Below are 43,614 nucleotides of genomic sequence, written 5' to 3'. Positions count from 1 at the left end.
GCCTCGATGCGCATGCGAATCGCATCGATCGCACCGACCGGAAAAACCAACCCCGCCGCTTCCACCACCGCCGTCACGCATGTACGTCTACCGCAATCCAACCTCCGTGTCCAGAGGCCACAAGTCGGGCAGGGTCAGGTGAGCCAGCAGCACGCCGGACCGGGGCCCAACGCCTGCACGACGTCCTGTCCCGACTGTCTGCGCGATTTCAGCAATCTACCCTACCACAGCATCCTCGACTGGCGCCTCGGACTTGACCTGGCCAGGCTGGCGTTGGATGCAGCCGCGCCGATCGACTTCGCGGTGCCCTACTGGCAAGGGCTCGATGCTGTGGCCGCCGCACCCTACTTCGCGGCGATGCCCGGATGGCAACAGGTCACGTTCGGCGGCTTACGGGCCGGGCGTCGAGGGAACCGAGTCGGGGGCGGGGCGATGAGTGACTCGCGGAATAGCGGCCGCAGCCCTGCGGTGCGGCGTCGGTGCAACGCGTTTCGCGTTCAAGCGGATTGGGGCAGGCTGTGCCTGCCGCCGTCCATCTTCGATGGCAGGCACAGCCTGCCCTACTACTGGACCCAGAACGCAGAACGCGGCGGCGCAAGAGCTACTGCGCACAGCGGAACTTGCTCCACCCGCCGGTTTGGGAGCTCGCTGCAAGGCAAGGCGGCTTGCTCTTAGCGCCGGATTAGCGGCGCTGCGCCCCTTGCTCCGGCCTGCAAGGTATGTGAAGGGTGCAGGCCGCTGAGCTGTGCCGTAAACGTGATTGATCTCAACACCCCAGCTGCACCCGCAAGAGCCGCAACTGTAGACCAGGCGACGCCGGAGTCGGCGGCGCGGGCGCGGCGGCTGCTGCGTACGGTTCTCGCCGTCATGTACTACCAGGGGTTTGCGATCGCCATTAACGGCGTCTCGGCCCCTTGGATCGAGAAGAGCTTCGGACTCGGGCAGTCGGGGATTGCCACGCTCTACGCCTGGATTTCGCTCTCGGCCATCGGCGCCCTGGTGTTGTCGCGCCTGACCGATCGGATCGGCCGCCGCCGGGTGTTGCTCGGCAGCATGGCTGCCACTCCGCTGTGCGCCTTGGCGGCGGCCGCTTCGTTCAGCCTGCCACTATTCACGTTCTGGGAGATTCTGCTCTATGCCTGTATCGGTACTTGCCTCTCCGGCTCGGTGGTGATGCTGGCCGAGGAGTTGCCGATCGCCGAGCGCGCCAAGGGGCAGAGCTACGGCGGGTTGGCGATGGCGTTCGGTAGCGGCGGCTGCATAATCGCCATGCCGCTGTTGGCCGATGCCGGCTATTCCTGGCGCTGGCTCTTGGTGGCGGCAGTGGTAGCTGGGTTGGCGGCGCTCCCCACAGTGGCGCGTGCGCTGCCGGAAAGCCAGCGCTGGCAGCGTGCCGCCGCGCGGTACCACGAGCACCACCCGCTTCTACGACGTCTTCGCCGTTCAGCATCGGCGCCGCAGTATGCCGATCCTGGTCTGCGCCTTCCTGGCTACGATGGCGGGCACGGCCGCCAATGGCTGGGGCTATTATCATGCGGTGTCGGTGGTCGGCCTCACGCCCGGGCAAACCAGCGTGGTCGTGCTCATACTTGGCGGCGGCGTCGGCATGGCCGGCTTTCCGCTCGGCGCCTGGGCCTGCGAGCGGCTGGGGCGGGTGCCGACGCTGGTCAGCTCCGGCCTGCTCTCGGCCATCGGAGCGCTGTGGTATTACTGGGGGCCGCCGGCCGACTTCGCCCTCGCCGCGCTGTGGCTGGGCACCGCCTATGCCTGGTTCACCGTCGCCGTTAACGCCGCCATGGTGGCGGGCAACACCACCGCCACCGAACTCTTCCCGACCGAGCTGCGCGGTACCATGATCGGCTGGTTCACCCTGATCAACGCCCTCGCCGCGGTCAGCTCGCAAACGACGATCGCCTTGCTGGCCCAACGGCTGGGCGGCCTCTCCAATGTGGTCGGGTACCTGGCGCTGCTGTCAGTGCCGAGTGCGATTCTGTTCGGGCTGTTCGTCGACGAGACCCGCGGCCTCTCGCTCGAGGTCGCCGCGCATGAGACGGTTAATGTAACTTGAAGGAATAGCCACATGGCGGTGCGATTGTTCGCGATGACCTGCGGCTGGGTGACCGGCAGCGCCTCAGGCTTTCTGGCCGGTGAGCCGGGCCGCTTGCGAGTGCCGATCCCCTGTTTCTTGATCGACCATCCGCAAGGCAAGGTGCTCTTCGACAGCGGCATGCACCCGGCGGCGCAAACCGATCCGGCCGGACGCCTCGGGGTAGTGGCCAAGCTCTTCGACATCGAATTCCATCCCGGCGAAGAAGCCGCGGCGCGGCTGGCGGCCCTCGACGTCGATGCCGGCGCGATCCGCTACTTGGTCAACTCCCACTTCCACTTCGACCACGCCGGCGGCAATGCCACGATTCCCAACGCACAGCTGGTGGTGCAGCGCGCTGAGTGGGAGGCGGCTCAGGACGAGGAGTTGGCGCGCCGGAACTTCTTCGATCGCGCCGACTTCGATACCGGCCACGATCGGCTGCTGGTCGACGGCGAGCATGATCTCTTCGGCGACGGGCGCGTGCTCTGCCTGCCGACGTTCGGCCACACCAGCGGCCACCAATCGCTGCGCCTGCAGCTAGACAGCGGCGAAGTCGTGCTCACCGGCGACGCCTGCTACCTGCGCCGCACGCTCGAGCAGTTGCACCTGCCGTCAGTGGTGTTCGACGAGCAGGCCATGCTCGATTCGCTACGCCGCCTGCGGGCGTTGCGCGACCGGGGCGCCCGCATCTTCTACGGACACGACCCGGAGTTCTGGGCGAGCGTGCCGCAAGCACCGACCGCCATCGCTTAAAGGCTTCGCCCGCGCCGCGTGCTTATCGCATGACCACACCGCCGCTGGCTCACCTTCGCGTTGTTGACCTCAGCGACATCCGCGCTGCGCTTGCCGGCCGCTTGCTCGCTGACCTCGGGGCGGACGTGATCAAGGTGGAGCCGCCGGGCGGTGATCCCGACCGCTGGCGGCCGCCGTTCGCCGGCAACGTGGCTGCGCCGGACCGCTCGCTGCCGTTCCTCTACCGTAACGCCAACAAGCGCGGCGCCGTCATCGACCTGCACAGCGACGACGGCTGGCGCCGTTTCGTGGAGTTGTGCGATCGCGCCGACATCTTGATCGAGAATCTCGGGCCCGTGGGCCAGCGCCAGTGCCGCCTGACGCCGGCGGCGGTGCGCGCGCGCCACCCGCAGCTGATTCACCTAGCCATCGCCGACTTCGGCTTGTCCGGTCCGCGCGCCGGCTGGCGGCTGGAGGCGCTGCCGGCGCTGGCGGCTTCGGGCGCGCTCTCGCAAGCCGGCTTTCTCGATCGGCCGCCGTGCTGGCTGCCGGGCTACTTGGCGCATGACTGCGCCTCGGTGTTCGGGGTCGCCGGTGCGCTCGCGGCATTACTCGACCGCACGCGCCACGGCCAGGGCCAATCCGTCGAGATTTCGGTGCAGGAGGCGGCGCTGGCGGGCACCAATCCGTGGTCGATTCCGCTGGCCGACTACGCACGCGTCTATCCCATGCTGGCGCCGTCACCACCGCGCAACGCCGACGGCAATTACCCGGTGCTGCCGGTGGCCGACGGCTACGTGCGCGTGCTGACCGCGACCACCCGCCACTGGCGCGCCTTCGTCGAGTTGCTCGGCAGTCCGCCCGAGCTCGCTGAGCCGGCGTACGAAGTGCTGATGTACCGCGTGTTGATGGGCGAGACGATCCGCCAGATCGCCGCCGCGGCGCTGCGCCCGCGCACCCGTGCCGAGGTGTTCGCCGAAGCGCGCCGGCGGGGCATTCCGCTGGCACCGGTCAACACCCCGGATGAGTTCGTGGCCACCGAGCAGAGCCGCGCGCGCGGCACCTTCCAGGCCACCGGCTTTCCCCACGTCGGTGAGGCCCCGTTCGCCGGTGTCCCGTTTCGCCTGTCGGCCACTCCCGCCGCCGTGCGCCGCCCGGCGCCCATTCCCGGTGAGGACGATGGCCAAGGCTTCGCCCCGCGCTCAGCCGAGCCGCCGGCGGGGACGGTCGCGGGCGGACCGCTGACGGGCATCCGCGTGGTGCACTTCGGCGTCGTGGCGGTGGTACCCGAGATGACGTGGCTGCTGGCCGAGCTCGGCGCCGACGTGATCAAGATCGAATCACACGTCAAGCTCGACCCCTTGCGCGCCGTCACCCTCGAACCCGACGCGCCCAACAAGGCCTTCACTTTCAACGACGAGTGCCGCGGCCAGCAGAGTGTCTGCCTCGACCTGCGCACGCCGCGCGGGCGTGAACTCGCCTTACAGCTGTGTGCCACCGCCGACATCGTGGCCGAGAACAACCGCGGCGGCGTCATGCGCGAGTGGCAACTCGACTACGAGGATGTCCGGCGCGCGCGGCCCGACGTGATCTATCTCTCCTCGCAAGGCTACGGCCACACCGGCCCCTTGGCCGAGCAGCAGGCCTTCGGGCCGATGAACTCCGCGTTTAGCGGCATGCACTGGCTGTGGAATCATGACACGGTGCCGTATCCGGCGGGCTGCTCGCTGAACCACCCCGACCATGTCGCCAGCAAGCTGGGGGTGGTGGCGGTGCTGGCCGCGCTCGCCCACCGCCGCCGCACCGGCGCCGGCCAATTCATCGACCTGGCCCAAACCGAAGCCGGCGTCTACCTGCTCGGCGAGTTCTACCTCGAGGGCGCGTGCACCGGCCGGCCGGCCACCGCGCGCGGCAATGCCGTGGATTACGCCGTGCCGCACGGCGTCTACCCCTGTGCCGGCGAGGACCGCTGGTGTGCCATCGCCGTCGTCGGCGACGACGCCTGGACGCGATTCCAGCGCTGTCTCGGGTGGGCGCCCGAGCCAAGGTGGGTGACCCTAGCCGGCCGCCTCACCGACCGTGAGGCCATCGAGGCCCGCGTCAGCGAATGGACCCGAGCGCGCGCCGCCGAACACGCCGCCTCGGTGTTGCAAGCGGCCGGAGTCTCGGCCATGGCGGTGCTCAGCCCGGACGACCTCCGCGCCGATCGTCATCTAGCCGCCCGCGGGGCGATCGTAACGCTCGAACATCCCGAAGTCGGCGCCGCGCGCCACAGCGGCAACCCGCTGCGCCTGAGCCGCTCGCGCCTGTTCCCCGCCGGTCCCGCCCCGCTGCTCGGCCAACACACCGAAGCCGTGCTCGCGCGCGTGCTCGGCCTATCGCCCGCCGAAATCGCCCGACTCGCTGACGAGGGGGTGTGCTGGTAGGCCAATGCAAGCCGCGCTACTCTCGGATATATTGGCATCATGGAACTACGCCAGCTAGCCACGGACGTCTACGCCTGTCTGCAAGCAGATCGCGGGCTCGGCACCAGCAACTCGGGCTTCATCAATCACGGCGGCGGCCTGGTGATCGATACTTTCTGGGACCTGCCGCACACCCGCCGGCTGATCGAGCACTACGCGCGGGTGTGGCGCGAGCCGGCCCGGCGCGTCGTCAACACCCATTACAACGGCGATCACTGCTGGGGTAACCAGCTGTTTCGCGGTGCGCAAATCATCGGCCACCGCCTGTGCGCCGCCGCTTTCGGAAAGGAAAAGCCGGAAGCAATGCAGTTCCTGCGCGCGGCCACCGAGAGCGACATCCCGGCAATGGCCGCGCTGGCACGCGCGCTGGCCGAGTGGGACTTCTCCGGCATCGAGCTGACGCCGCCGACCACGCTGATCGACGAGCGGCTGGACCTCGATCTCGATGGCGTACCCGTGCAGCTGATCTACGTCGGACCGGCGCACACTAACAGTGATGTCATTGTCCACCTGCCCGAGCAGCGCGTGCTCTTCGCCGGCGATGTCTTGTTCCGGCTGTGCACGCCGATCGGCTGGGAAGGTACTTACGCCCATTGGCTGGCCGCGCTCGACCGCATCGTCGCGCTGGCACCGGCGGTGATCGTGCCCGGACATGGGCCAGTCTGCGGCGTCGAGGGCGCGCGAGAGATGAAGGCGTATCTCGCGTACGTGCGCGCCGAGGCCCGCCGCGCCTTTGATGCCGGACTGCCGGCGCTGGCCGCGGCCAAGCAGATCGACCTCGGCCCTTACGCCGGCTGGACCGAGCCGGAGCGCATCGTGTTCAACGTCGAGCGCGCCTACCGCGAATTTCGCGGCGAGCCCTTCGACGCCCCGATCGACGCCCCGGCGATGTTTGCCGGCATGCACGAGTTACGCTCACAGCGTCTTGGTCGCGCCGGCTGAAGCCGCAGCAGTTGCAGCGGGAACATGGCCTGTGCCATAGACCACGCCCATGGAGATCGCCGGTTCGACCAAGGCGCTTGCGCTCGTCACCACCCAACTCCGGCGCCGTCAGGTGCTCGGCTTGCTCGCCGCCGGCACTGCCGCTGCACTGTTGCCGTTGCCACTGGCGCGGGCCGTAGGCCGCGGTGCGCCGGGGGCCACCACCGATGCCTGGTTGCTCACCGAGGAGGAACTCGCAATCCTCGACGCCGCCACCGCCCGCATTGTACCGTCCGATAGCCTGGGCGTCGGGGCGCGCGAGTGTGGCGTGGTCACGTATATCCGCGCCATGCTGGCCTTCGCCCCCGGCACCGACGCCAACTGCGACCGCTATGTCACCGCCGCCGATCTCACCGCGACGGTCGCTCAGGCAAACGGTGCTCAGGGCAATTGCCGTGACGCCGGCGATGTGGACGGTGACGGCATCATCGACGCCTCCGACATAACGCGCGCCGAGACCGCCGTCTTCAATGCCCGGCCGATTCTCGCCGGCGGACCGTTCAGCGGACGCCAGCCGCAGCCGCACTTTCCCACCGGCGCGACACCGTGCGTGTCATGCCACGTCGTACCGGCGCCGGCTGGCGCCGCGGCTTCCGGCCGGGTAGCGGCAACCACCGTCCTCAGTTACCCGCCCGAGTTCTTCCGCCAATTCCTCCCGCTCTCCCGCCTGCAAGCGTTGAGCTGGAAGATCCGCATGCTCGGCGCCGCGGCCGTGCCGGCGGCCGCCGCCAACCCGCTGGCAACCACACTGCTGGAGACCGATATGCGCCGCCGCTATCGCGAAGGGCTGGCGTCGCTCGAAGCAATCAGCCGCGACATCTTCGGCAAGCCGTTCGCGGAGCTGGCGACCGATGAGCAAGGCACGGTGCTGGATCAGGCCGATATCGACTTCGTCACCCTGCTGCGCTACCACACCATCGAGGGCATGCTGTGCGCGCCCGAGTACGGCGGCAACCGCGACCGCCGCGGCTGGCAGCTTATCGGCTTCGACGGCGATAGCCAGCCCTTGGGCTATACCATCTACGACGAATCCATCCCCGGCTATCGCGAACGTTCGGAAAAACCCAACTCGGGCCCCAACCCCGAAGAAGACTGCCGCGGTTTCAGTGCCAACATCAAGCAATTCCTCGGCGCCATCAGCAGCGTCACCGGCGGCCGGACGTTTGATGCCCCGTATTGTTTCGAGGTGCCGGCATGAGCCTGCCCGCCAGTGTTTCCGGCGTTCTCGGCAACACCAGCCTCGACCGTTTCGATGCCTTGATCGTCGGCAGCGGCGCGGGGGGCTCGGCCGCCGCACACGTGCTCGCGGCAGCGGGCTGGAAGGTGTTGGTGCTCGAAGCCGGCGTCAACCCGTTCCCGGGCCTGGATCACTCCGGCCACATCCCCTGGCCGCTGTTCAGCAACGATGAGATCAAGAACGCGCTCCGCCACTTCGTCTATCAAGACCCGCTGCTCGAACCCCGCACCTTCCGCCAGAGCGAGAGTGAAACGGCGCAGGCGCACCCCGACGTGAACATCCTGACGCGCAACGTCGGCGGCGCCGCGGTCATCTCGGGCGTCGCCTACCCGCGCTTCACCCCGGTCGATTTCCGCATGGCCTCGGCCTTGAGTGCCGCGGGCCGCAACTACCCGGGCACCAGCTTCGCCGACTGGCCGTTGAGCTACGAAGAACTCGAACCTTTCTACACCGAAGCCGAGTGCCTCTCCGGCGTTGCCGGCGACACAACCGGTGAAGACGACAATCCCTTCGCTCCGCCCCGCAGCCGGCCGTTGCCGTTGCCACCGCAGCCGCCGATGTATGTGGCCCGGGTGTTGGCCCACGGTGCCAAACAGCTCGGCTATCACCCCTACAACTTGGAGTCGGCCATCAACACCCAACCGTACGATGGCCGTTCGCCCTGCGTCAGCTGCGGTTTTTGCTCGGGTTACGGCTGCCCGCGCAACGCCAAGGGTTCGCCGGCGGTCACCACCCTGCGCCGGGCGCTGCTCACCGGCAATTGCCAGCTGCGCTACCACGCGCACGTGAGCCGGCTGGTGCGCGACGGCAGCGGGCGGCGCGTGGTCAGCGTCGAATACATCGACGACAACGGCCAGATGCAATCGGCGGCGGCCGATCACGTAATCTTGGCCGCCAGCCCGATTGAAAGCGCCCGAATCTGCTGGTTGTCGGGCATCACCGATGCCGGCGGCCACCTCGGCCGGCACATGATGTTCCACTTCCAGACCACCGGCGTCGGCATCTTCAAGCAGCGCCTGCACGGCGAGCGTGGCCGCTCGGTGACGCACGTGATCAGCGACTTCCGCGGCGTCAAAGCGGGGGGCGCGGAGTTGCGCAGCGATTGGCCGCACCTCGCCGGCGTGGTCGAGTTCGGCACCTCCTCGCAACCGATCATCGCCGCCCGCGAAAGCTTGCGGCCGGAGGCGGTGGGCTTCGCGCGGCTGTTCAATGTCTCGTTCAAGCAGCTGCTGGTCGAAAGCCCGTTCCACGCCCACATCGCGGTGCTGATCATGCAGGGCGAAGACGCGCCGCAGCCGGCCAATCGCGTCGACCTCGACCCCACCGTGCGTGATGTTTTCGGCCTGCCGGTGCCGCGGCTGACTTACCGCAACCACGCCTTCGAGCTGAACGCCTCGGAGTTCTACAAGCCGAAGATGCTGGAGCTGCTCGAAGCCGCGGGCGCCGCCTACGGCTTCTTCCAGCCCTTCGATCCGGCGGTGCCGCCGGCGTCACGCCATATTCTCGGCGGCCTGCGCATGGGTACGAGCCCCGCCGATTCGGTTTGCGACCGCTTCGGCAAGTTCCACGACCTCGACAACTTGTATTGCGCCGACGGTGGCGTCTTCGTCACCGGCTCCGGCTACAACCCGACCCTGACGATCATCGCCCTGGCCCTGCGCCTGGCCGGCGCGCTGGTGTCACCGGGCTCGCCCGAGCACGTCCTCGGCTGCGCTTCGGCGGCGGGCTAGTCCGCCGCCGCTCACAGCAGCGCGGTCAGCCCGGCAAAGACCAGCAGGCCGAAGACCGCCAGCCGGAAGCGCTGCTCGTCCAAGCGCGGGTGCACCCACTCGCCCAGCACGATGCTGAGCATCACCGCCGGCAGTAGCAGCCCCAGCGCCGACAAGGTGTCGGCGTTGATCCGGCCGGTGGAGAAGTAGACCGCCGTCAGCACCATGTTGAGGGTCAGCCAGACGACGGCCAAGGTGCTGCGAAAAGTGCGCTTGTCGAGATTCGAGCGGCCGAGGACGTAGACCAACAGCGGCCCGCCGGAGGCGAACAGACCATGCGCCACGCCGGCGGCGAGCACCCCGGCGTTGCGCGCCGCGGCAGGTAACAGCGGCCGCGCCTCCGGGGCGCTCGCGCTCAGCAGTGCCAGCAACTCGCGCGCGGCCACCGCCACCACGAACAGACCGAACAGCACGCGTAGCGCCTCGTTCGAGACCAAGTGGAAGAGCGCCAGGCCGGCAACCAGGCCGATGGCCATCACCGGCAGAATGCCGCGCAGCAGCAAGCCATAGGCGATGTGCTGATGGTGCCGGTAAACGATGTACGCGGTCAGGATCTGGTTCAACGGCACCAGCAGCGGCAGCAGCGATTGGATCGGGAAGAGATGGAGCCCGAGAGTGACCGCGATAACCGTGCTGCCGAAGCCGGTGGCGGCTTCGGTGGTGAAGGCGACCAAGATGATCACGGCCAAGACGAAGAACTGCGAATCCACCGCCATCGGACTGCTTCGCGGCGCGAGATCTCAGTGCTGCGTCAAGAGGAGACTTGGTAACGCGGGGTGGGGCCGCTCACGACGGCGCCGAGCGCCGGGGGGGCGCCGGCGCCTGTCGTTGAAGCAACTCGCGCAGCTCCTCGATCTCGCGTTGCAGCTGGCGATTACGCCGCGCGATGTTGGTGATGTAAAGGAACAGCAGCACCCAGATCGCGGTGTAGGCGGCGAACAAGAAGGATAGATTTTTCATGGCGGCACGATCCCCGAAACTGGCTGGCGGTTGCGACGGCGCATGGAATTCACCTACTCGAGGTGACCGGTCATCAGCTGCTGGTGCAGATGCTCGACCTCGTCGCGCAGCCGCGCATTTTCGTTGCGCACCCAGAGCAGCCAACTGAACAGAGCGGCAAAAGCCAGGAAGCAGAGCCACAAGGTGGCTTTCATGCGCGGGTCGGCCAAGCCCGAGCCGCCCTCGCGGGTGACCAACACCGCCGGGTGAATCGTGCGCCACCAGTACACCGCCCGATTGATGATCGGGATGTCGATGGAGCCGACGATCCCGAGCACAGCGGCGTAGCGCGCCGCTTGCTCGCTGCTGCCGGCAAACTCACGCAGCATCAGATAGGCGGCATAGATCAGCCACAGGATCAGCGTGGTCGTCAGCCGCGCATCCCAGGTCCACCAGGTGCCCCAGATCGGGCGCGCCCAGATCGGCCCGGTGACCAACACGATGGTACAGAACAACATGCCGACCTCGGCGCCGGAGTGCGCCAGCCGGTCCCAGAAGCGCGTGCCGCGCCACAGAAACATGGCGCTGGCCACGGCCACCAAGCCGAATGCGACGAAGGCCATGATCGCCGCCGGCACGTGAAAGTAGAAGATGCGCTGGACGATGCCCTGCACACTGTCGCTGGGGACGTACACAAACACCATGAAGATGGCGGTCAGCATCGCCAGTCCGGTGAAGGGGCCAAGGGCAAGCTCCAGCACCCGGCGCGCGGCCGATACGCGTCCCGGTGTTGGGGGCTCGCCAGCTAGTACGCCGCTCGCTTCAGTCGCCATCCGCCTCTCTCCGCCCGCTTCATTCCTCGACAGCATATTCAAACACCAGCCAACCGACAACCAGGAAGACGGCGTCGAAGCCGATTAGCAAGTGCAGCCACTGGCTGGCCTCGCCTAGCGGCTTGCCGGCCAGAATCTGGGCGCTGGCTTTCACGCCCGCGATCAGCACCGGCACGGCCAGCGGCAGCAGCAGCAACGGCAGCATGACCTCGCGCGCCCGGGTGCGTACCGACACGGCGGCGAAGAGCGTGCCGACGGCGGCAAAGCCGGTCAGACCGAGCGCCAGCACCGGCGCCAAGCGCGCCAGCGCCATCGTCAACGGCAGGTTGAAGAAGAAGACGAAGATCGGCACCACGATCAGCTGGGCCGCAGCCATGAAAAGCACGTTGCCCAGCACCTTGGCGAGGTAGATCGTCCCCCGATCCACCGGCGCCAGCAACAGGCCCTGCATGCACTCGTTGTCGCGTTCGGTGAGAAACGAGCGGTTGATGCCGAGCACGCCGGCGAAGATGACCGCCACCCACAACACCGCCGGCGCGGCTTCACCGCGCAGCTCGCTCATCGGATCGAAAGCGAAGCTCAAGATCAGCAACGTCAGCAGGCCGAGCATCAACAGCGACGCCAAGGTCTCCTTGGTGCGGAACTCGATCTGCAGATCTTTCCACAGCAGCGCAATCACGGCCGGTAACAACCTCCTTGAGAATTCGGAGCCCTCACGCCTGCCACCCCAGCCCTCTCCCCGCAGAACCATGCGGGGAGAGCGATGCCCCCGCGTCTGCGACGTGGACCCTTCAAGGGTGAAACTCGGCAGGAATTACCGGACATGGCTGAGGGACAGCGGGCGTGCTTCAGCTCAGGGGGCCGACCGGAGAAAGTGCCTCCCTCGCCCCGCATGTTTTTGCGGGGAGAGGGTCGGGGTGAGGGGCGCGTGCGTTTTTCGGCACCACGGGACACGAAGTGGTCGAAAGACGATCCCCTCACCCCAGCCCTCTCCCCGCACAACGATGCGGGGAGAGGGAGCAACCCGCGAACGGATGCCGGTACAGCGGTGGCGCCGAGACAGCGGCCGAGCTTCAGGTCAGGGATGCGGGAACCGATCTGGCACCGGTGGTCCATGGTCCCGATACGGCCGCAGGCCACGAACACTCTGCGGAACTCAAGTCCGGCGCCGCGGCAGATGGGCATGTGCTCGGTTCAAGCCGCGGCCCGGCCCGCGTGGATCGCGGCCAGGTAGGTTTGCTCGAAGGCCTCGCGGCCGCCGGGGGTAACCGGGCCGTCCCAGATCAGCTGCCCGCGGGCCAGAATGATGGCGCGGCGGCAGCTGGCGAGCCCTTGGCTGATATCGTGCGTGGTCATGAGCACCGCCGCCCCACGCTGGTGCGCCGCGCTGAGCACCGCGCGCAGTGTAGCGCTGGCGTCGAGATCCAGCCCGGTGAAGGGTTCATCGAGCAGGAGCAAATCGGGCTCATGCAGCAGTGCCCGCGCCAGCGCGCAACGCTGTTCGAGCCCGCGCGAGAGCGTGCGCACGGGCCGATTGGCCCAACCCAGCAGGCCGACCTGCTCGAGTAGGTCGCCCACCCGCCGCTCGGCGTGCGCGATGGCGAACATGCGGGCGTAGAAGGCCAGGTTCTCAGCCGGCGTCAGGTCGGGATAGAGAAAGCTCTGGTGAGAAAGGAAGCCGAGGCTGCGCCGGATGGAGGGATCGCCGTCGCCGCCCTTGGTTCCGAAGATGTGGACCGAGCCGCGCGACGGACGCAGCAACGTGGCACAGAGGCGCAGCAGGGTCGATTTCCCCGCTCCGTTGGGGCCGAACAGCGCCACGGCTTCGCCGGCTTCGAGTCGGAAGTCGAGATCGCGCAGCGCGTACACGTTGCCGAACGACTTGGTCAAGCAGCACGTCTCGATTGCCGGCACCGCCATCGCGCCCCGGGCTTATCGGATGCGGTGGGAAAAAGGAAGTGCACCCACGCGGCCCGCGGGCCTTGTTTCGGCCGGCGCATCTATGCTCTGTGTTGTGACCTGAAACGGCAACGGAGATGGTTATGAGCGAGCAACCCTATGACCTCGTCGTGATCGGCGCCGGCCCCGGCGGCTACGTTGCCGCGATTCGGGCGGCGCAACTGGGAATGCGCGTGGCCTGCGTCGAGAAGGAGGCCACCCTCGGCGGCACCTGCCTCAACCTCGGCTGCATTCCGAGCAAGGCGCTGTTGGATTCCAGCGAGCTGTTCGCGCAGGCCCAGCATGGGCTGGCGGCGCACGGGGTCAAGCTGGGTTCGGTGGCGCTCGACTTGCCGGCGATGTTGGCGCGCAAGGACAAGGTGGTGAAGCTGCTCACCACCGGTGTCGCGGGCTTGTTCCGCAAGAACCAAATCGAACGGCTGCAAGGCGTGGCGCGGATTGCCGGTCCGGGTACAGTCGAGGTCCACGCTGCCGGCGGTGTGCAGCGAGTTGCCGCCAAGCGCATCCTGATTGCCAGCGGTAGCACGCCGATCAACCTGCCCGAGCTGCCGTTCGACGGCGAGCGCATCATCAGCTCGACCGAGGCGCTAGCGCTGCCGGCCGTGCCCGAGCGGCTGCTGGTGATCGGTGCCGGCGCCATCGGCTTGGAACTCGGCTCGGTGTGGAACCGCTTGGGTAGTGAAGTGGTGGTGGCCGAGTTTATGGACCGCATCGTTCCGGGTGCCGACCACCAGATGGGCGACGAGCTGCAGAAGGCGCTGAAGAGGCAGGGCTTCGCCTTTCACCTGCGCACTTCGGCCAAGCGCGCCGAGATCAAAGGCGACAAGGTGCACGTCACCCTCGACTGCGAGGGCAAAGCGAGCGAGGAGGTGGTCGATGTCGTGCTGGTGGCCGTCGGGCGGCGCCCGTACGACACCGGCCTGGGGGCACGCGAGCTGGGCGTAGCCTATGACGAGCGCGGGCGCATCGTGGTGGACGAGATCTATGAAACCAATGTTCCCGGTATCTACGCCGTTGGCGATGTGATCGCCGGGCCGATGCTGGCGCACCGAGCCGAAGAAGAGGGCATCGCCGCGGTCGAGCTGATGGCGGGGGTTGGTGGCCACGTGAACTACAACGCCATGCCGGCCGTGGTTTACACCTGGCCGGAGCTGGCCAGCATCGGGTGGTCCGAGGAACAGGCGGCGCAGCTGGGCGTCGCGGTCAAAGTCGGCACCTTTCCGTTCATGGCCAACGGCCGCGCCCGCTGTCTGGGTGAAGCTGAGGGCATGGTTAAGATCGTTGCCGATAAAGAGAACGATCGGCTCGTGGGCGTCCATATCCTCGGCCCGCGTGCCAGCGACCTGATCGCGGAGGCGGCGGTGGCGATGGAATTCGGCGCCACTGCCGAAGACCTGGCCCGCACGGTGCACGCGCACCCGACGCTGCCGGAGGCGATCAAGGAAGCCGCGCTTGCCGTTGACAAGCGCGCGATTCACATCTGAGGCCGCGCCGCGCTCTTGCGCCCTGCAGTCATGATCGTCGGCGTCGGCATCGACCTGATCGAAGTTGCTCGCATTGCCGCGGCGTTGAACCACGCCCGCACCGGTGCCCGCTTCGAGGCTCGCGTGTTCACGCCGGGTGAGATCGCGTATTGCCGCCGGCGGGCGAAAGCGGCGGAAAGCTTCGCCGCCCGCTTTGCCGCCAAAGAAGCGGTGATGAAAGCGCTCGGCCGCGGTTATCTCGGCGGCGGCATCGGCTGGCGACAAATCGAGGTCGTGCGCGGGCGGGGCCGGCCCGAGATCGTGCTCAGCGGCCGTGCGCGGCAAGAAGCCGCAGCTCAGGGCATCACGCGCTGGCACCTGTCGCTGACGCACACGCCGGTGCTGGCAGCAGCCTACGTGATTGCGGAGGCGTGAGACCCCCGCCGCCCGCCGGCTTCACGGCGCCGGTGGGGGGTGGTTGCGTTTGGGCAACACGATGAGCACGGCCACGGCCCAAATGCCGAACACCATACCCAGCCCCGTCCACCAATTCTTGTGATAGCCGCCGTTGTGGGCAAACAGCCGGCACATAACGGCGTTGCAGGCGTTGATCAGCAGCAGCGTACGCACGACGGTGGCCGGATCGAGGTCGCTGCTGACCCAGCTCAGCCCGTAGAAGGAACTCAATGCCTCGGCCCAATGCATGGTTGACGCCTCGTGCGCCGGCTCACTATAAAGCAAATCCATGGCGGCCAAAACCTCCACCCGGCAACAATCCGAGGGTTTACTGCAATGGCTCGTCGACCGCGGTGAGCATACCGTCGGGCAGATCCTCGATGAACTCTTCAGCCATCGCGGCGGGGTCGCCAAGACCATCGACCGCGCGGCCAAGACCAAAGGCCAGTTCGACAGCAGCATGCAAACCGTGCTGTCGCTGCTCAGCCTGCCGTCACGGGCGGACTACGCCAAGCTGGCGGCCAAGCTCGAAACCCTCCAGGGCAGCTTGATCAACCTGAACATGAAACTCGATCGCCTGTTGGCCGCCAGCGCGGCGCCGCCCAAGCCGGCGCGCAAGCCACCGCGGCCGCCCGTCGCGCACGCCGAGGACGGCAGCAGCGACTGAAACAAGTCGCCGCCGCCCGCCGGCGTCGCCGTATGATCAAGCTGATTTTCTTCTGCCGCCGACACGCGGAGATCACGCACGAGCGCTACGCCGAGTTGCTGCTAAGCCGACACGTGCCGCGCGTGTTGCGCCATCACTCGCGGCTGCGCAAGTACGTCGTCAACTTGGTCGAGCTGTCGCCGCCGGGAGAGGCGGTGCTCGACAGCATCGACGAGCTGTCTTTCGATAGCCGGGACGATTTCCGCGAATATCTCTACGACTCACTGCCGGCTGAGGCGCCGGAGGCCGGCCGGTTGATCGCCGCCACGCACGCCTATGCCACCACCGAACACGTGCACAAGGCCAAGCTCGCCGAGACCACGCTGGGCGAGCGCTCGCCGGGCGTCAAGTTGATTTGCCCGGTGATGCGCCGTGCGGACATGAGCCACGCCGAGTTCGCCGGCCACTGGCTCAACCGCCACGTGCCGCTGGCCCTGCGCCACCACCCGGCGTTGAGCTGCTACATTACCAACGTCGTCGACGAGCAGCTCTCGCCCACCGGCGAGGCTTGGGACGGCATTGCCGAACTCCACTTCGCCAAGCCGGAGGACCTCTGGCAAGGCTTCTTCGATTCGCAAGCCGGCGAGCAGATCATTCGCCAGGACATCGAGCGGTTCATCGGCCGCGGCGGCGCCTACCGCGTCGCCGAGTACGTGGAGAAGCGTCCCGCTTGAAGCTGCCGCGCCCAGGCTCCGCCGCGGGTGCGCGACAAATTTGTGGGTAACTTGGTTCGGTGTTATGGCCGTCCTTCCCGCGGAAGCGGGCATCCAGTTTGGTGGTGACGCTCAGAGAAGCAGCTGAAGAAGTGGCGCCGCGCCTGGAAGATCGAGCTGATCGAAGCTCAGAACCCGGACTGGCGAGACCTCTAGTGGCGGGTCGTAGCGAGCCGGTGCCGTGGATTCCCGCTTTCGCGGGAATGACAATTGCGTCCTTTCGGCCATGGGCCTCGGCCTGACAGTACACAGTACTGTCAGACCGGTGAGGATTTGCCCGGTCGGCTGCACGTTACCCACAGATTTGTCGCACACCCCCGGCCGCCGGCGCCGGATGGGGGTTTGTCGGCCGGGCTCGGCTTGTGTAAGGTGGACGTCGATAACGGTCGCCGATGGAGTGATTCATGGAGTTGTTGCAGAACCTGTTTGACATCTTCTTCCACCTCGATACCCACCTCAATGAATGGGCCGGGATGCTCGGCCCCTGGCTGTATGCCTTGCTGTTCCTGATCCTGTTTTGCGAAACCGGGCTGGTGGTGACGCCGGTGCTGCCGGGGGATTCCCTCTTGTTCGCGGTTGGGGCGCTGATCTCGCTCGAGGGCTCGCCGCTGAGCTTGCCGCTGATGTTGGTGTTGCTGTGCACCGCCGCGATTACCGGCGACGCGGTCAACTACGCCATTGGCTATCGTGTCGGCCCGAAGGTGTTCAGCAGCGAGGAGTCGTGGCTGCTGAACAAGCGCCACCTGCTGCGCACCGAGGAGTTTTACGAGAAGCACGGCGGCAAGACGATCATTCTGGCGCGCTTCATGCCCATCATCCGCACCTTCGCCCCGTTCGTCGCCGGTATCGGTAAGATGGGATACGCCCGCTTCGCCGCCTTTAACGTTGTCGGCGGCATCGCCTGGGTGCTGGCCTTCGTGCTGGGCGGCTACTATTTCGGCAACGTCCCGGCGATCAAGCGCAACTTCCACTACGTCATCGTCGCGATAGTCATTCTCTCGGTGTTGCCGCCGGTGATCGAGTATCTGCGCTCGCGCCGCGCTCCGAGCGTCACACCGGCGTTGGAATAGCCGTACTCGGCCCCGCGGTGCGCTTGCTTCGCGCACCGCGCTGTGAAACTCGTCACGGCCATGGACGCAGTCGAGTCGGTAGCGCGGGCGGCGGTGGCCGAAGCCGGCACCCGGCTGCGCGCGGCCTGGCGTGAGCACAAGGTCATCAGCTTCAAAGGCCCCGTCGATCTCGTCACCGAGACCGACCGCGAGGTGGAGGCGCTGGTGATCGGGCACCTGCGGCGCGCCTTTCCCGCGCATCAGATCGTCGCCGAAGAGACCGCCTCCGATCAGCCCGACAACCAGCAGCCGACGTGGTACCTCGACCCGCTCGACGGCACCACCAACTTCGCCCACGGCTACCCCCACTTCGCGGTCTCGCTGGCGTTTGCGGAGGGTGGAGAATTGCGCTTTGGCATCGTGCACGACCCCGTTCGCGACGAGACTTTCGTCGCCCATCGCGGCGGCGGTGCCAGCCTGAACGGTGCGCCGATCAGCGTCTCGCCGGTCAGCGATCTCAACCAGGCCTTGCTCGGCACCGGCTTTCCCTACGATCGCCGTGAGCGCACCGACTACTACCTCGCCTTCATCCGGCGCTTCCTCCAGCACTCGCAGGATGTGCGGCGCGCCGGCTCGGCCGCGCTCGATCTCTGCCACGTCGCCTGCGGCCGCTTCGAAGGCTTTTGGGAGTGGAAACTGCGGCCCTGGGACACCGCTGCCGGCGTGCTGATCGTGCGCGAGGCCGGCGGCGTGGTGACCGACTTCACCGGCAACCCCTTCAGCCTGCGCGGCGAGCAGACCCTGGCTTCCAACGGCCATGTGCACGGCGCCATGGTTGAAGTGCTGACGGCGGTGCTGGGGCAAGGCCGCGGCTGATTGGCGGCGTTGGCGCAGCTGTCTGCCGCAACACCGGCATTGCTCGAGGCTTGTAGGTGAAAAGCTTACTGGTGGCCAACCGGGGCGAGATCGCCATCCGGATCATGCACGCGGCGGCCGAGCTGGGCATTCGCACCGTCGCCGTGTTCTCGCAAGACGATGCTCAGTCACTGCACGTTCGCCGAGCGGATGAGGCTTACCCGCTGCCCGGCCTGGGCGCAGCGGCCTACCTCGATATCGAGCGGATACTCGCCGCTGCCAAGGCCTGCGGCTGCGACGCGCTGCACCCGGGTTACGGCTTTCTCAGCGAGAGCGCCGGGTTTGCCCGGCGCACCGCTGCTGCAGGCATCACCTTTGTCGGGCCGCGTCCGGAGACCCTCGCAATCTTCGGCGACAAGACCCAGGCGCGGGCGCTGGCGCTGCGCTGCGAGGTCCCGGTGTTGCGAGGCACGACGGCGGCGGTCACGCTCGAACAGGCAGCGGCGTTTCTGGCCTCGCTCGGTGACGGCGGGGCGATGATGATCAAGGCGGTGGCCGGCGGCGGCGGTCGCGGCCTGCGCGCGGTGCGTCACCCGGGCGAACTCGAGCAGGCCTACGCGCGCTGCCGCTCGGAGGCGCAGCAGGCGTTTGGAAATCCCGAGGTCTACGTCGAAGAGCTGAGGGCGCATGCCCGCCACCTCGAAGTGCAAGTCATCGGCGATGGCTCGGGCCGCGTCAGCCATCTGGGCGAGCGCGAATGCAGCATCCAGCGGCGGCATCAGAAGCTGGTCGAAATTGCACCTTGCCCGAGCGTGTCACCTGAGCTGCGCGCTCGCGTCACGGCGGACGCGGTGCGGATGGCCGAGGCGGTCGGCTATCTCAACGCCGGCACCTTCGAGTTCCTGGTCGATGCTGGTCAATTCGCCGCCATCGGGAAATTTTCGAAGGGGACCGCAGGGTACGCCTTCATCGAGGCCAACCCCCGCTTGCAGGTGGAGCACACGATCACGGAAGAAGTTCTGGGCCTTGATCTCGTCCGCATCCAACTGCAACTGGCCGCCGGCAGTTCGCTGGCCGAGCTGGGCCTGGAGCAGGCTGAGACGCCCGCGCCGCGTGGGTTCGCGGTGCAAGTGCGCATCAACACCGAGACCGTTGGCAGTGACGGCAGCACCCGGCCCGCCAGCGGCACACTGAGAGCAATGGAGTTGCCTTCGGGTCACGGTGTGCGCACGGATACTTGCGCCTATGTCGGCTATCAGACCAATCCCCACTTCGATTCCCTGCTCGCCAAGCTCATCGGGCATTCGACCTCGCCGCGCTTCGCCGATGCCGTGGCGCGCACGGCCCGTGCGCTCGGCGAGATCACGATTACAGGTGTGCCGACCAATATCCGGTTTCTGCAACGGCTACTGCAGCATCCCGACTTCCTGGCCAATCGCATCGATACCGGCTTCGTCGAAGACCACCTGGCGGAGCTTACCGCCGGTATGCCCGAGCACGTCGAGGTCGAGCCCTCGCGGCCGGCTGCTGGCGCCAAGATCGATCCCGTCGATCCGCTGGCGGTGTTGGATTACGGAAAGGGCGCGCTCGCGGTTACGCCCGGGTTGCCCAGTGCCGCACCCCAGTCGATCACTCTCGATGGGCTTGAGGATTGCGTCGTCCTGCACGCCCCCATGCAGGGCACGCTCGTCAGCATCGCGGTGGGTACAGGTGACGCCGTACGACAGGGCCAGCCACTGCTGGTGATGAACGCGATGAAAATGGAGCACGTGATCGAGGCTCCGGCCAGCGGCGTGGTCCGGCGGGTGACGGTGGTCGAGGGTGATACCGTGCCGGCGGGAGTTCCGCTGCTGTTCATCGAGCCGGGCGAGGTTGGACTGTCGGCTGAGGAAGATGCGGCGCAAATGGATCCGGATCAGGTGCGGGCCGATCTTGCCGAAGTGCACCGCCGTCATGTCGGCACCCTGGACGCAGCGCGGCCGGAGGCCGTCGCGCGCCGCCGCAAGACCGGTCAGCGCACGGCGCGCGAGAACATCGTCGACCTTTGCGACGAGGGGACGTTCGTCGAGTACGGCGCGCTGGCGATCGCCGCGCAACGGCAGCGGCGCTCACTCGAGGAGCTGATTGAGCGCACGCCCGCCGACGGGCTGATCGCCGGGATCGGCGGCGTCAACGGTCACCTCTTCGGCGCTGCCCGCGCCCAGTGTGCTGTCCTGTCGTACGACTACACGGTGCTGGCGGGCACTCAGGGTTTTCACAACCACCGCAAGAAAGATCGCCTGTTCGAGTTGGCCGAGCGCCTGCGCCTGCCGCTGGTGTTCTTCACCGAGGGTGGGGGCGGACGCCCGGGCGATACCGATGCGCCAGCGGTGGCCAGCCTCGACTGCATGGCCTTTCATCTCTTCGGTCGGCTGAGCGGATGGGTGCCGCTGGTGGGCATCAACTCGGGCCGCTGCTTCGCCGGCAACGCGGCCTTGCTGGGCTGTTGCGACGTGGTCATAGCGACGGTGAACTCCAACATCGGCATGGGCGGCCCGGCGATGATCGAAGGCGGCGGGCTCGGCGTCTTCCGCCCCGAAGAGGTCGGCCCGATGTCGGTGCAGGTGCCCAACGGTGTGGCCGATATCGCGGTGAAAGACGAGGTCGAGGCAGTGGCAGTAGCCAAGCAATACCTCTCGTACTTCCAGGGGCCGATCGCCGGGTGGCAGTGTGCCGACCAGCGCCTGCTGCGCGGCCTCATCCCTGAGAACCGGCTGCGGGTTTACCAGGTGCGCTCGGTCATCGCGGGGCTGGCGGACACCGGCTCGGTGTTGGAGCTGCGCCGGCATTTCGGTCTTGGAATGGTGACCGCGTTGATCCGGATCGAAGGCCGGCCGTTGGGCGTGATTGCCAACAACCCGCAGCATCTGGCCGGTGCCATCGACAGCCCGGCGGCAGACAAGGCCGCCCGCTTCATGCAGTTGTGCGACGCCTTCGATATTCCGCTGCTGTTCCTGTGCGACACCCCCGGAATCATGGTCGGCCCGGAGGCCGAAAAGACGGCTTTGGTGCGGCACTGCTGCCGTATGTTCGTCGTCGGCGCGAATCTGAGCGTGCCGTTCTTCACCATCGTGCTGCGAAAATCGTACGGCCTCGGCGCCCAGGCCATGGGCGGCGGCAGCCACAAGGCGCCGCTGTTCACCGTCTCGTGGCCCACTGGCGAGTTCGGCGGCATGGGCCTGGAAGGAGCAGTGAAGCTGGGTTTTCGCAAAGAGCTGGCGTCAATCGCAGACGCCGGGCAGCGCCAGCAGTTGTTCGAGCACATGGTGGGCAAGGCCTACGAGCACGGTAAGGCGCTCAACACCGCAACCCATTTCGAGATCGACGATGTCATCGACCCGGCCGACTCGCGGACCTGGATAGTCCAGGCCTTAGGTTCGGCACCGCCGCCGGCACCGCGCAGTCACAAGAAGCGCCCGTGCGTCGATACCTGGTGAGCTATCGCCAAGTAAGCTTCGCGCCTGTGGGAAGAAGGGCGTGATCACCTTCGCAGCCTTGGCGAGGCCCGCAAGCAAGTGGTATTGCCGGACCAATACCAAGGTCGCCGGCGAGCTGGCGCGCGTCTTGCGAGCAGGCTAGCGGCGCTGGTTGAACCAGTCGAGCAACGGCTCTTTTCGCAAAGGAGGCGTCATGTCCCAGAAAAGCAAGTGGATCGTGCTCATGCTGCTCAGCCTCGCTTTTGTTGCTGCGTGCGCCGTCATCGGTGAGCGCAAGGGAGGTGGGGAGGCTGCCGGCGGCTCCGCGGCGGTCAGCGATGACAACAAGGCGTGCATCGGCTGCCACCGCCGGCAATCGGCCGCACTGGTCATGCAATGGGAATCCTCGCGCCACGGCCAGAACGGCATCGGCTGCATCGAGTGCCACCACGCGGACGAGAAGGACGTGGACGGCTGGAAGCACCAGGGCACGTGGATCAGCGCGCTGGTGACGCCACTGGACTGCTCGCCTTGTCACCAGCGGGAGTACGACGAGTTCACCCGCAGCCATCATGCCCGCGCTGGCGAGATTCTCGCCAGCCTCGATAACGTGCTGGCCGAGAAGATTGCCGGCACGCCGCAGAATAAGGCCGACGCCGTCAACGGCTGCTGGCAGTGTCACGGAGCGATCGTCAAGTTCAAACGCGATGCCCAAGGCAACGTCGAGCGCGCCGGTCCGGAGCACAAACCGGTGATCGACCCGACCAGCTGGCCCAACAGCGGCATGGGCCGACTCAATCCGGACGGCTCGAAGGGCTCGTGCCATGCCTGCCACAGCCGGCATGAGTTCCAGGCGAAGTTGTCGCGCAGCCCCGAGAACTGCGGCAAGTGCCACATGGGCCCGGACCATCCGCAGATCGAGATCTACAACGAGTCGAAGCACGGCATCGCCTTCGCCGCCAATCGCAGCCGCATGGCACTGGAGAAGGAAGGCGACTGGATCCTCGGCCGCGACTACGCCGCGGCGCCGACCTGCTCGACCTGCCACATGTCCGGTTACCTTTCGCCCAACGGAGTGGTGGAAGGCAATTCCCACGACGTCGGCGAGCGCATCAGTTGGACCTTGCGGCCGATCATTTCGACCAAGCTCAACCTGGTGCGTTTCGAGGACGGTACCCAGGAAGACTATCCCGATACCCGCGAGCTGCCCGCGGCCGGGGCGACCGTGGATAGCACCGAGTACCACGTCGAGAACGACCGGCTTGTCAGCCGGACCGTGCCGCGCCAAGTGGCCAAAGTGATCACCTGGAACGAGCGCCGCGAGGCCATGAAGGCGGTCTGCTTCAACTGTCACAACCGGACTTTTGTGGACAACTTCTACGAGCAGTTCGATTCCCTGGTCACGCTTTATAACCAGAAGTTTGCGGCGCCGGCCAAGAGCATGATCGACGAGCTGACCAAGCAGGGCCTGCTCAACCCGAAATCGCCGTTCGGTGAAGAGGTGCAGTGGACCTTCTACGAACTCTGGCACCACGAGGGGCGGCGCGCCCGCCACGGCGCCTCGATGATGGGTCCCGACTACACCCACTGGCACGGCATGTATGAAGTGGCCAAACACTTCTACACCAAGTTCTTACCGGAGGTGAAAGAGCTGGCGGCGCGGCACGGGCGCGGCAAGGAGTGGCAGACCAAGATCGATGCGCTGATGAGCAAGGATGAGCACCTCTGGCAGCGCGGGCTGACGCCCGAGGAAGCCAAAGCCCTGCAGAAGGCCTACGAACAGCGCTACGAGGATAAGCGGCCCGGGAAGTGAAGACCTAGGAGCGCCACCATCTCGGCACCAGCGAATTGCGGCGCATTGTGTACGCTATGTCGGCGAGGATCTGCGCGGCGCCCGATGACCCTGCGCGCAGCTACCGTGCACGAGCGACCGGCGCCGGTGCAGGCGGACCTCGCCGGTAGGGTGCCCCGTCACAGCCCGACGTGTCTTTCGAGCGCTTGCAGGTGGACCGGGCTGGCGCCGAAGCGTAGCTCCAGGGCTTTCGCGCGCCGATAGTAGAACTGTAGGTCGTAGGCCATATCGACGCCGACGCCGCCATGGAGTTGCTGGGCTAGGAAGGAGACGCGCTGGCAGGCGTCGCAGGTGAACGCCATGGCGACGGCAAGCTCGCGCGCGGCGGACAGGCCGCGGCTCAGGCGAGCAATCGCCTGATAGGAACTCCAGCGCGCCCCTTGCACGTCGGTGAACATGTTCGCCAGGTGATGTTGCACCGCTTGGAAGCTGCCGAGCGGGCGAGCGAATTGCACCCGCTCCTTGGTGTACTGCGCGGTGATGTCCAGCTCGTGCTGGGCATTGCCCACCATCTCGGCACACTGAACCGCGGCAGCCTGTGCCAGCACGGGCTGAAGCAGCGCGAAGCCGTCGTTCAGCGGACCCACGATCCGGTCTACCGCGACCGGTACGCCCTCGAGATCGACCTGAAACTGCTTGTCCGGCGCAATCGTCTTGAGCGGGCGACAGCGGACCCCGGCGGCCTTGGCGTTCACCATGAAGAGGGAAAGCCCGGCTTCGTCTCCTGCCGCTCCCGCCGTTCTCGCCACCACGAGTATTTCACCGGCAACCGTGGCGTAAGGGACAAACAGTTTTGTGCCGCGCAACACGTAACCATCGCCCCCCGGCTGCGCCGAGACCGACACGAAGCGAAGGTCGTGGGACACCTCGCGCTCGGCGATTGCCAGGGTCAGGATCAGCTCCCCCGTTGCGACCTGGGGCAACAGCGATTGCTGCTGTGCTTTCGTTCCGCCGGCTACGAGCGCCAGCGTTGCCATGACGGTGCCAAACAGCGGGCTGTCGTAGGCGGCGCGGCCGATCTCCTCGAAGAGCACGGCGAGATCGAGCAGGCCCAAACCGACGCCGCCGTACTGCTCGGGAACGATGATGCCGGTCCATCCGAGCGCGGCCATCTGCCGCCACAGTTGCGGTGAATGGCCGGTGTCGCTGGCCTCGATCTGTCGGACCACCGACTTGTCGCATTCGGCGGCGAGGAAATTCCGCGCCGTCGTTTGCAGCATCTGCTGCTGCTCGTCGAGTTCGAAGTTCACGATTTGACCTTCCTGAATTTCGGCAGAGTGACCTCGGGGGTCACGGCGTCGAACACCACTTCGACCGCCATGTCCCTCCTGATCTCGTCCGGAGCTACGTCGACGAGCCAGGTCACCATACGCACGCCTTCCGCCAACTCGACGACAACCGGGGCGTAGGGGGTATCGTTACTGAAGCCAGGATGCATCGGCCGGCGCACCACGGTCCAGGTGAAAACCTTACCGCGGCCGCTCGACCTGGCCCACTCCCACTGCCACGAACCGCACGCCGCGCACATCGCGCGGGGCACGTGCCGCCACTTGCCGCACTGGCTGCAGCGCTGGAAGCGCAGCTCGCCGTTCTTGCAGTGGTTGTAGAACTCCTGCGCCATGCCCTGCAGCAACGGCAAGGGCTTGTCGTAGGTGGTGTCGGATTGTTGTGTCATCGCAACCCCCTCAGTTCCTCAGAATGACGATGCTGCCATCGCCAAAGTCACCGAAACCGGTCACCAACCCCAGCTTGGCGTTCTTCACCTGGCGTTCGCCCGCGTCACAGCGCAACTGCTTCACGGCCTCGACGAAGTGGTTCATGCCGAGCACGTGGGCTTCCGACAGTAAACCACCGTGGGTGTTGACCGGCAATTGTCCGCCCAGTTCGATCCGGCCGCCGGTGACGAACGGCCCGCCCTCGCCGCGTTTGCAGAAGCCCATCTCCTCGAGCTGCTGGATCACCTGGAAGGTGAAGGGATCGTAGATCTCGGCGAAGTCGATGTCCTCGGGGGTGATTCCGGCCATGGCAAACGCGCGCGGCGCGGCCGAGGTATGCCCGAGATTGAACATGTGCTCGCGGGTCACGATGTCGTCGGCCGGGAACGGTTGGCCTTGGGCGAACCCGGTGATGTAGACCGGCTTGCGCTTCAGGTCGCACGCCCGCTCGACGGTGGTGACGACGAAAGCACAGGCGCCGTCCGCTTCCAGCGAGCAGTCCAGCAGCCGGAACGGATCCGAGATCAGCGGCGAGGCCAGGTAATCCTCCATCGTCATGGGCTTACCGCGCATGAGGGCGGCGGGATTGAGTTGCGCGTGCTTGCGGCAGGCAACGGCGACCGCGCCCAAGTGCTCCGGCTTGGTGCCGAACTCGTCCATGTGCAGGCGCGCCATGTACGAGAACCACTGCACCGGCGCGGTCAGGCCGTACGGGAAGTAGAAGTCACGCGCCGTTACTCCGCCCGACATCACGGTCGGGTCGGCGGTCACCACTTCGCGCACCCGCCGGCCGGCATAGCCGTACCAGCCGCCCGGAATCAGCGCGTAAGTGCAAACGCCGGCGTTGACCGCCATCGCCGCCGTGGCAATGGAAGCTCCGGGTGCGGCCCCGCCGACGTGCAACGTCGCCTGATAGCGCAGGTCCTGGATGCCCAGATGCACGGCGAAGTCCTCGGCGATGTTGAGGCTGGCAAACGGCAAGATACCGTCGATCTGTTTGTTGCTCAGACCGGCGTCGGCGATCGCCGCCTCGCAAGCCTTCAGTTGAATGGTGAGGTTGGTCCCATCCGTCTGCTTAGCGCGCGTGTACGGGGTCTGTCCGATGCCGACGATGCAGGTCTGGTCTTTCAGAGCAGTCATCCCTCTTCCCTTCTCGGTTGCCCGCTCCCGGCGGTGAAGCTATCCGCCCGCGGGTGCGGGCTAACGTCCCTTGAAGTTGGGTTTGCGCCGCTCCATGTACGAGCGCGGCCCTTCTTGGGCGTCCTCGGAGTTGCGCACCCGCTGGAACAGGGCGTTTTCGAGCACGTAGGCGGGCTCGTGATTCCACTGGCGCACGGCGATCTCCTTGGCCGTACGCACCGCCAGTGGACCATTCTCACAAATGATCTCGGCCAGCTCCATCGCCGTCGGCAGCACCTGGTCCACCGTCGGCACCAACCGGTTCACCATCCCGACCTCGTACGCGCGCCGGGCGCTGATGGGCCGGCCGGTCAGCAGCACCTCCATCGCGATCCACCACGGCAGGTAGCGCGGAAAGCGCACGTGCGAACCGCCGGCCGCGATCATGCCCCAGCGCACTTCACCGAGGGCGAAGCTGGCGTTCTCCGAGGCTACGCAGAGATCGGTCCCCTGAATCAACTCGAGGGTGGCAAAGCCGTTGACCGCGGCGATGATCGGCTTGAAGATGTCGTGGAAGACCCGCTTGGTCGGATCCTCATTGACCTTGAACTTGCCGGAGGTGACCGCGGGGATCATGGTGTCCAGGTCACCGCCGGCGCACCACGCCTTTTCACCGGTGCTCGCCAGGATGGCGACGTAGAGGTTGTCATCCTTGTCGAAGTCACCGAAGGCATCGTAGAAGGCATCGATCATTTCCGGGGTGAAGCAGTTGCGCTTCTCCGCCCGGTTCCACGTCATGACGGCGATGTGGCCCTTCTTCTCGTATAAGAAGTGCGGCGATGTTCTCATGGTTCGCTCCTTATCTTGGCAACCGACTCAAGCGGTTCGCTTCTTGAAGATCGGGATCGGCTGCTTCGGCGTCACGTCGAAGAAGTCCAGCTCGACCGGCATGCCGATGTAAAGTTCCTCCGGCTTGGTATCGAGCATGTTGGCCACCATGCGCACCGGCTTCTCGTCGTCCATCTCGACCAGCACGACCTCGAAGGGCACGACGTAGAGCGGGTTCACCTCGCGGGTGAAGGTGACGTAGCTGTAGATCTTGCCCTTGCCGGTCGACTTCTCCCAGCGCAGATCGAAGCTCTTGCACTTGTGGCACATCGGCCGCGGTGGGTGCAGCCACTCGCGGCACTGGCCGCAGCGCTGGAAGACCAGCTCGCGCCGCTTGACCGCTTCCCAAAACCCCTCCTCGAACGACTCGGCGACGGGCTCGAAGAAGTACTTCACGTATCGTCGGTTCAGTTGCAACGCCATGGCGACTACTTTCCTTTCGTCAGGATGAGCGCGCTCGTCGGCACGCCGAGGCCGCCGGTAACCAGGACGCGCTGGGCGCCCTTGATCTGCGTCGTGGACGTGCCGCGAATCTGCCGCACGCCCTCGGCTATGCCGTTCATGCCGTGGATGTACGACTCGGAGAGCATGCCACCGGCGGTGTTGATCGGTAGCTGTCCGGTGGGGCGAATGCGGTCACCGCCTTCGCAGAACGGCCCGCCCTCGCCCTTCTTCACGAAACCGAGCGCCTCCATTTGCATCGGTACCAGCGAGGTAAAGGCGTCGTAGAGCTGCGCTACCTGGATATCGCTCGGCTTCATGTCGGCCATGCGGAACATGTCTTTGCCGGCCTCTTCCATTTCCGGAATGCCGATCTCCGGCCGATAGAAGCTGGTCATGCAGTACGAGTCCCACCCCGTCGCCGTGCCGACGCCGGCGATGTAGGCCGGCTTCTGCTTGAGGTCCTTCGCCCGGTCCGCGGTGGTGACGATCAGCGCCACGCAGCCGTCGTTTTCCAGGCACGTGTCATGAAGCGTGAATGGATCGCACAGCATGGGTGATCCAAGATACTCCTGCATGCTCAGCGGGCGCCCGTAGAACATCGCTCGCGGGTTCTTGAGCGCGTTCTCCCTGCTGACGATGGCCACGGCGCCGAGCTGCTCGCGGGTGGCGCCGGTTTCGTGCATCCAGCGCCGGGTGAACATGGCCACCCACGAGGTCGGGCTCTGGAAGCCGTAGGGCATGGTCATGCTCCAGTGCGAGTCGATGGGAATGTTGGCCGGCCGGCCGTAGCGCATCATGCCGCTGGCGGCGCGGATGGCGCGGAAGCAGAGCACGTAGTTCGCCAGCCCCAGCGTGACCGCGGCGGCGGCATGCATGATGGTGGCGCAGCAGGCGCCGCCGCCCCAGGGGGCTTCGACGAAGTAGCGCAGGTTGGGAATTCCCAGGCAGCGGGCGACGTCGGACTCGGTGGCAAATTCGATCGCGGTCGCGCCGGCGGTGCCGAAGCGGACGCAGCCGTCGATCTGCTCGCTTTGGATTCCCGCATCGGCGCACGCGCCCATGGCCGCGTCAACCGCGAGGTGGATCTCGCTGCGGCCGGCGTTGCGGGTGAACTCGGTCGAGCCGATGCCGACGATGCAGGCCTTGTTCTTCAGAGTGATCTTTGCTCGGGCCATCGAACCGGCCTCCCGCTCAGCCCTTTGCCGGCAGCGCGATGATGGCCGCGCCGGTGACGTGCGGGCCGAGCTGATTTTCGCCGGCGACGGTCACTTCGACCAGGTTCAAGCCGCCATCCTTGTACTTCTTCGTCACCTTGCCGTTCATGCGCAGCTTGTCGCCGGGAAAGTTGGGCACGGCGAGGCTGATGCTGAGCTTCTTCAGTTCGCCGTCGGGCCCGGTCCAGTTGCCGAGGTAGGTGCCCACCAGTCCGTTGGTGGTCAGGATGTTCATGAAGATGTCCGGCGCGCCTTTCTCCTGCGCGAACTTCGGATCGTGATGCACCGGCATGAAGTCGTGCGACGCCCAGATTGCGCCCGAGATGATCAGCGTCGAATCGACGTCCCGCGACTGCTCGGGCAGCTCCTGCCCTTCCTTCACGTCTTCCCAATACAGCTTCGCCATGATGTCTCCTTTGCTGTTAGCCCTGGTAGAGCCGTCTGGTATCCAACGGCGGCCGATACTTCAGCACCCGGAAGCTCGCCACGCAGACTTCCTCATCTCGTTGATTGATGAAGGTGTAGATCAGATCAACGTAGCGTCCCACGCCCATGCGGGTGTAGTGGTCGTAGCGCGAGACGTTGCCGACGGTGATGCGGGAGCGGATGGTGTCGCCCGGGCGCACGGGCCGCAGGTATTCCTGCGTTTGCGCGGTGGCGACAACGCCGTGGTAGCCCATCGCGTCGATGATGCCGAAGAGCTGGTTGTGCGGGTCTTCTTTGAACGGCGGGTCGTTGCGCACGAAGCGATTGAGCGCTTCCGGCATCGGGTCGAGCGACCACGTCTGCACCATCTGCGGCGGCGCGATGATGCCGCCGTACTTGCTCTGCTTGGCGTAAGCCTCGTCGGTATACAGCGGGTTGGCGTCCTGCATCACCTCGCACCAGTGGCGGATGTCCGACTCGCTGACCTGGTCGTGGCCCTCGTGCCACTCGGAGCTGGCGCCGACGAAGCGTTCGATGCGCGAGTAGTCGAACGCCACCTCCGCGGGCGACGAGAACGGCCGAATGTCGCCTGTGTTTGCACTGCTCATACTGGCTGAACCTCCTTCGCCGGCTGCGTCAACTTGGTAGTTCCAGGCTGCGGAACTTGAACACCGTGTATGTCTGCGTGCTGACCACCTGGCCGCGGCCGTCACGGATTGCGTAGTGCAAATCGACCAGGTAGCCCTTGCCCATCTTGGTGGCCTCCTCGCCCTGGGAGAGTCCGGCCACCTTGACCGTGAAACTCAAGCGGTCGCCGATGCGGATGGGCTGCTGGAACTCCTGTTCGAGTTTGACGCCGGCGGTGCCTTTGTAGCCCGCCTCGTCGAGCATCCGCAGCAGCTTCTCGTGCGGTTCGCTCGCCTCCGAGGGGGGCCACAGCGGCGGCTGCGACCACACCATCGTCATCGCCGGTGGCGCGGTCTTGGCTCCCTGTTTGATCTTCTCGGCGTAGTCGGGGTCGGCATCACCGATCACTTCGCACCAGTGCCGGATGTCGGATTTGGTGACCCGGTCGAGCGCTGGGATGGCGCCGGACTCAGCCCCCACGAGCTTGGCTGCTTCGGATTGATTGAAACTCATCACTAGTCTCCTCCTTCTTGCTGCAGACTGCGCTTCTCACAGGAGGACTCACCACCGAGGCACAGAGATGATCAGTCATGCAGAACAAGTGTACGGCGCGCGTCATGCTGAAATCCCCGACTCGGTTCTCTGTGGTCTCTGTGCCTCGGTGGTGAACATCTCCTCCTAACGCGAGCGCGGCATTCCTAGGCCCATGATGGCCACGACATCCCGCAGCACTTCGTTGGCGCCGCCGCCGAAGGTCAGCAGCATCTTCGCGAGATACTCGCGCTCGAGCTTGCCGCCGAGCGGTGCCAACTCGTTGCCCGGTTCCAGCTGGCCGAATGATCCCATCACTTGCATGCCCAAACCGTGGATGCGCTGGAACAGCTCGGAGCCGAAGATCTTGACCATCGAGGCCTCGGCGAACGGCACAATGCCCTGCGCGATCAGCCACGCCACGCGGTAGTTCATGAGCTTGAGCACCTCGGTGTCGCGCGCCATCTCGGCCAGCCGGGTGCGCACCCACGGCACGTCGGCCAGCCGCACCCCATCGAGCGTAGTCTGCTTGACCCAGCGGATCATCTCGCCGACCAGCCGCCCAGCCCGCGAATGCGGCACCAGCGTGATGCGCTCCATCGCCAGCTGCGTGTTGATGTAGTACCAGCCGGCGTTCTCCTCGCCGATGAGGCAGTCCTTCGGCACGCGCATGTCGTCGTAGTACGTGATGTTGGAGCGGAACCCGCCCATGATCTTGATCGGGTCGAAGCGGAAGCCGGGGCTCTTGGTGTCGATCATGAAGATCGAGATCCCCTTGTGCTTCTTGGCCGTCGGGTCCGTGCGCGCGGCGAGCCAGATGTAGTCACAGAAGTCGGCTAGCGTGGTGAACACCTTCTGGCCGTTGATCACGTACGAATCGCCGTCGCGGACGGCCGTGGTGCGGAGCGAGGCGAGATCGCTGCCGGCGCCGGGCTCGGTGTAGCCGATGCCGATGTTCAATCGGCCCTTCAGAATCGGCGGCAGGAAGCGCTCCTTCTGCTGCGCCGTGCCGACCTGCATGATCGTCGGCCCAACGGTGTTGAGCGCCAGCATCGGAATCGGCAGCGCGTGGTACCCGGACACGGCATCGAAGAAGATGTACTGCTCGATCGGCCCCTTGCCCTGACCGCCGTACTGCGTGGGCCAGCCGAGTCCGAGCCAGCCATCGTCGCCGAGCCGGCGCAAACACTTCGTGTACTCCGGCGCGTTGTCGGGGCCGCCGCCCTCAGGCTTCTCGTGCAGCTCCGCCAGCAGCGCGGGGGTCACCAGGGCGTCGAGATACGCATAGATCTCCCGCTGGAGCCGCTCTTGCTCGGGCGTCAGCTCGAAATCCATGGGTCACGTCTCGTCGCCGGTTGCAATTATCTATGATTGGAACTGCCGGGCGCTGAGCTAGCAACAATCAGCGGACCCGTCAACCCGCGCCGTGGCACCCTGTGGCACCCTCCGCGGCGCGCGCGTTGCGTCTGGACGTCACGCGCTCGATTTGCAATCATCTCGAATTGCTTCTCCGGCAAAGGCTCAAAGAGATGGCTCGCACGGTATCGGCAATGACTTCGAAGGCAACGCGCAGGGCGAAGGGGACGCGGGGGCGCGGCACGCAGGCGGAGCGCAGCGACGACACTCGCGAGCGGGTAATCACGGCCGCCGTCGACTGCATCGCCGAGTCCGGCTACAAGCACGCCAGCGTCACCCGCATCGCGGAGCGTTCGGGGGTGTCTTGGGGCGGCATCCAGCATCACTTCGGCACCAAGGACGCCATCATCCAGGCGGTACTCGATCACGCGCTCGACGAGTTTCTGCTCGACAGCCGGCGCATCTCGCCTACCGCCGACACGCTGGAGAACCGCGTCAAGGTGCTGGTCGAAGGCGCGTGGCGGCTGGTGAACCGCCCCGGGTTCCGGGCCTTCTTCGAGATCATGCTCAGTCACCGCTACGAGCCGCCGCGGCGCAACCCGGCGCGGCGCTACCGGGCGCGGGTGTGGAACGTGATCATCGCCGCCTGGGATCATCTCTTCGGTCACTTGCAGCTGTCGCAAGAGCAGGTGGAGCTGGCGCGGCGCGTGACGTTCACCACGCTCGGCGGCATGGTGGTCGAGTCGATCATGCGCACCGACGCGCCCGACTTCGACGGACCGCTGGCGGTGTTGCAGGACAATCTGCTGCGGCTGCTGCGCGCCCCGAAGTCCACTTCCCGCGCAAGATCCTTCATGGGCTCATGATACTCCAACCTCGAGGGCGCTCGCGAGGATGGCCGGGCGAACTTGCCGAATCGCGGAGTACGGTTACGGCCGATGAAGCCTCACTGTAGCAGATGCCGCTCGAAGACTCGGTCCTCGAGCCGCAGGTAACCGCGTACGGCTTGGCTGACCACGAAGCGCAGCGGCTCGGGCGGCCACGGGATCAGGCGGCGATTGACGAACCAAACGTCACTGAGCTCGGTCTTCTTCTCCAGCACCAGGTCGGCCAGAGTCCAGCCGTTGAGGTGCGTGAGCGAGACGCCGTGCCCGATACAGCCGAGGCTGTAGAGCGCGCGCTGATCACCCAAGAAGCCCATCGCCGGCACCATCCGCAGCGGCACGGAGACCGGACCGCCCCAGCGGTGCGTGAACTGCACGCCCTTGAGCCCCGGGAACATGCGCACGACATCTTGCTCCAATTCGGCGAAGGTCTGGGCGTTGAGGTCGTGATCCATGTTGCGCCCATAGGCCAAGGTGACGTCGCGCCCTCCCATGGCCAAGCGATTGTCGGCGGTGAGCCGGAAGTAGTGCACCAAGTTGCGCGCGTCCTCCAAGCCTTGGCGGTTCTTCCAGCCGATGTCGGCTCGCTGCTCCGGGGTGAGCGGGGCGGTGACCACCATGTGGGTGAATACCGGCACCTGCTTGGAGCGCAACTCGGGGATCAGATGCGAGTAGGCGTTGGTCGCGAACACGATCTTGTCGGCCGTGACCTGGCCCCCGGGGGTGGTGAGCGTGAACTGGGCGGCACGGGTGATACCGGTGACCGGTGTGTGTTCATACACCGCCGCCCCGAATTGCTGCGCGACTCGTTTCAGCTCGCGCACTTGTTTGGCCGGGTTCATCAGCCCGCAGCGCGGCTCCCACCACGCTCCTAGAAATCCCGGCGAATTCACCTCGGCGCGCACGCGCTCTGCCTCCCACCATTCGATGCCGCGAATACCCATGTCGGAGAGAATCTTGAGATCGCGCTGGATGCGCTTGACGTGCGCCGGCGTGGTGGCCGTGCGGAGAAAGCCGGGAAACCAGTAGTCCGATTGGATGTGGTGCTCTTTGACCAGCGTATTGACGTAGTCGACGGCGCGCTCCATGTAGCGGTGCGCTTCAATGGTGCGCTGTTGGCCGAAGAGCAATTTGGTGATCGCGGGTTCGAGCCCGAACAGCGTCATGGAAAATCCGCCGTTGCGGCCGCTGGCGCCGTAGCCGATGATCTCGCCCTCGAGCACGGCCACCGCCATGCCCGGGTTGTCCTTGCGCAAGTGGTACGCCGTCGACAAGCCGGTGAACCCACCGCCGATGATCGCGACGTCCACCTTGATGTCACCCTGCACTGCAGGATTGGGTACATAAGGGCCGTAGGTGGCGAGCCAAAAGGACTTGTCGCTGTGCTCGGAGTTCATGCCGGCCTCCCCTGCGCTTTGCGCTCGAACCGGGCGGATTGTACCCGCGTGCCCGCGCTCAGGCGAGCCTCAATAACTCCGCGCGGATACTGGGGAATGCAAAGTCGTCGCCCCGTGACCGGATCGTGCGCAGCAACTTTGCCGGTGAGGCCACGTTTGAAGTGCACAGCTGAGGAGTGGCTGCAATGCTGCCGAAAAACCGAGGGCATGTCCCGATTCGTAACTGGCGCCGGTGGCCTGTGCTGGCGCTGGCGGCGCTAACGGTGCTCAGTGGTAGGCCCGCCGCGGCGGCCGATGGCGACGAAGGGCGAACTCCGCCGCGTGTCAGCTTGATCGAGGGACCAGTCTCCTTTTGGCGTCCGGGCTTGGACAATTGGGAGGCTGCCCGCCTCAACACGCCGCTGGCACCGGGCGATCTGCTCTACAGCGGCGCCGGGGCTCGTTTCGAGCTGCAGATCGGGCCGCGCGCCTTTGTGCGCGCCGGCTCCGACACCGAATTGGGCCTGGAGAATCAGGAACCGGGTTTCCTGCAATTGACGGTCACCGCCGGGCGTGCGGCGCTCGACATCCGCCGGCTGGCTCGCGGCCACAGCGTGGAGCTGAGCACGCCGCACGCGGCGTTCACCATTGAGCGAGCTGCTTACTATCGGATCGAAGTCGCGCAGGAAACCACCACGTTCATCGCCCGGCGCGGCGGTCACGCGGTGGCCACGGCGGCGGGCGGCCAGCCCCTCGATATCGAGTCCGGCGAGCAGTTGGTGATCGACGCCACCGATGGCAGTCGCCTAGCCAAGTCAAAGGCCCCCGACCTCGACGCCTGGGACTTCTGGAACTACGACCGCACCGCGCAAGTGCTCAGCGCCGCCAGCGAGCGCTACGTGCCCGCTGACATGTACGGCCTCGATGACCTCGACCGCCACGGCCGTTGGCGCATTGTGCCGCCCTACGGGCGGGTCTGGGTGCCGGCAGTTGTGGCTGCGGGTTGGGTGCCATACAGCGCCGGTCACTGGTTGTGGGACCCGTACTACGGTTGGACCTGGGTAGATGACGCGCCTTGGGGTTGGGCGCCGTTCCATTACGGCCGCTGGGTGTATGCCGGCAGCTACTGGGCGTGGGCGCCGGGTCCGATTGCGGTCGCCGTGACGCCGATCTACGCCCCGGCGCTGGTGGCGTTCCTGACGCCGGGGATTCACGTCAGCGTCGGCTGGGTTGCACTCGGCTGGGGCGAGCCGCTGATTCCGTGGTGGGGGCCACCGGCTTTCATCGGCGCGCCGTGGTGGGGTGGGTGGTGCGGGCCGCGCGTGGTTAACCGGGTGGTGGTGCACAACACAACGGTTGTGAACGTGAACGAGATCCACACTTACAGCAACACCCACGTGCGCGACGCGGTTGTAGCCGTGCGCCGCGAGGCCTTCAACCGAGCCGTGACGCCGGCGCAGTACGAGCGCGTGGAGGCTCACCGGCTGGCGCCGCTGCGCGCAGCGCTGCCGATCAAGCCGGTGCTGACCGAACTCAAACAACCCGCCGGCCACCGGCTGCGGCCCGTTGTCGAGGCGCGCTCTGCGCGCGAGCGCTTGCAGGCGCGGCATGAGCACAAGCCGGGCCGCTTGCCGAGCACGTCGTCGCCGGCTTTGGCGAAGCCTCAAAGCGGCCTCGAACGGACGCAGGAGTCACTGCGCCAGCGCTCGAGCCCGGCTGAGAAACCGAAGCCGCTGACGCGGAGCGACCCTGCGCCCCCTGCCGCTGAGCGCAAGAGCGCACCTCCTCCGCCAGCCATGGCGCACCAGCGCGAGCGGCTGCGCCAGCAGTCGGAACACCTCCGGCCGCCTCACGCTGGCGCGGAGAGCCGTAAGATCGAGACGGCTTCCCCACCAGCCAACGAGCCGCCCCCGCGGCCGGCGCGCGCCCCGGCGGAGCCGCGTGCGCGCTTCGAACGCTTGCAGCAACGGCATCGGCCGGCACTGCCAGCTGCGGAGGAACCGCGCAAGATCATCCGGCCCGAAAAGCCGGACCGCTCCGGCGAGAAGGTGGAACCCCGCTCGGTCACCCGGAGTGAAGAGCGCCGGGGGCTGGTGGAGCAGTTGCGCGAGCGGCGGGAAGCGCTGCCGCACGTTGAACGCGCCCCGCGGGTTGAGGCGGCGCCCAACTTCGAGCGGCCGCAGAATCAGCAGGGCAAAGTCGAGTCCCTCGGCCGCGGCCGCCGGCCGCGCTTCGGGGAATGAACTCCGAGCCGAGCTTTCGCTCAGAAACCAGCCGCCGCCAGGGCGTGCTCGAGCTGTACCTCGGTCGAACCGTAGTGCTGCTCCAATGTCTTGGCGCGCTTGAAATAGAAGTGCAGATCCAGCTCCCAGGTGAAACCGATGCCGCCGTGCATCTGGATGGCCTCGCCGCAGACCAGCCGCGAGGCATCGCCGGCGTAAGCCTTGGCGCTGGCGCAAGCCAAGGCGGTGTCAGCGTCGCCGGTGTCGAAGCACCAGGCGGCGCGGTACGCCGCCGAGCGCGTTGACTCGGTCCGCAGCAGCATCTCCGACAAGCGATGCTGCAACGCCTGGAACGAGCCAATCGGCCGGTTGAAGGTGCGGCGGGTTTGGACGTAGTCAATGGTGATCTCCAGCGCTCGGCTCATGATGCCAAGCAGAGTGGCGCTGGCCCCGATGGCGGCAAGCTGATCGGCGCGATCGAGCAGACTGGCGGCGCCGATCTTCTCAGCCGCGTGGTCAAGCGTCACCTTGCCGAAGCGCTGCGCTAGATCGATGGTCGGCAGCGGCGCGACCGTGAACGGCCGCTGCACCAGCCAAATCACCGCCGGGGTCGTCACCAGCAGTGCATCCGCTTGTGCCGCGAACGGCACGAAGTACTTCGTGCCGCGCACCCGCCCGGCTTCGCATCGGGCGGGCCTGCCCGGGTTACCGGCGAACGCGGCGTCATCGCGGGCTATGGTCACGAGCTTCTTGCCCGAGCTGATATCCGCGAGCAGGGCCTCCTGCCCGCCGGCGGCGTTGAGCACGGCGCCGGTCAGGACGGCGTCGAGATACGGGCCGGGCATACACGCGCGGCCGACTTCTTCGAGCACGATGGCCAGCTCGATGGCGCCAAGGCCTTGGCCGCCAACGCTCGGCGGCAGCATCAGGCCAAGGTAGCCCATCTCCGCTAGGCGCTGCCATTCGGAGGATTCATAGCCGTCGGGGTTGTCCTCCATCACCTTACGCGAGCGTTCGAGTGGACACTCGCTGGTGAGGAAGTCGCGCGTCGATTGGCGCAACAGCGCTTGGTCTTCAGAGAGGTCGAACTTCATGACAAACCCCGTTCATGCTTGCGGCAGGTTGAGGACGCGCTTGGCCAGGATGTTACGTTGGATCTCGGAGGAGCCGGAGTAGATCGTGCCGGCGCGCGCCCAGAGGTATTCGCGCGACCAGTCAACGTCGGCACGCGCCTCGTCGCACGAGCGCAGCAGCTGGCCGCCGGCCCCGAGCAGATCGAGGGCGGTTTCGCGGAAGCGCTTGTCGAACTCGCTCCAGAAGAGCTTCTCGATCGACGACTCGGGTCCGGGTTTCTTGCCGTCGGCGAGGTTGGCAAGGTTACGCACGCCGTTGGCGCGCATGACCTCGTTCTCGACCAGGATGCGCGCCAGCTTCTCGCGCGCCGCGCCGTCAGTGCGACCGCTCTCCTTGCAAGCCTCGGCCAGCAACCGCACGTCGCGCCCGTACCGCGCCGCCAGCGCCAGCGACATGGCACCGCGCTCGTACCCCAACACGGTCATGGCGATCTTCCAACCCTCGCCCATCTTACCGACGAGGTTGTCGCGCGGCACCCGTGCGTCTTCAAAGAATACTTCGCCGAACTCGCTCTCGCCGGTAATCTGGCGCAGCCGGCGCACGGTCACACCGGGAGTGTCGAGTTTGCACAACACGAACGAGATGCCGCCGTGGCGGTCCTTGGGATCGGTGCGGCAGAGCACGAAGATCCAGTCGGCCCAGGGGCCGAAGGTGGTCCAGATCTTCTGGCCGTTGAGCACGAAGGCGTCGCCATCGATCGTGGCACTGGTGCGCAGCGCAGCCAGGTCGCTGCCCGCCCCGGGCTCGCTGAAGCCCTGGCACCAGATTTCGTCACCCGCCAGCATCGGCGGGATGAAGCGCCGCCGCTGGGCCTCGCTGCCGTGGTGTATCAGCGCCGGGCCGAGCAGGCCGATGCCGAGCCCGTTCAAGATCAGTGGCGCATCGGCTTCGGCGAGTTCCTCTTCGAGGATGGATTTCTCCACCTCGGTGGCGCCGCGGCCGCCCCACTCAGTCGGCCAGTCCATGCCGAGATAACCGGCCTGATAAAGCGTGCGCTGCCATTTGCGCCGCAGCTCCATCAGACTGTCCTCGCTGTGCTTGGGGTCGCGCAGCTCGTCGCGCCAGGGCCGGGCGACATTGGCGCCGAGCCAAGCCCGCACCTCGTCGCGAAACTTCCGGTGCTGTTCTGTGAGTCGTAAGTCCATAGCTACTCCTCGGCCACACCTGTAGGAGGGTGCTCGGCCTAAATCAACCGGGGCAACCGCGGCACCTGCACCCCGGCACTCATGACCGATGACGGCTTGCAAGCTGACAAGCGTGTCCAGCAGCGGCGGTGCCCCCATTGACCCACCGCCGGCCGCAGGTGATGCTGCCACTACACAACAGGAGGTCCGCGTGGCGGAGCACACTAATCGGCTGGCGCACGAGTCGAGCCCGTATCTGCGCCAACACGCCCATAACCCGGTGGACTGGTATCCGTGGGGCGCCGAGGCGCTGGCGCGCGCACGGGCCGAAAACAAACCGATCTTGCTCAGCGTCGGCTACTCCGCCTGCCACTGGTGCCACGTGATGGAGCGCGAGTCATTCGAGGACGAAACCACCGCCGGCTTGATGAACGAACACTTCGTCAACATCAAGGTGGACCGCGAGGAGCGCCCCGACGTGGACCACATCTACATGAACGCCGTCCAGCTGCTCACCGGCCGCGGTGGTTGGCCGATGACCTTGTTTCTCACCCCGGACGGCAAGCCCTTCTACGGCGGCACCTACTTCCCGCCCGACGATCGTCATGGCCTGCTGTGCTTTCGGCGGCTGCTGTTGGCGGTGGCCAAAGCGTATCGCGAGCAACCCGAGGAGTTGCAGAAGACCGTCGGCCAGCTGCTGGCGGCGTTACAGGGCTTGGAGAACATGCCGCCGGCGGGCCAAGCCGTGGACGCTGGCCTGGTCGCCCGTGCGGCGGCAGCCTTTGGACAGGCCTACGATCAGACCAACGGCGGCATCGGTGGTGCGCCGAAGTTCCCCAACGAGGCGGTGCTGGAGCTGTTCTTACGAACCCAGCGCGCCACCGGCCAAGCGCGCTACCTCGAAATGGCGCTGCACTCGTTGCGGCGGATGGCCGCCGGCGGCATCTACGATCAGCTCGGCGGCGGGTTCCATCGTTATGCCGTCGACGAGCGCTGGCTGGTGCCGCACTTCGAGAAGATGCTCTACGACAACGCGCAGCTGGTCCCGCTCTATCTCGCCGCCTTCCAGCTGACCGGCGATGACTTTTTCGCCGAGATTGCGCGCCAGACGCTTGATTACGTGACTAATGAAATGCGTGATCCGGCCGGCGGCTTCTACTCCAGCCAGGACGCTGACAGTGAGGGCGAAGAGGGCAAGTTCTTCGTGTGGGACGCCGCCGAGGTGCACGCTCTCGTGGGCGATGCCGACGCTGAGCTGGTGTGCCGCCATTGGGGCATTACCGCGGACGGCAACTTCGAGGGCCGTAACATTTTGCACGTCAGCCTCGAAGTCGAACCTCTGGCCAAACTCTTTGGCCGCGAGGTGACGGCGGTGCGCCAGATCCTGGCCCACGCCCGCGAGCGGCTGCTGGCCGCCCGCGCCCTGCGCCCCAAGCCCGGCCGCGATGAAAAGATCCTGACGGCCTGGAACGGGCTGATGATCAGCGCCTTCGCCAAAGCCGGCGAGGTGCTGGGTGATGCCCGCTATCGCCGGACCGCGACCGCTGCGGTCGCCTTTGTCGAGCGCGTGCTCCAGCGCGGTGACCGCCTGTTGAGCACCTGCAAGGACGGCGTCGCGCGACTCAACGGCCACCTCGACGACTACGCCGGCTTCGTCGCTGCACTGCTCGACGTGTTCGAGGCCACGCAGGAAAGCTCTTACCTCGAGCGCGCGCTGCCCTTGACCGACTCGATGATCGCGCACTTCTGGGATCAGGAGGGCGGCGGGTTCTTCTTCACCAGCGACGATCACGAGGCGCTGATAGTGCGCAGCAAGCCGCTCTTCGACGGCTCGCTGCCCTCGGGCAATTCCGTCGCCGCCCGCAACCTCTTGCGCCTGTACCATTACAGCGAGCGCGGCGACTATCTCGAAAAGGCCGAAGCGTTGCTGCGGACATTGGCGGGCGCGATGAACGAGCGGCCCTTCGCCTTCGCCAACCTGCTGTGCGCCGTGGATTTCTACGTCCAGCAGCCCCACGAAGTAGTCATCGTTGCGCCTTCGGGCGTAGCGGGGGCCGGCGAGCTGCTAGCGGGTGTCCGGCGGGCATACCTCCCCAATCGAACACTGCGCGTTGTTGACAGCACCGATCACGGCCAGCTGCCGGAGCCGTTGCGGGGGAAGACGGTGCTGGCCGGCAAGCCCACCGCCTACGTCTGCCGCAACCGGACCTGCTCCGCGCCGGTCACCGAGTGGGCCGCGCTGGAGCGCTTGCTGCATCCCTAGTCGGCGGGGCGGTCAGGCGCGGCCGGTGTCGCGCTGATCTGCTACAATCGCGTCATGCCAGTAGAGCCCGCAAGCAAGACCACAGCGGCGCAGCCGGCCAATCACCGGCAGCGCTACGTCGAGGCCATCGCCGCCACCGCGCAGCAATTGCTCGCCGACGGCGCCACCATCGGTGATCTCAAGATCGCCACCACGACTATCAAGGAGATGCGCGACGCCTTCCGCATGTTCGCGCCCTATCGCGGGGTGCGCAAGGTCAGCACCTTCGGTTCGGCCCGCACCCAGGCCGGCGATCCCACCTTCCGCTTGGCGGAGGCGTTCGCGCGCCAGATTGCCGACGCCGGCTTCATGGTGATCACCGGCGCCGGCGGCGGCATCATGGAGGCCTGCCAGCGCGGGGCCGGCCGCCAGCGCAGCTTCGGCGTCAACATTCGCCTGCCGTTCGAGCAGGAGCCCAATCCGTCGATCCGTGGCGACACCAAGCTGATGGAGTTCAAGTACTTCTTCACCCGCAAGCTGTTCTTCCTCAAGGAAGCCCACGCGGTGGTGCTGTTCCCGGGCGGCTTCGGCACCCACGATGAGGGTTTCGAAACCCTGACGCTGCTGCAAACGGGCAAGAACCAACCCCTGCCGCTGGTGTTGCTCGATCGCCCGCGGGGTACGTACTGGAAGACCTGGCAGCGCTACGTCGAAGAGCACATCCTGCGGCGCGGCATGATCTCACGGGATGACCTCGCGCTCTACCTGGTCACCGACAACGTCGCCGCGGCCGTCGACGAAATCACCAACTTCTATCGCGTGTACCACTCGTCACGCTATGTGAAGGACATGCTGGTAATCCGCCTGAACCGGCCCCTGCCCGAGTCCTTCGTGTCGCAGCTCAACAGGGAGTTTTCCGACATCGTTACCAGCGGGGCAGTCGCGCAGCGCGCCGCCTTTCCGGTCGAACGCAACCAGCCCGAAATCTGGCAGCTGCCGCGGCTGGCGCTGCCGTTTACCCGCACCCGCTTCGGTCGGCTGCGCCAGCTGATCGACCGGATCAACCAAGCGCCGGAGTAAGTGCCCTGCGGCAAGAGCATTGCGACGAACGAGGTCTCTCCCTACGCTACTGGAAGCAGCTGCTGGGGAAACCCTAAAGTACGTCCCCTGTTTCGGCCGTCCCGACGCTGCCCAAAGCCTGGCAACCAGAGACAACGACACGTCATGATCACCCGCGGCTTCCGCGACCCACCGACTCCCTGCGTCTTCACGATCGCGCCGCGACCGGTGCGCCGTCGTGCGCCCGCATGCGCCCCTGCGCCGCTCCGCGCGCCTCATTCCATCGCGAGCGGGTCCGCCCGCAGCGTTCGTCACCCCAGGTGTGCTTCCGATGTCGCCTCTCTGCGCCCGATCGCCCCCGCCTTCGAGCACCCCGCGCGCTTGCCATCGAACACCTAATCGCCTTACAGTCCCCATAACACGTGGGGAGCACCGTCGGTGATCAGCGGTTCAGTTCAACGGGGCCTGCCTGCCGAAGCCGCGGCGCAGGCAGGCCTTTCCGCCATCCGGCGGCAACCACCACAGCATCTCGCGCAACCCCGTGTCGCGCCGGATGACGGAAAAACCCTTTTACGTTCGGCTGCAGGGAGGCCCGCCATGACTGCCGCGCCAGGTTATGAGGCACCTGACGGTCGGGGCGAGTAGACAGTCGGTGGTAAGAGAGGAGTTGCAATGTCGAGAGCCGTGCCCGTGCGTCCCCTCGGTTACGCCATTACCTTTCCGATCTTCCTCGTCACGCAAGGTGAGGGTGGCAAATTTGTGCGGAGTGGAGACGTCGTCGGCACTGCGTTCGCAGTGCACGACGCGTTCATGATTACGGCCGGGCACGTAGCCAAAGAAATCGGAGCCGCAGGCGCTAGGTTTGGCGTCGTTGGCCTCGCGGACCCATTCACCGGAGATTTCAAGGGTGCACGAATCGTCGACTCCGAGGTCCTACCGTGCGACGTAGCCATCATCCAGGTTGAGTTCGATCTCCCAGATTCCGCGTCTTGGTTTCAAAGACCCAAGTGGCGGCAAGCAGCCCTGAAGCCTTTCGATTTGGTCCGGGCCCTGGGGTTTCCATACGCAATGCGCCGCATTTTCGGTAGGTCGGTACCAGTTCAGCGGGGCTTTCAAGGGCATGTTGTCAGCCATCTCCAAGACTTCAAGCCGATGGGCTGGGATGATCCCGGATTCCCAATCTACGAGGTGTCATTTGCGGCGCCTCGCGGTCTCTCCGGCGCACCCCTCCTCAACAGTGATGGGGAGGTGTCGGGCATCGTCATCGGAAACACGGAGACCAAGATGCTTGTGTTTGAATCAGAGGAAACCATGACAGAACCTACCGGCATGACGAGGGTGGAGCGTTACGAAGCGCTTCGTCTTGGGATTGCCGTCGATGCCAAGTTCGTATTGGGTGCGCAATCGAGGCTGCTTCAGGCGTCGATTGATGTTGCCTTGCGGACGAGGGACCTACTCGTATGACCTGCAATTGGCGACGTACCTGCCTCGATCCAAATCTCGGGAACGCGATGATGAATCGGGGACGTGGGGCCGAGTTGCCCGAGTTGACTCGGCACCGTGCGCGCCGAACACCTATAAGGCCTCCGTTGTCAAGAAGACGCGGCGGTAGCGCCACGGGGGCGGGGGGCGCTCGCGGGAAGCAGACGCGGCGGGCACGCTGAGGAGGGTGAGCTGACTTCGTTTCACAGCGGGTGCAG

General features: G+C 66.2%; 38 protein-coding genes and 1 pseudogene. 20 read left to right on the top strand and 19 right to left on the bottom strand.

From position 1 onward, the window contains the following. The first annotated feature begins 756 nt into the window (after positions 1-756). The 7 genes from HY699_21815 to HY699_21785 are packed head-to-tail and all read left to right on the top strand — an operon-like array spanning position 757 to position 9,234. Entirely contained in the window at positions 757-1,788 is a 1,032-nt protein-coding gene (locus tag HY699_21815) for an MFS transporter (protein ID MBI4518447.1), read from the top strand. A 7-nt stretch (positions 1,789-1,795) separates the two neighbouring features. Next, the gene (locus HY699_21810; protein ID MBI4518446.1) at positions 1,796-2,068 is read left to right on the top strand and encodes a hypothetical protein; all 273 of its coding nucleotides are present in this window, start codon (positions 1,796-1,798) and stop codon (positions 2,066-2,068) included. Between the two features lie 12 nt (positions 2,069-2,080). Then, positions 2,081-2,842, top strand: a complete 762-nt coding sequence (locus tag HY699_21805; protein ID MBI4518445.1) for an N-acyl homoserine lactonase family protein — start codon at positions 2,081-2,083, stop codon at positions 2,840-2,842. 29 nt (positions 2,843-2,871) lie between these two features. Then, entirely contained in the window at positions 2,872-5,247 is a 2,376-nt protein-coding gene (locus HY699_21800) for a CoA transferase (protein MBI4518444.1), read from the top strand. Positions 5,248-5,286: 39 nt separating this feature from the next. After that, positions 5,287-6,228, top strand: a complete 942-nt coding sequence (locus HY699_21795) for an MBL fold metallo-hydrolase (GenBank protein MBI4518443.1) — start codon at positions 5,287-5,289, stop codon at positions 6,226-6,228. Between the two features lie 49 nt (positions 6,229-6,277). Beyond that, a complete protein-coding gene (locus tag HY699_21790) occupies positions 6,278-7,465 on the top strand; it encodes a gluconate 2-dehydrogenase subunit 3 family protein (GenBank protein MBI4518442.1) in 1,188 nt (395 codons plus the stop codon). After that, complete coding sequence (locus tag HY699_21785) at positions 7,462-9,234, top strand: GMC family oxidoreductase (protein ID MBI4518441.1); 1,773 nt, start codon at positions 7,462-7,464, stop codon at positions 9,232-9,234. Before HY699_21790 ends, HY699_21785 begins: the two co-directional genes overlap by 4 nt. Before the next feature lie 11 nt (positions 9,235-9,245). Here the strand turns inward: HY699_21785 and HY699_21780 are convergent, their stop codons facing one another. The 5 genes from HY699_21780 to ccmA form a co-directional block, all read right to left on the bottom strand. Continuing rightward, on the bottom strand, positions 9,246-9,989 hold the full coding sequence (locus HY699_21780) for a sulfite exporter TauE/SafE family protein (GenBank protein ID MBI4518440.1): 744 nt from the start codon (positions 9,987-9,989) through the stop codon (positions 9,246-9,248). A gap of 70 nt (positions 9,990-10,059) precedes the next feature. Then, positions 10,060-10,233 carry a CcmD family protein gene (locus tag HY699_21775; protein MBI4518439.1) on the bottom strand — a complete coding sequence of 58 codons (174 nt, stop codon included), beginning with the start codon at positions 10,231-10,233 and terminating at the stop codon, positions 10,060-10,062. 53 nt (positions 10,234-10,286) lie between these two features. Continuing rightward, positions 10,287-11,045 carry a cytochrome c biogenesis protein CcsA gene (gene ccsA, locus HY699_21770; GenBank protein MBI4518438.1) on the bottom strand — a complete coding sequence of 253 codons (759 nt, stop codon included), beginning with the start codon at positions 11,043-11,045 and terminating at the stop codon, positions 10,287-10,289. A 19-nt stretch (positions 11,046-11,064) separates the two neighbouring features. Then, a complete protein-coding gene (locus HY699_21765; protein ID MBI4518437.1) occupies positions 11,065-11,724 on the bottom strand; it encodes a heme exporter protein CcmB in 660 nt (219 codons plus the stop codon). A gap of 515 nt (positions 11,725-12,239) precedes the next feature. Beyond that, a complete protein-coding gene (gene ccmA / locus HY699_21760; GenBank protein ID MBI4518436.1) occupies positions 12,240-12,965 on the bottom strand; it encodes a heme ABC exporter ATP-binding protein CcmA in 726 nt (241 codons plus the stop codon). A 122-nt stretch (positions 12,966-13,087) separates the two neighbouring features. Between ccmA and lpdA the strand changes: the two genes are divergently transcribed. Both lpdA and HY699_21750 read left to right on the top strand, forming a co-directional pair. After that, the gene (gene lpdA, locus HY699_21755) at positions 13,088-14,488 is read left to right on the top strand and encodes a dihydrolipoyl dehydrogenase (GenBank protein ID MBI4518435.1); all 1,401 of its coding nucleotides are present in this window, start codon (positions 13,088-13,090) and stop codon (positions 14,486-14,488) included. Positions 14,489-14,518: 30 nt separating this feature from the next. Then, on the top strand, positions 14,519-14,902 hold the full coding sequence (locus HY699_21750) for a holo-ACP synthase (protein MBI4518434.1): 384 nt from the start codon (positions 14,519-14,521) through the stop codon (positions 14,900-14,902). Positions 14,903-14,923: 21 nt separating this feature from the next. Here HY699_21750 and HY699_21745 read toward each other — a convergent pair whose 3' ends face one another. Beyond that, a complete protein-coding gene (locus HY699_21745) occupies positions 14,924-15,214 on the bottom strand; it encodes a hypothetical protein (GenBank protein MBI4518433.1) in 291 nt (96 codons plus the stop codon). Between HY699_21745 and HY699_21740 the strand changes: the two genes are divergently transcribed. The 6 genes and pseudogenes from HY699_21740 to HY699_21715 all read left to right on the top strand — a co-directional run bounded on the left by HY699_21740 (position 15,213) and on the right by HY699_21715 (position 23,514). Beyond that, entirely contained in the window at positions 15,213-15,590 is a 378-nt protein-coding gene (locus tag HY699_21740) for a hypothetical protein (protein MBI4518432.1), read from the top strand. The genes HY699_21745 and HY699_21740 overlap by 2 nt on opposite strands. Positions 15,591-15,622: 32 nt before the next feature. Then, positions 15,623-16,303, top strand: coding sequence for an EthD domain-containing protein (locus HY699_21735; GenBank protein ID MBI4518431.1), 681 nt, complete (start codon positions 15,623-15,625; stop codon positions 16,301-16,303). A 443-nt stretch (positions 16,304-16,746) separates the two neighbouring features. Beyond that, positions 16,747-17,412 carry a DedA family protein gene (locus tag HY699_21730; GenBank protein ID MBI4518430.1) on the top strand — a complete coding sequence of 222 codons (666 nt, stop codon included), beginning with the start codon at positions 16,747-16,749 and terminating at the stop codon, positions 17,410-17,412. Positions 17,413-17,472: 60 nt separating this feature from the next. Beyond that, positions 17,473-18,267, top strand: coding sequence for an inositol monophosphatase (locus tag HY699_21725; GenBank protein MBI4518429.1), 795 nt, complete (start codon positions 17,473-17,475; stop codon positions 18,265-18,267). Positions 18,268-18,317: 50 nt separating this feature from the next. Next, positions 18,318-21,722: pseudogene (locus tag HY699_21720) on the top strand (carbamoyl-phosphate synthase large subunit). Between the two features lie 193 nt (positions 21,723-21,915). Then, complete coding sequence (locus tag HY699_21715; GenBank protein ID MBI4518428.1) at positions 21,916-23,514, top strand: hypothetical protein; 1,599 nt, start codon at positions 21,916-21,918, stop codon at positions 23,512-23,514. Positions 23,515-23,672: 158 nt separating this feature from the next. Here the strand turns inward: HY699_21715 and HY699_21710 are convergent, their stop codons facing one another. The 10 genes from HY699_21710 to HY699_21665 form a co-directional block, all read right to left on the bottom strand. Beyond that, positions 23,673-24,803, bottom strand: a complete 1,131-nt coding sequence (locus HY699_21710; protein MBI4518427.1) for an acyl-CoA/acyl-ACP dehydrogenase — start codon at positions 24,801-24,803, stop codon at positions 23,673-23,675. After that, on the bottom strand, positions 24,800-25,228 hold the full coding sequence (locus HY699_21705) for a Zn-ribbon domain-containing OB-fold protein (protein MBI4518426.1): 429 nt from the start codon (positions 25,226-25,228) through the stop codon (positions 24,800-24,802). Before HY699_21705 ends, HY699_21710 begins: the two co-directional genes overlap by 4 nt. A 10-nt stretch (positions 25,229-25,238) precedes the next feature. Then, positions 25,239-26,408 carry a transporter gene (locus HY699_21700; GenBank protein ID MBI4518425.1) on the bottom strand — a complete coding sequence of 390 codons (1,170 nt, stop codon included), beginning with the start codon at positions 26,406-26,408 and terminating at the stop codon, positions 25,239-25,241. Between the two features lie 60 nt (positions 26,409-26,468). Beyond that, positions 26,469-27,236, bottom strand: a complete 768-nt coding sequence (locus tag HY699_21695; protein ID MBI4518424.1) for an enoyl-CoA hydratase/isomerase family protein — start codon at positions 27,234-27,236, stop codon at positions 26,469-26,471. 27 nt (positions 27,237-27,263) lie between these two features. Beyond that, complete coding sequence (locus HY699_21690; GenBank protein ID MBI4518423.1) at positions 27,264-27,698, bottom strand: OB-fold domain-containing protein; 435 nt, start codon at positions 27,696-27,698, stop codon at positions 27,264-27,266. A gap of 5 nt (positions 27,699-27,703) precedes the next feature. Then, positions 27,704-28,894, bottom strand: coding sequence for a lipid-transfer protein (locus HY699_21685; protein ID MBI4518422.1), 1,191 nt, complete (start codon positions 28,892-28,894; stop codon positions 27,704-27,706). A 16-nt stretch (positions 28,895-28,910) separates the two neighbouring features. After that, complete coding sequence (locus HY699_21680; GenBank protein MBI4518421.1) at positions 28,911-29,339, bottom strand: hypothetical protein; 429 nt, start codon at positions 29,337-29,339, stop codon at positions 28,911-28,913. Between the two features lie 16 nt (positions 29,340-29,355). Beyond that, positions 29,356-29,967 (bottom strand): MaoC family dehydratase N-terminal domain-containing protein, encoded by a 612-nt coding sequence (locus HY699_21675; protein MBI4518420.1) that lies wholly within the window; start codon positions 29,965-29,967, stop codon positions 29,356-29,358. Between the two features lie 28 nt (positions 29,968-29,995). Further along, positions 29,996-30,499 carry a MaoC family dehydratase N-terminal domain-containing protein gene (locus HY699_21670; protein MBI4518419.1) on the bottom strand — a complete coding sequence of 168 codons (504 nt, stop codon included), beginning with the start codon at positions 30,497-30,499 and terminating at the stop codon, positions 29,996-29,998. Between the two features lie 165 nt (positions 30,500-30,664). After that, positions 30,665-31,852, bottom strand: a complete 1,188-nt coding sequence (locus HY699_21665) for an acyl-CoA dehydrogenase family protein (GenBank protein ID MBI4518418.1) — start codon at positions 31,850-31,852, stop codon at positions 30,665-30,667. 215 nt (positions 31,853-32,067) lie between these two features. On the opposite strand from HY699_21665, the gene HY699_21660 reads away from it, so the two are divergent. Next, entirely contained in the window at positions 32,068-32,739 is a 672-nt protein-coding gene (locus tag HY699_21660; GenBank protein ID MBI4518417.1) for a TetR/AcrR family transcriptional regulator, read from the top strand. Positions 32,740-32,819: 80 nt separating this feature from the next. On the opposite strand, the gene HY699_21655 is transcribed toward HY699_21660, so the two are convergent. Next, positions 32,820-34,154: an FAD-dependent oxidoreductase gene (locus HY699_21655; GenBank protein ID MBI4518416.1), complete on the bottom strand. Its 1,335-nt coding sequence runs from the start codon at positions 34,152-34,154 to the stop codon at positions 32,820-32,822. Positions 34,155-34,339: 185 nt separating this feature from the next. Here HY699_21655 and HY699_21650 point away from each other — a divergent pair, with 185 nt between their 5' ends. Then, positions 34,340-36,376, top strand: a complete 2,037-nt coding sequence (locus tag HY699_21650) for a hypothetical protein (protein ID MBI4518415.1) — start codon at positions 34,340-34,342, stop codon at positions 36,374-36,376. A 20-nt stretch (positions 36,377-36,396) separates the two neighbouring features. Here the strand turns inward: HY699_21650 and HY699_21645 are convergent, their stop codons facing one another. After that, positions 36,397-37,449, bottom strand: coding sequence for an acyl-CoA/acyl-ACP dehydrogenase (locus HY699_21645; protein MBI4518414.1), 1,053 nt, complete (start codon positions 37,447-37,449; stop codon positions 36,397-36,399). 12 nt (positions 37,450-37,461) lie between these two features. Further along, positions 37,462-38,634 carry an acyl-CoA dehydrogenase family protein gene (locus tag HY699_21640; GenBank protein MBI4518413.1) on the bottom strand — a complete coding sequence of 391 codons (1,173 nt, stop codon included), beginning with the start codon at positions 38,632-38,634 and terminating at the stop codon, positions 37,462-37,464. Between the two features lie 88 nt (positions 38,635-38,722). On the opposite strand from HY699_21640, the gene HY699_21635 reads away from it, so the two are divergent. The 3 genes from HY699_21635 (at position 38,723) to HY699_21625 (ending at position 43,378) form a co-directional block, all read left to right on the top strand. Further along, on the top strand, positions 38,723-40,876 hold the full coding sequence (locus HY699_21635) for a thioredoxin domain-containing protein (protein MBI4518412.1): 2,154 nt from the start codon (positions 38,723-38,725) through the stop codon (positions 40,874-40,876). Positions 40,877-40,930: 54 nt separating this feature from the next. Then, positions 40,931-41,935: an LOG family protein gene (locus tag HY699_21630; protein MBI4518411.1), complete on the top strand. Its 1,005-nt coding sequence runs from the start codon at positions 40,931-40,933 to the stop codon at positions 41,933-41,935. Positions 41,936-42,586: 651 nt separating this feature from the next. After that, positions 42,587-43,378, top strand: a complete 792-nt coding sequence (locus tag HY699_21625; protein MBI4518410.1) for a trypsin-like peptidase domain-containing protein — start codon at positions 42,587-42,589, stop codon at positions 43,376-43,378. Positions 43,379-43,614 lie beyond the last annotated feature (236 nt).

Source organism: Deltaproteobacteria bacterium, from assembly GCA_016210005.1.
Classification (GTDB): domain Bacteria; phylum Desulfobacterota; class Binatia; order HRBIN30; family JACQVA1; genus JACQVA1.
Note: the sequence above shows the minus strand (reverse complement) of the source record. Positions and strands in the feature narration are given on the sequence as shown.

What these genes read in the sequence shown, in the direction of transcription:
- HY699_21810 (MBI4518446.1), top strand. Translation starts at nt 1,796, where the DNA reads ATGGTGGCGGGCAACACCACCGCCACCGAACTCTTCCCGACCGAGCTG.
- HY699_21805 (MBI4518445.1), top strand. Translation starts at nt 2,081, where the DNA reads ATGGCGGTGCGATTGTTCGCGATGACCTGCGGCTGGGTGACCGGCAGC.
- HY699_21800 (MBI4518444.1), top strand. Translation starts at nt 2,872, where the DNA reads ATGACCACACCGCCGCTGGCTCACCTTCGCGTTGTTGACCTCAGCGAC.
- HY699_21795 (MBI4518443.1), top strand. Translation starts at nt 5,287, where the DNA reads ATGGAACTACGCCAGCTAGCCACGGACGTCTACGCCTGTCTGCAAGCA.
- HY699_21790 (MBI4518442.1), top strand. Translation starts at nt 6,278, where the DNA reads ATGGAGATCGCCGGTTCGACCAAGGCGCTTGCGCTCGTCACCACCCAA.
- HY699_21785 (MBI4518441.1), top strand. Translation starts at nt 7,462, where the DNA reads ATGAGCCTGCCCGCCAGTGTTTCCGGCGTTCTCGGCAACACCAGCCTC.
- HY699_21780 (MBI4518440.1), bottom strand. Translation starts at nt 9,989, where the DNA reads ATGGCGGTGGATTCGCAGTTCTTCGTCTTGGCCGTGATCATCTTGGTC.
- HY699_21775 (MBI4518439.1), bottom strand. Translation starts at nt 10,233, where the DNA reads ATGAAAAATCTATCCTTCTTGTTCGCCGCCTACACCGCGATCTGGGTG.
- ccsA (MBI4518438.1), bottom strand. Translation starts at nt 11,045, where the DNA reads ATGGCGACTGAAGCGAGCGGCGTACTAGCTGGCGAGCCCCCAACACCG.
- ccmA (MBI4518436.1), bottom strand. Translation starts at nt 12,965, where the DNA reads ATGGCGGTGCCGGCAATCGAGACGTGCTGCTTGACCAAGTCGTTCGGC.
- lpdA (MBI4518435.1), top strand. Translation starts at nt 13,088, where the DNA reads ATGAGCGAGCAACCCTATGACCTCGTCGTGATCGGCGCCGGCCCCGGC.
- HY699_21750 (MBI4518434.1), top strand. Translation starts at nt 14,519, where the DNA reads ATGATCGTCGGCGTCGGCATCGACCTGATCGAAGTTGCTCGCATTGCC.
- HY699_21740 (MBI4518432.1), top strand. Translation starts at nt 15,213, where the DNA reads ATGGCGGCCAAAACCTCCACCCGGCAACAATCCGAGGGTTTACTGCAA.
- HY699_21745 (MBI4518433.1), bottom strand. Translation starts at nt 15,214, where the DNA reads ATGGATTTGCTTTATAGTGAGCCGGCGCACGAGGCGTCAACCATGCAT.
- HY699_21735 (MBI4518431.1), top strand. Translation starts at nt 15,623, where the DNA reads ATGATCAAGCTGATTTTCTTCTGCCGCCGACACGCGGAGATCACGCAC.
- HY699_21730 (MBI4518430.1), top strand. Translation starts at nt 16,747, where the DNA reads ATGGAGTTGTTGCAGAACCTGTTTGACATCTTCTTCCACCTCGATACC.
- HY699_21725 (MBI4518429.1), top strand. Translation starts at nt 17,473, where the DNA reads ATGGACGCAGTCGAGTCGGTAGCGCGGGCGGCGGTGGCCGAAGCCGGC.
- HY699_21715 (MBI4518428.1), top strand. Translation starts at nt 21,916, where the DNA reads ATGTCCCAGAAAAGCAAGTGGATCGTGCTCATGCTGCTCAGCCTCGCT.
- HY699_21705 (MBI4518426.1), bottom strand. Translation starts at nt 25,228, where the DNA reads ATGACACAACAATCCGACACCACCTACGACAAGCCCTTGCCGTTGCTG.
- HY699_21700 (MBI4518425.1), bottom strand. Translation starts at nt 26,408, where the DNA reads ATGACTGCTCTGAAAGACCAGACCTGCATCGTCGGCATCGGACAGACC.
- HY699_21695 (MBI4518424.1), bottom strand. Translation starts at nt 27,236, where the DNA reads ATGAGAACATCGCCGCACTTCTTATACGAGAAGAAGGGCCACATCGCC.
- HY699_21690 (MBI4518423.1), bottom strand. Translation starts at nt 27,698, where the DNA reads ATGGCGTTGCAACTGAACCGACGATACGTGAAGTACTTCTTCGAGCCC.
- HY699_21685 (MBI4518422.1), bottom strand. Translation starts at nt 28,894, where the DNA reads ATGGCCCGAGCAAAGATCACTCTGAAGAACAAGGCCTGCATCGTCGGC.
- HY699_21680 (MBI4518421.1), bottom strand. Translation starts at nt 29,339, where the DNA reads ATGGCGAAGCTGTATTGGGAAGACGTGAAGGAAGGGCAGGAGCTGCCC.
- HY699_21675 (MBI4518420.1), bottom strand. Translation starts at nt 29,967, where the DNA reads ATGAGCAGTGCAAACACAGGCGACATTCGGCCGTTCTCGTCGCCCGCG.
- HY699_21670 (MBI4518419.1), bottom strand. Translation starts at nt 30,499, where the DNA reads ATGAGTTTCAATCAATCCGAAGCAGCCAAGCTCGTGGGGGCTGAGTCC.
- HY699_21665 (MBI4518418.1), bottom strand. Translation starts at nt 31,852, where the DNA reads ATGGATTTCGAGCTGACGCCCGAGCAAGAGCGGCTCCAGCGGGAGATC.
- HY699_21660 (MBI4518417.1), top strand. Translation starts at nt 32,068, where the DNA reads ATGACTTCGAAGGCAACGCGCAGGGCGAAGGGGACGCGGGGGCGCGGC.
- HY699_21655 (MBI4518416.1), bottom strand. Translation starts at nt 34,154, where the DNA reads ATGAACTCCGAGCACAGCGACAAGTCCTTTTGGCTCGCCACCTACGGC.
- HY699_21650 (MBI4518415.1), top strand. Translation starts at nt 34,340, where the DNA reads ATGCTGCCGAAAAACCGAGGGCATGTCCCGATTCGTAACTGGCGCCGG.
- HY699_21645 (MBI4518414.1), bottom strand. Translation starts at nt 37,449, where the DNA reads ATGAAGTTCGACCTCTCTGAAGACCAAGCGCTGTTGCGCCAATCGACG.
- HY699_21640 (MBI4518413.1), bottom strand. Translation starts at nt 38,634, where the DNA reads ATGGACTTACGACTCACAGAACAGCACCGGAAGTTTCGCGACGAGGTG.
- HY699_21635 (MBI4518412.1), top strand. Translation starts at nt 38,723, where the DNA reads ATGACGGCTTGCAAGCTGACAAGCGTGTCCAGCAGCGGCGGTGCCCCC.
- HY699_21630 (MBI4518411.1), top strand. Translation starts at nt 40,931, where the DNA reads ATGCCAGTAGAGCCCGCAAGCAAGACCACAGCGGCGCAGCCGGCCAAT.
- HY699_21625 (MBI4518410.1), top strand. Translation starts at nt 42,587, where the DNA reads ATGTCGAGAGCCGTGCCCGTGCGTCCCCTCGGTTACGCCATTACCTTT.